Raw genomic sequence first — 57,671 nt, forward strand, 5'->3', positions numbered from 1 at the left:
GGTCGCCGCGCTGTCCCTGACCTCCGACGGACACGCCGACCGCGACTACCAACTCACCGGACCGGCGGCGCTCACCTTCGCCGAGGCGGGCAGGATGATCGGCGACGCCATCGGCAGCCGAATTCGCTACCGGCCGGTCAGCCGGGCGCAATTCGCCGCCGCCGGCACGGCCGCGGGTCTGCCCGCTGCCGATGCGAACGGACTCGCCGAGCTGTTCGCCGCGGTCCTCGACGGGCGGAACAGTCTGCCCAGCACGGACCTTGAGCAGCTGTTGGGCCGGCCGGCCACCGCCTTCGGAGTGTTCGTCGAGCGCGCCGCCGCGGGCGGCGCCTGGACCGTCGGGAGCGGAGCCGACGCATGACGGATCAACTACTCACCGTCCTGACCGTCGTGGCGGCGACCGGATCCGGCCTGGTCGCCGGGGTGATGCTGGCGTTCTCCACGCTGGTGATGGGCGGGCTGCGACAACTGCCCAGCGCCGACGGTATCCGCGCCATGCAGCGGATCAATTCAGCCGCGCCCCGGCCGATGTTCATGCTCGCCTTCGTCGGCACCGGGCTGGTCTGCCTGTTCCTGCTGGTTCAGGCCGTGACCGCGTTGGATCGCCCCGGATCCGGGTGGCGGCTGATCGGCTCGGCCGCGTACCTGGCGACCGTGCTGATCACCGGCGGTTTTCACCTTCCGCGCAACGCGGCGCTCGACCGGGTCGATCCGGACGATCCCGGATCCGCGCCGCGGTGGCACCGGTACCTGGCGCAGTGGTTGCCGGCCAACCACCTTCGCCTGCTGACCGCGGCCGCCGGGTGCGTGTTGCTGATGCTGTCGCTGCTACCGGCCTGAAAAAAGACCCGGGAGTTGTCGGTGGTGAGTGCCAGGCTGGCCGACGTCACATTCGATCGGCCCCGCGCGTCAGAGCAGTACAGCCAACACGAGACCTACCGAACACCGGCACAACCACCATCGAGAGCTCACACAGGAGAAGCCATGTCAGCCGCACCCGAGAGTGCAGCCGCACCGTCCATTGCCGTCATCGAATGGTTGCGCGAGGAGATCGCCGGCGACGTCGTCACTGCGGACTCCGCGGACTACGACACCGCCCGGCGGGTCTATTCGGGCACCGCGGATCTACGCCCGGTCGTCGTGGTCCGGCCGGCAACGGCAGCGGATGTGCAGGCCGTGGTCGGCGCCGCCCGCGACTCGGGTTTGGAGTTGGCCGTCCGTGGCGGCGGCCACAGCGCGGCCGGCCACGGCACCACCGAGGGTGGTATCGCGCTGGACCTGTCGGCGCTCAAGGACATCGACATCGATCCGGTCGCGCGGGTCGCGAGGGTCGGTGCGGGGCTCACCGCCGGCGAGTTCGTCCGGGCAGCGGGCAAACACGGGTTGGCGACCGGATTCGGCGACACCGAGTCGGTCGGCATCGGCGGCATCACCGTCGGCGGCGGACTCGGGCTGCTGTCCCGCAAATACGGAATGACGATCGACGCCCTGCTCGGCGCCGAGTTGGTCACCGCGGACGGCCAACTGCTGACGGTCGACGCCGAGCACCATCCGGACCTGTTCTGGGCGATCCGCGGTGGCGGCAGCAACTTCGGGGTGATCACCAGATTCACCTTCCGGCTGTCCCCCGTTGACCGGGTGGTCGGCGGGTTGCTCGTGCTGCCTGCGGAGCCAGCGGTGCTGGCCGGGTTCCTCGAGTTGGCCGGCGCTGCGCCGGACGAGCTGACCACGATCGTCGCGGTCATGCCCTGTCCACCGCTGCCGTTCGTCCCACCCCAGTTCCACGGGCAGCCGGTGCTGCTGGCCCAGTTGGTGTTCGTCGGAGACCAGGGGCCGGCCGAGGAAGCCCTGGCACCGTTCCGCGCGCTCGCCGAGCCGCTCGCCGATCTGATCAAGGCCCAGCCGTATCCGGCGCTGTTCCCGCCCGAGGAGATGCCGCGGGTGACGGCGGTGACCCGCACCCAGTTCCTCGACTCGGTGGACGCGTCCGCCGCCGCGACGATCATTTCGGCCATCGCCGACTCGCCGGCACCGATGCGGCTGCTGCAGCTGCGGGTGCTGGGTGGGCAGATCTCCCGGGTGGCACCGGACGCCACCGCTTTCGGCTTCCGCGACAAGAAGGTGGTGACGTACCTGGGTGGTTTCTACGCCGGCGAGGAGAACCGCGCCGCGACCACCGCCTGGGCGGACGAGCTGGTCGCCGCCCTCGATCAGGGCGACTCCGACGCGTACGCCAACTTCGTCGGCGAGCCGGGTCAGGCGGAGGTCGGCAACTGCTATCCGCCGGCCACCCTGCAGCGGCTGGGCCGGATCAAGCAGCAGTACGACCCGACGAACCTGTTCCGGCGTAACCACAACATTGCCCCCTTCGACCAGGAACCGGCCGTCGGCTGACGCCGGTCCGCCGGCCCGCCCCGGCAGTTCGGTCCGCCACCACCCGTGACCCTGCGCAAGGACCTTCCGCCTGGCACGCTGGACGGATGGATCAGATCAGGACCCGGCTGATGTCGAGCCGGCGCGGCGCCTCGGTCGATCGTTGACGGGATTCTTCGAACAGGTGCAGGCGGTGCCGGCGGCGCGGGGCAGCTCTTCGGCCCCTTCCAGAAGAATCCGCGACCATCTCGGCGTCGAACTCGCACGTCGCACCGTGAGTGCCGCGCTGCTCGCCGGGATCCTCGCGTTCACCGGCGGGTGCCAAGGGCAGGCGTCCCCGGGACCGACACCGGGCGGGTCCCGCTCGTCGCCGTCGGTCCCGGCCTCGTCCATCCCGTCCTCGTCGCAACCCCTGTCATCGGAACCACCGTCAACGCAACCCTCGTCACCGGAACCACCGTCCACGCAACCCTCGTCACCGGAACCGCCGTCAACGCAACCCTCGTCACCGGAACCACCGTCCACGCAACCCTCGGCGTCGGAAGCCGCGACGAGCGCAGCCGCCTTCCCCGACGTGGGTCTCCCCGGCGCCAATGATCCGGACTGCCGATCGAGCGACCCTCCGGTGCTACTGCTGCACGGAACGGTGTCGACGCCGGCCTCCAACTTCACCCCGCTGGCCGCGGGCCTACAGTCGTCCGGCCGCTGCGTGTACGCCGTCCTCTACGGCGGGTTGTTCGGCTGGGGCGGCATCGGCGACATCGACACCTCGGCCCGCGAGGTCGCCGCCTTCGCCCGAAAAGTCAAGCAGGCCAGCGGTTCCGAACAGCTGGACGTGGTCGCCTTCTCACAGGGCGCGCTGGTGCTGCGGGACGCCCTGCAGGCCGCTCTCGACCCGGCCGACGTCCGGCTCGCAGTGCTACTGGCGCCGAACTACCACGGCACAACCGTGGACCTGGCGACGAGGGTGCCCGCGGCGGTGTGCCCGGCCTGCGCCCAACAGGTGGCCGGCTCGGCCCTGCTGGTCCGCCTCGCTCAGCACGGCGAGCTCGCGCCCGGTGTCCGCTACGCCACCCTCTCCACCCGTCGCGACACCTGGGTGCTGCCGGTCGCCGATCAGTCTCCACGCGGCCCCGCCGACCGGGTCCGGCGCCAGCTGCTGGAGGATGCCTGTCCGCGGGTGCTGACCACCCACATCGACCTGCCGGCCACCCCGGCGGCGCTCAATTGGGTACTCGCCGCGCTCAGGTCGCAGGGTCGACCACCGGCGACCTTCGCCTGTCAGTGACGAATCCGGCGTTCGTATTGCCGTCAGCCGGCCACGGAACGAAGTCAATCTCGCACCTGATTGTCACCCGTTACGGGGACGGTTCGTCAAGATCAACAGCGTAGGGTGAGCGTTGGGACGATTGCTGTTGCTCTGGGCGGTACGAGCCGCCACGAAAGGCTGGCCTCGGTGGGGAAACCGATCATTCTGTCGGTCGACGACGACCCCCAGGTCTCGGCCGCCATCGCCCGCGATCTGCGCAGCAGATACGCCGAGCGGTACCGGATCGTCCGGGCCGCCTCCGGTGCCGAAGCACTCGACGTGCTCGCCACCCTCGCGTTGCGCGACCAACCGGTGGCGTTGATCGCCGCCGACCAGCGGATGCCGCAGATGACCGGCACCGAGATGCTGACCGCGGCCCGGCCGCAGGCACCGGACGCGAAACTGTTGCTGCTCACCGCATATGCCGACACCGACGTGGCGATCGCCGCCATCAACGACATCGGACTCGACTATTACCTGCTCAAACCCTGGGATCCGCCACAGGAGCGGCTGTACCCGGTGGTCGACGACCTGCTCGACGACTGGCAGCGAGCGCACCCCGACCGCACCTCCGACGTGCGGGTGATCGGCCACCGCTGGTCGGACCGCAGCCACGAGGTGAAGAACTTCCTGGCCCGCAACTACGTGCCCTACTCCTGGTACGACGTCGAGACCGACGCAGAGGGCAGACGGCTGAGCGACCTGGCCGGGGCCTCGACGGCCGACCTGCCGTTGGTCCTTCCGCCTGACGGTCCCCCCCTCCGCGCCCCAACGTCCTTGGACCTCGCCGCCGCGCTGGGCCTGCGCACCAGGGCCCGGCAGCCGCTGTACGACGTCTGCATCGTCGGCGGCGGCCCGGCCGGCCTGGCGGCTGCCGTGTACGCCGCCTCGGAGGGGCTGAGCACGGTGATCGTCGAGCGCGAGGCGCCCGGCGGCCAGGCCGCGCAGAGCGCCGCCATCGAGAACTACCTGGGATTTCCCAAGGGACTCACCGGATCCGACCTGGCGCAACGGGCGATCGCCCAGGTGTCGCGGTTCGGCGCGGAGATGGTGCTGGCCCGCGACATCGTCGGCTTCCAGGCCCGCGGACCGGTGCGGACCGTGCAGTTCGACGGTGGCGGCGAGATCGAGTCACGGGCCCTCATCGTCGCGACCGGCGTCTCCTACCGGCATCTGCAGGGCCAGGGCATCGACGAGTTCACCGGGCGCGGCATCTACTACGGCATCAACGCCACCGACGCCGCCCAGTGCGAGGGCGACGACGTGTACCTGGTCGGCGGCGCCAACTCCGCCGGTCAGGCCGCGCTCAACCTGGCCCGCTACGCGAAGCGGGTGGTGCTGGTGGTCCGCGGTGCGTCGCTGACCACCACCATGTCGCAGTACCTGGTGGACCGGATCACCAGCGCTCCCACCATCGAGGTGCGCTGTCGTACCGAGGTGACCGGCTGCCGGGGAGACGGGCATCTGGAATCGCTCACCCTCACCGACCGGGATACCGGCGAGCGCGAAGAGGTGGCGGCCGGCTGGCTGTTCGTCTTCATCGGTGCCTCGCCCCGAACGGACTGGCTCGGCGCGCAGGTGACGCGCGACGATTTCGGGTTCGTCGTCACCGGGGCCGAGTTGCGGCGGATGCCGGGACAGCTGCACTGGCCGCTGGCCCGCGAGCCGTTCCTGCTGGAGACCAGTGTCCCCGGTGTGTTCGCCGCAGGCGACGTCCGGCAGGACTCGATGAAGCGGGTGGCCTCGGCCGTCGGCGAGGGTGCGATGGCCGTGCATCTGGTGCACCGCTACCTGGCCGATCTGTGATGCGCGTCCAGGATCTGCGCCCGATCGATCTACTGGCGGGGCTGAGCGACGAACAACTCGGCGAGCTGCTCGCCGCCGGCACCGAGGTGCCGATCGAACCGGATGTCGAGTTGTTCCACGAGGGCGACCACGCCGACTTCTGGTTCCTGCTGGTCGACGGCGCCATCGAACTGTCGCGCACGGTCGGCCGGGAGCAGGCGGTGGTCGGGCGGATGGACCTTCCGGGCCGCTGGTCCGGCGGCTTCCGGGCCTGGGACGAACACGGCGTCTACCTGGCCACCGGCCGGGGCACCGCTGCCGGCCGGGTCCTGCGGGTGCCGGCCACCGCGCTCCGCGAGCGAGCCGACGCCTGGTTCCCGTTCGGCGGGCACCTGATCGCCGGCCTCTACGGCACCGCCCGGCGGATCGAGTCGACCGTCCGCCAGCGCGAATCGCTGGTCACCCTTGGCACCCTGGCTGCCGGGCTGGCGCATGAGATCAACAACCCGGCCGCCGCCGCGACCCGCGCCGTCGACGCCCTTCAGGATGCCTGCGGTTCCCTGTTGTCGTCGCTGGAACGCCTTGCCCGCGGCGAGATCTCGGCGGCACAGTTCGTGGCGCTGGACGAGCTGCGCCGTCAGATCACCCCACCCGCCGGCCCGCCGGATCCGCTGGCGCTGGCCGATCTGGAAGACGCGCTGTCCGACTGGCTGGCCGGCCACGGGGTCGCCAAGGACTGGGTGATTGCCCCGCCGCTGGCCGCCGCTGGCGTCGGCGTCCAGTGGTGCGACCAGGCCGCCGCGATCCTCGGCGACGCCGTGGCACCGGGACTGGAGTGGGTCGCCAACACGCTGTCCGCGACCACGCTGCTCGGCGAACTCAAGGACTCGACCCGGCGGATCTCCGAGCTGGTTGCGGCGGTCCGCTCCTACTCGCAGATGGATCGCGGGTCGCTGCAACAGTTGGACGTCACCGAGGGTTTGGAGAGCACGCTGGTGATGCTCGGTCACAAGCTACGGGAGGAGTCCGTCACGGTGGAGCGCGACTACGGCGCCGACCTGCCACGCATCGAGGCCTACGCCGGCGAGCTCAACCAGGTCTGGACCAACCTGATCGACAACGCCATCGATGCGATGCACGACGACGACCGCACCCTGCGGGTCTGCACGCGCCGCGCCGACGAGCGGGTGGTCGTCGAGATCGCCGACACCGGAGAGGGCATGCCACCGGAGGTCGCGGCCCGGGCGTTCGAGGCGTTCTACTCGACAAAGGACGTCGGCAAGGGCACCGGACTCGGGTTGGACATCGCCCGGCGGATCGTGGTCGAGCGCCACGCCGGGACCATCGATATCGAGTCGGGCGGCAACGGGACCGTGTTGCGGGTCACGTTGCCGATTCGCGCCGGACGGCGGGAGTGACGCCGTCCGGCGGCCGTCGGTTTGGGCTGATCACGCCCGGCTGGTAACCTGAAGAACCTGAGTGTGCGCCCTGGCGCGCCCGTAAAGGATTCAAGAATTGTTTCAAGCTGTGCACCCACTCACTACGAACGAAGGCAGTTTCGCGTGGCCAACATCAAGTCCCAGATCAAGCGGATCCGGACCAACGAACTCGCGCGCCAGCGCAACAAGTCGGTCAAGTCTGCGCTGAAGACGTCGGTTCGCCGGGTCCACGCTGCCATCGCCACCGGCGACAAGGCGGCCGCCCAGACCGAGCTCGTCTCCGCCACCCGCGACCTGGACAAGGCGGCGTCGAAGGGTGTCATCCACGCCAACCAGGCCGCCAACCGCAAGTCGGCACTGGCCTCCCAGGTCGCCGCGCTCTAAGCGCTTTTCTCGCACACGGCGTCGCCCCTCGCGGGTGGCGCCGTTTCGCGTGCCCGGGCCCGTCAGCTCTGCAGCTTCGCCAACCTGGTCCGCAGCGCCTCGACCCGGTCGGCGTTGCCGTGCAGCTGCACGTACCGGTCGGTGAACACGGCCAGCAGTGCGTCGTCGAGCCGGCGCACCGCGCCCGGTGGATAGCGGTAGTCCATCTGCTCGCTGATCGCCGCGCTGTCGACCGAGTTCAGCAAGGCCCCGAGCTCCTCCAACGAGGTGATCCCGAGTTCCAGCAGCAGCCCGGACACCCAGCTGTAGTGGTCCCGGCGCGACCACCCGGCATCCGGGAACCGACCGCCGAGGAAGGCCGCCAGGTCGCCGGCCGCGATCCGCGGATCGGCGGCGACCGTCGCGTCGGCGCCGGTGCCCGGACCGGACGCGCTGGCCTGCAACCGGTCCCGGATCGTTGAGAACTCACGATCGGCCAGTTCCAGCAGGCCGGCGGCCAGCGCGAACCGGCGATCGAAGTCCGGGGCGTGCTCGGCCGGAATCGTTCCCTTGTAACGGATGTCGTGTTCGAACTCGGCCCAGGCATGCTGCAGCACGGTGCGGACCTGGACCGACGCGGTGCGGCCGGCCATCGTCGCGCAGGCCGCCTCGGCCGCCCGCCGGTCGTCCAATTCGACCAACATGTGCCGGCTGGAGTAACCGAACCTCCCCTGTTTCGCCGTCTCCTGGCCCATGTCCCGGTCGTCCAGTACCCGCAGCTGATCGGCCAGCAGTTCGGCGACGGCCTGCACATCGCTGAGCACGTAGGTGATCACCCGCACCCCGATCTGGTCCGTGATCCCGGTCAACGGATCGGCGTACAGCGGCTTGCCATCGACCGTCCTGGTCGCTTTACCGGCGAACGACGCCACCGTCTTGGTGCGACCGGTGACGGTCAGATAGTTGATGCCGGCGTCGTCGAGCAGCCCGGTGATCAGGCCGACGTACTGCTCCGTGGCATCGACCAGATTCGGCTGCAGGGCCGCGTACGCCTGCACGGCCCGCTCGACCAGGCCACGGCGCGGGGCCGACTTCGTCGGCAACGACGGGGTGACGATGCAGCCGGTCTCCGGGTCGCCGTAGATCGTGGTGCGGCGCGGGTTGGCCTCGACGAACCGGGCGATGTAGGCGCAGAGCACCGCGTCCAGCTGGTCCTCGACTACCCGCAGTTCGCTCTTGCGCCCGGCTTGCCCGACGATGGTCACCAGCTCTCCCCACCCGGGGTGCGCGGTGACCCGCAGCGGGGTCTCGGCCTCGGCCAGCGACTCGATGTGACCGATCAGCGCGAGCATCGCCTCGCGGAGCATCGGCAGCGTGCGGCCGGGCTTGTTCTTGTACTTGAGCGTCCGGTCGAGGCCGAACAGCACGATGGTCGCCGGATGCGGGTAGACCTCGATCGCCCGCCGGTCGCGGCGCGACCGCGGATTCAGGTCGAGACCGAGGGCGCCGGCCAGCCGGGCGCCGCGTGGGATACCGGCGAACTCGGGCTTGCCGGTGTTGGTCGGATGAGCACCGGCATCGAACCGGGCGAAGTCGGCGTTCAGCGCGGCCTCGGCCGGCCGGTTGCCGGATTCGTTGACGACGATCAGCGGGGCATCGATCGCCACCAGACATGGGCCCTCCCGGTACGGGGCCAACGCCGCGAGGATCGACTCGTCGTCCGTCTCGGCGGAGACGTGCAGCAGGACGCCGTCGGCATCGAGCACGGCGACGCCGGTGGGATTGCGTTCGCCCCAGGCGAGGTCCAGTCCGATGTAGTGCACACCGACACTCTGCCTTGTCGGACAGCCGCTCAGCGCAACGCCCTCGCCCGCACGACTGCGATGACGGCACGCTCGACGGCGTAGTCGACGTCCGCCGCCGCGCCCTTGACGTCGGCATTCAGGTCGGCCACCACTGCCATCCCCTTGGCCAGCCCGGCCGGGCTCCAGTGCCGGACCACCCCGCGGGCCTTGTCGATCTTCCACGGCGGCATTCCGAGCTCGCCGGCCAGCGAGTAGGAGTTGCCTCCCCTGGCGCCGGCGACCTTCGCCAGGGTCCGGACACCGTCGGCCAGCGCATCGGCGATCAGCACCGGCGCCACCCCGATGTCCTCGGCCCAGCGCAATGATTCCAGCGCTCCCGGCAGGTCGCCGGCCACCGCCTTGTCGGCAATGGTGAAACCGCTCACGTCGGCCTTGCCGCGGTAGTAGCGGGCCACCGCGGTCTCGTCGATCAGCCCGCCGGTATCGGCCACCAGCTGCCCGGCGGCCATCGCCAGCTCGGCCAGATCGGCGCCGACCGCATCGACCAGGGCCACCGCCGCCGCACTGGTACAGGTGCCGCCGGCATGAGAGATCTCGGCGCGGACGAAATCGGCCTGTTCGGCCGGCTTCTTGATCTTGTTGCAGGTGAACACCGCGGCGTCGTGTTTGCGCAGCGCATCGACCAACGGCTTGTTCCGGGCCGCGCCGGTGTGGTGAACGACCAGCACCACGCCTTCCACCGGGTCGTCCAGGTACCCGATCAACGTGTTGGCGAGTTCCTTGGCCGACTCCTGGGCCCCACGGAGCACCACCACTCGCGGCTCGGCGAACAGGCTGGGCGCGACCATGTCGGCGAACTCGCCCGGGGTCAGTCCGGTGACCGGTCGCTCCCGCCGTTCGACATCCGGCTCAGCCTTGCGGACCGCGGACAGGGTGCGGGTGATGGCCCGGTCGACCAACAGCGGTTCGTCGCCCGAGACCAGCACGAACGGTGGAACCTTGTGCGCGGCCATCCCGTCATCGTGCCATCCGGCACCGACGGCGCGGGAACGGATTCAGTGGGGAGGGATCTGGATGCCGAACAGCGTGTGCAGGGCCTTGAGGTAGTCGTCACCGCTGCCGTCCTTGGCCAGTTCCTTGGCCCGCATGGTCGGCGTGTGCAACAGCGAACTGGTGACCCGATGCATGGCTTTCGCCACGTCCTCCGCGACGTCTCCGTCGTACTTGCGGCGGAGCTTCTCGACCTCGGTATTGACCACCGCGAACACGTGGCTGCGCAGCGCCACCACCGCCGGGTCGAGCTCCCGCTCGGCCAGTTCGTGCTCGAATCGGGTGACACCGTCCAGCACGATCTGCTGGGCGGCCTGTGACTCGCCGCCGAGGGCCGGGCCGGCCGTCTCGGACACCGAGTTCAGGTCGATCACCTCGACCGTCGGTAGCGCGCGCACCGACTCCGGAATGTCCCGCTGCAGGGCCAGATCGACGACCAGCAAAGGATTTTGACGACCGGCAAGGGCCGCGGACACCCGAGCCGGATCGACCGTGTCGCCGTGCCCGCTGGCTGCGACCAGCAGGTCTGCCTCGGCCAGCACGGCCGGCAGTTCGGCGGCGGTGACGGCCACCGCGTCGTGGGTGCGGGCGAACGCCGCCGCCCGCCCGCTCGGCGAGTACACCCGCAGATCCGTGCAACCGCGGGCCCGCAGGGCCGCGGCCACCACCCGGGCATAGGCGCCGGTCCCGACGATCAGCGCCCGCCGCCCGGCCAACTCGCCGAGCCGCTCGCCGGCGATGTCCAAGGCGACGGTCGCGACAGAGCGGCCCTCATCGCCCAGCCGGGTGGTGCCGGCCACCGACTTCGCGGTGCGGGCGGCGGCCCGGAACAGGCTGTGCAACTGGGGGGTGACGGTGCCGTCCGCCTCGGCCTGCCGATGCGCCCTGGCCACCTGCCCGGCGATCTCCGCCTCGCCGACCACCATCGCGTCCAACCCGGCAGCGACGGCGAACAGGTGGGCACCGACGGACGATCCGACCCTGACCTGCAGGGCCGACTCGGCGTCTTCGTCCGCCATACCGTTGGCCCGCACCACGGCGTCGGTCACGGCATCGACGGCATCGTGGAAACGCACGGCGTCCAGATAGATCTCCAGCCGGTTACAGGTGCTGAGCACCACCGAACCGGCGATGGCCGGGTTCGGGTCCCGGGTGGCTCCGGCCAGCAGGGCCCGAAGGCGGTCTGCGCCGCTGGAGAGGTTCTCCAGAAACCCGAGGCCCACCTCGCGGTGTCCCGCGCCGAGAACCATCAGCATTCCGAGAACTCTACCGCTTGTCGAAGATCGTTCGCGTCAGGTGGCAGCATGGTGCTTCGTGACCTCCATGACGCTGCCTGCCGATCATCCGCTGCGGAACGGCCGCACTGCTGATTCCGCTCTGCTGACCGCGATGAACGGCCGGCGGCCGGCCCGCCGCCCCATCTGGTTCATGCGGCAGGCCGGGCGCTCGCTGCCGGAATACCGCGAGCTGCGCGCCGGGATGGCCATGCTCGATGCCTGCCTGACGCCGGAGCTGGCGACCGAGATCACCCTGCAGCCGGTCCGCCGGCACGGGGTGGACGCGGCGGTGTTCTTCTCCGACATCGTGATCCCGCTCAAGCTGGCCGGCATCGAGGTCGACATCGTGCCGGGCAAGGGCCCGGTGCTCGCCGATCCGATCCGCACCGCCGAGCAGATCGCCGCGCTGCCACCGCTGGATCCGGCCGCGCTGGCCCCGATCAGCCAGGCGGTCTCCGACACGGCGGCCGCCCTCGGCCGCACGCCGTTGATCGGCTTCGCCGGCGCCCCGTTCACCCTGGCTTCGTATCTGGTCGAGGGCGGCCCGAGCCGGGATCACCTGCGCACCAAGGCATTGATGTGCGGCGACCCCGAACTGTGGTCGACGTTGGCGAGCTGGGTGGCCGGCGTCACCGGGCAGTTCCTCCGCGCGCAGATCCTGGCCGGCGCCTCGGCCGTGCAGCTGTTCGACTCCTGGGCCGGCAACCTGTCGTTGGCCCAATATCTGGCCGGCGCCGCACCGTTCTCCGCCCGGGTGTTCGATGCGGTGTCCGACCTGCCTGTCCCCCGGGTGCATTTCGGGGTCGGCACGGGTGAGCTGCTGACGGCGATGCGCGAGGTCGGCGCGACCGTCATCGGAGTTGACCACCGGATCCCGCTGGACGTCGCCTCGCAGCGGCTCGGCGGATCGATCCCGTTGCAGGGCAACATCGATCCGGCCCTGCTGTTCGCCGGCGACGAGGTGCTGCACCGGCACACTCTTGAGGTGCTCGCGGCCGGCTCGCACGCGCCCGGACATGTGGTGAACCTCGGCCACGGGGTGCCGCCGGACGCCGATCCGGAGGTGCTGACCCGGTTGGTCGAATTCGTGCACGGACAGGCAGACCCGTTGCCGTGACAGCGTTCCGGCTGATCGTGGTGGGCGGCGGGATGGCCGGCCTGGTCGCCGCGCACCGCCTCGCGATGCTGGGACTGCGGCCCCTGCTGCTGGAGGCGTCGTCCGCGCTCGGTGGCGCGGTGGCCCGGCACCGGGTGGCCGGCATCGAGCTGGACGCCGGCGCGGAGTCGTTCGCCACCGCGCGACCCGCGGTGTCGCAGCTACTGGCCGAGCTGGGGCTGGGCGAGGACATCGTCGCCCCGGCGCCGCTGGGTTCCTGGCTGCGGCACGCCGGCGGCACCGACCCGGCCCCCAGGACCGCGCTGCTCGGCATCCCCGGCCGGTTGGGCGACCCGGACGTCCGCCGGATCATCGGCGGCCCCGGCGTGCTGCGCGCCCGGTTGGACACCGTGCTGCCGCCCCGGATCGCGGCGCCGACGCTGGGTGCCCTGGTCCGCCGGCGGATGGGCACCCGGGTGCTGGAGCGGCTGGTCGAGCCGGTGGTCGGCGGGGTGCATTCGGCAGATCCGTCGCTGCTCGAGGTGGATGCGGTGGTGCCGGGGCTGACGGCCGCGCTCGGCAGCGCCGGCTCGTTGGCCGGGGCGGTCCGCGCGCTGCGCGGCGGCCGCACGGCTCCCGGGGCTGCGGTGGCCGGCATCCGCGGCGGGATGGCCGAACTGCCACTGGCGCTGGCCGCGGCGATCATCGGCAACGGCGGCGAGATTCGCTGCGGTACAGCGGTTTCCGCGCTCGAGCAGACACCGACGGGCTGGGTGCTGTGGGGCGGCGGCGAACGGCTGACCGCCGACGCCGTGCTGCTGGCGCTGCCCGCGGCCCCCACTCGTGCGCTGCTGGCGCCGGTGCTCGGCGGGTCGGCGCTGCCGGCCGCCGCCGAGCCGGCCACCCCGGTGACGTTGGCCACCCTGGTGATCGACGACGCCCGGCTGGACGCGGCGCCCCGAGGCACCGGGTTGCTGGTGTCGCCGCGGGTCACCGAGATCGGCGCGAAGGCGCTGACGCACGCCACCGCGAAGTGGCCGTGGCTGGCAGCTTCGCTGCCACCCGGCCGGCACGTGCTGCGGCTGTCCTACGGACGAGGTGGCTTCGACTCGGTGATCTCGACTTCGGTCCCACCCGATGGCGCGCTGCCGTCCGCGGCGCTGCTCGACGCCGGCGCGCTGCTCGGCATCGAGCTCCGCGAGCAGGACGTCCGCGGGAGCGCCGTCGTGCACTGGCCCGGATCGTTGCCGCAAGCCCGGGAGGGGCACACCGCAGCGGTCGCCCGGCTGCGGGGGGCCGCGGCGTCATTCCCGGGGTTGGCGGTGGCCGGCTCGGCGCTGGCCGGGAACGGGCTGGCCGCCGTGGTCGCCGACAGCGAGGCGCAGGTGACCGCATTGGTCGACCGGATCCGCCACTGAGCCGTCGGCTCCGGAGCGATCGACCGGCAGCCGTAACCTGACCCTCATGCGACAGGGCCACCCGTGACCGACGTCGCGTCGACGTGGAGCGGTCACACGGCGTGGGCGCGAGGTCGCGCGGGACCATTGCGTGCCTTTCTGCGAACCGAGTCGGGCAGCGCGAGTGTGCTGGTGGCTGCCGTCGCGGTCGCGCTGCTCTGGGTGAACGTCGACCAGGCGTCCTACGCGGCGGTGTGGCACACGGAGCTGTCGATCCGACTGGGCTCTGTCGGCTTGTCCTATGACCTGCAGACGTGGGTCAACAGCGGCCTGATGACGTTGTTCTTCCTGGTCGTCGGGCTGGAGGCGCGCCGCGAGATCGACCTGGGCGATCTGCGTGAGCGGCGCCGGTTCATCCTTCCGCTGGCCGCCGGCCTGGCCGGAATGGTGGTCCCGGTTGCCCTGTTCCTGGTGATCAACGCCGGTCGGCCGAGCGCGCACGGGTGGGGTGTGGCGATGTCCACCGATACAGCCCTGGCGCTCGGCCTGCTCGCCCTGCTGGGTCGCAATGTGCCCGATAGAGTCCGTATCTTCCTGCTGACGGTCTTCGTGGTCGACGATGTGGCGGCGCTGGTCGTGATCGTGCTCGTCTACAGCGACCACATCGCCGTAGTGCCGGTCGTCGTCGCGATCGCCTTGTTCGTCGCGCTGCTGGTGCTGGCCAGGCTGCGGGTCCGCGGACGCTGGATCCCTGCCGTGCTCGGACTCGGGATCTGGGTCGCGTTGATGGACAGCGGCGTAGACCCGGTCGTGGCCGGCCTCGCCATCGGCCTCGCGGCGCCGGCCTACAGCCCTTCCCGCGGCGATCTCGAGGAGGCGACCGGCCGGTTCCGGGCCTTCCGGGAGCAGCCGACCCCGGAGTTGGCCCGCTCGGCCAGTTCCGGGCTGACGGCGACCCTGTCGCTCAACGATCGGCTGCAGACCCTTTACCACCCGTGGACCAGCTACCTGATCGTTCCGCTGTTCGCCCTGGCGAACGCCGGCATCGTGCTGAACGGCGGTTTCCTCGCCCACGCCTACGCCGCGCCCGTGACCCTCGGCGTCATCATCGGATACGTGGTCGGCAAACCCATCGCCGTGGTCACGACCGCCCGGGCCGTCACCTGGATCACCCACGGACGGGTCCGACCACCGGTCGGATGGGCGGCAGTGCTGGGCAGCGGCACCATCGCCGGCATCGGATTCACCGTCACCCTGCTCATCGCCTCGCTGGCCTTCACCGGGCCCGAGCTCAACGAGGCCAAGCTCGGTGCGCTGACCGCCGCGGCCGTGGCATCGCTACTCACCTGGATTGTGTATCGACTCACCGCCCTACTCCCGCCGGCCGCCCGGACCCGCGCACTCCAGGGAGATCCCCGGCTGATCCAGGACCTCATCCCCGAGGTTGATCCGCTGCACGACCACATCCGCGGATCGGCGAATGCGGCGATCACCCTGATCGAGTTCGGCGACTTCGAATGTCCGCACTGCGGCGAGGCCGAGCCGGTCGTCCGTGAGCTACTCGCCGACCAGAATCTCCGCTACGTCTGGCGTCACCTGCCGCTGACCGACGTGCATCCACGAGCCCAACTCGCGGCCGAGGCCGCCGAGGCGGCCGCGTCCCAGGGCGCCTTCTGGCCCATGCACGACGTGCTCTTCGCGCACCAGGACGAGCTCCGCGCCGCCGACCTGCAGCGCTACGCTGGCGACCTCGGGCTGAACGTTGATCGGTTCCGCGACGACCTCGCCGGGCACGTCCACGCCACCCGGATCGCCCAGGACGTGGAATCCGCCGATGTCAGCGGCGCGTCCGGCACACCGACGTTCTTCGTCAACGGGCAACGACACTATGGGGCGTTCGACCTGGAGACCCTGTCGGCGGCGATCCGGACCGCGCGCGATCGGCACGAACAACGGCAGTAGTCGACGAAGGACGTGCGGCGGCCGCGCGCGACTGTCGAAGGGAGTACGGTGACGCGCGTGCACATCGGTTGGATGCTGACTCGCCGTCGGCACGTTGACTACGGTCGCGTGTCGACCATGGCGTGTCCGGGCACGGTCGATAGTCGCTGACTCTCCCGCTCTCCTGATTCAGCCACTGCCCTGATCCAGCCACCGCGCTGAATCAGCCACTGCGCTGAATCAGCCACCACCGCCGATACCGGATCGGCCCCCCCCTCATCTCTGCTGACGACCCGCCCTTCGGTCCTGTCCCGGAGCGTCCGCGGTGCGCGTCACCGAAAGGTTGCACAACCCCATGTCCTCCCCCGTTTCTGCTGCGTTTCGGCGGGTTCCGTACGCCGCCCAGGTCTTCATCGGCCTCGGCCTCGGAGTCGTTCTCGGGCTGGTCGCCCGATCCATCGGCGAGCTGCCGAACGGCGACCCGAATTGGCTCACCAGCACCCTCACCACTATCGGATCGACGTTCGTCGCGTTGCTGCGGGTGATCGTCGTCCCGCTCATCGTCACCGCGGTGATCGCCAGCATCGCCAACCTGCGCAACGTTTCCAACGCGGCCAGACTGGCCGGCCGGACGCTGCTCTGGTTCGCCATCACCGCGCTGATCGCCGTCGTCATCGGCATCGCCCTCGGCCTGATCTTCCGCCCCGGCGAGAACACCTCCATCGCCGCCAGCAGCGCGAAAGCCGTTGACACCCAAGGCAGCTGGTGGGACTTCCTGCTCGGCCTGGTGCCCAGCAACTTCTTCGCCCTCGACGGCGGTAGTGACGGCGTCTCGTTCAATGTGCTGCAGCTGCTGGTGATCTCGGTGGCCATCGGCGTCGCCGCACTGAAGGTCGGCAAGGCTGCCGAGCCGTTCCTGACGTTCAACAAGTCGCTGCTGGCGATCGTCCAGAAGGTGCTGTGGTGGGTGATCCGGCTGGCGCCGATCGGCACCCTCGGCCTGATCGGGAAGGCGGTGGCCAGCTACGGCTGGGACTCGCTGGCCTCGCTCGGCTCCTTCACCATCGCGATCTACCTCGGCCTGGTCCTGGTGTTGTTCGTGGTCTACCCGATCATCCTGCGCAGCAACGGGTTGTCGCCGCGGAAGTTCTTCGCCGGCGCCTGGCCGGCGATCCAGCTGGCCTTCGTCTCCCGTAGCTCAATCGGCACCCTGCCGGTCACCGAGCAGGTGACGGTACGCAACCTGGGAGTGCCCCGCGCGTACGCCGGGTTCGCGGTGCCGCTGGGCGCGACCACCAAGATGGACGGCTGCGCCGCGATTTATCCCGCACTGGCCGCGATCTTCGTGGCGCAGTTCTTCCACGTGCCGCTCGGGTTCACCGACTACCTGCTCATCGTGGTCGTCTCGGTGATCGGCTCGGCCGCCACCGCCGGCGTGACCGGCGCCGTGGTGATGCTCACGCTGACCCTGTCCACCCTCGGCCTGCCGCTGGAGGGCGTCGGCCTGTTGCTGGCCATCGATCCGATCCTGGACATGGGCCGCACCGCGGTGAACGTGGCCGGCCAGGCGCTGGTGCCGACGGTGGTCGCGAAGCGCGAGGGGATCCTGGACGAGGCCGTCTACGCCTCCTCGTCGGTGAGCGATCCGTTCGCCGACGACTGGTCACGATCGGTTGACGAGCCCGCCGACGAACCGGCCGCGACGGACGCCGCGGCTCCGGAGTCCGCCGGTGGCGCCCGACTGGTCAAGGGATCGGCGTCGGTCGGCTGACCTCGCTCGCTCGCCCGGTTCGGCCGCTGTCGGGGTGCGGCCGACCCGGGCGATCTGCTGTCCCGGCCGGTTCCGCGCGCTGCGGTCAAGGCCACAGCCCCGGCGGCCGTTCGCCGGTCGGGGATGGGGGAAGATGGGGTCATGAGCAGTGAACCGACCCCGTCGACCACCAGCTCCCCGGCGAACGACAGCTCCGCCCCGGAAGCACCCGCACCGACCCGATCCGGGAGGCGGGCCAACGAGATCAACAATCAGATCCGCTACACCCTGTTCTCGGTGTACAGCCGGGTCGGCGAACCGGACGCCACGGTCGCCGATGCCGGCGCTGAGCTGCAGGAGCTGGTCGACGAGCTGGCCGCGGCCGATGTGGTGGTTCGCGGGTTCTACGACGTCTCGGGATTGCGGTCCGATGCCGACCTGATGGTCTGGTGGCACGCGCCGGCCGCCGAGGCGCTGCAGGACGCCGCGCTCCGGCTGCGCCGCACCGCCGTCGGCCGCGCGCTGACGTCGGCCTGGTCGGCAATGGGCCTGCACCGGCCGGCGGAATTCAACAAGAGCCACATCCCGGCATTCCTGGCCGGCGCCGAGCCGAGGGGCTGGGCCACCGTCTATCCGTTCGTCCGCTCCTACGAGTGGTACCTGCTGCCGGACCAGGAGCGGCGCGACATGCTGGTGGAGCACGGGACGATGGGTCGCGAGCACGCCGGCGTGCTCTCCAACACCGTGTCCGCCTTTGCGCTCGGCGACTACGAGTGGCTGCTCGCCCTGGAGAGTGACCAGCTACACGAAACCGTCGACCTGATGCGGCATCTGCGTGACGCCGCGGCCCGCAAACACGTCCGGGAGGAGATCCCGTTCTTCACCGGACGACGGATCGAAGCGAAACAGGTCGCCGAGGTTCTAGCGTGAGTGAGCTTGCGAACGAACCATCGGCACAGCACGAGGACGCACCGCGAGGGACGAGCGGGGTGACCTCGTGAGTGGCCCGGAAGCTGCCGCAGCGGCAACGGTTTCCGCCGCTTCCGAGTTTCCGTACGACGCGGTGCTGCTCGCCGGGTTCGGTGGCCCGGAGAAACCTGCCGATGTGCTGCCGTTCCTGCGCAACGTGACCGCCGCGCGCGGCGTGCCCGAGGAACGGCTGGCCGAGGTCGGTCGACACTACGAGGCGCTCGGCGGGGTGTCGCCGATCAACGAGCAGACTGACGCGCTGCGCACCGCGCTGCAGACCGAGTTGGTCGACCGGGGGATCGCGCTGCCGGTGCTCTGGGGCAACCGCAACTGGAACCCTTACCTGATCGATACCCTGCGCGAGGCAAGGGATTCCGGCCGGCACCGACTCTTGGCGGTCACCACGTCCGCCTACTCGTCGTACTCCTCGTGTCGGCAGTACCGGGAGAACTTCGCCGCTGCGTTGATCGAGACCGATGCCCTGGGCACCGTGAGCATCGACAAGGTGCGGCCGTACTTCGACCAGCCGGGGTTCCTCGATCCGTTCGCCGACGGCGTGGCGCAGGCGCTGCGCGAGGCGCTGGCCGGCGGGCTGACCGCCGACGAGGTGCAGATCATCTTCACCACCCACTCGATTCCGACGGCCATGGCTGACACCTCCGGTTCGGCGACCCTGGGCGAGCACGGCAACGGGGGCGCCTACGTCGCCCAGCACCTGGCCGCGGCGCGGTACGTCGCCGAACAGGTCGCCGACCGGGTTCCGCATCTGGGCGGTGAGCTCAATTGGCAGCTCGCCTACCAGTCCCGGTCCGGATCGCCGAGCACTCCGTGGCTGGAACCCGACGTCAACGACGTGCTCGCCGAGCAGGCGGCGGCCGGTGCCCGCGGCGTCATCGTGGTGCCGATCGGATTCGTCTCCGACCATGTCGAGGTGATCTGGGATCTCGATCGAGAGGCCGCCGACACCGCCGGCGATCTCGGACTGCGGTTCTGGCGGGTTCCGACTCCAGGGACCGACCCGAGGTTTGTCTCGGCGCTGGCCGACCTGATCGCCGGCCGGGTGGGCCGCGGGCTGCCGCACGAAGCCGTGCTCGATCTGCCGGCCCGACCGCTGGCCTGCGCTCCGGGCTGCTGCGCGAATCCGCGCGGCGTCCGGCCGACCACCTCCGGGCAGGATTCGGCCGACGATGTCGCGGTCGCCGGCGGCGCGTCGCGGTGACACCACCCGTGCTGCGGGTCGGTACCCGCGGCAGCGCTCTCGCAATGGCGCAGTCCGGCCAGGTCGCCGAGGCGATCGCCGGAGCCGTCGGGGCCACCGCCGAGCTGGTACAGATCCGCACCGAGGGGGACGTCAACGCCGGCCCGTTGGCCACCATCGGCGGCACCGGGGTTTTCGTCACCGCGGTCCGGGAAGCGCTGCTCTCCGGCGCCGTCGACCTGGTGGTGCACTCCTTCAAGGATCTTCCGACGGCACCCGCCGAGGGACTGATACTCGGCGCCGTCCCGGTCCGGGCGTCGCCGTCGGATGCACTGTGCGCCAGGGACGGTCTCACCCTCGCGACTTTGCCGGCCGGTGCGAGTATCGGCACCGGATCGCCCCGGCGGATGGCCCAGCTCCGTTCGCTGCGCGACGACCTCAAGCTGGTCGCCATCCGCGGCAACGTCGGCACCCGGCTCCGGCGGGTGGCCACCGGCGACCTGGACGCCGTGTTGCTGGCCGCCGCCGGGCTGGAGCGGGTCGGTCTGCAATCGGCGATCACCGAGCAATTCGATCCGAGCGTCTTCCTGCCCGCGCCCGCCCAGGGCGCGCTGGCAGTCGAGTGCCGGGCCGGCGAAAAGCCTTGGTTCCTGGACGGTCTGACAGCCATCGACCACACCCCGAGCCGCTGGGCGGCGATCGCCGAGCGGGCCGTTCTGGCCGGCCTCGATGCCGGATGCTCGGCGCCGGTGTCGGCGCTGGGCCGGTTCACCGGGCGCCGCCGGACCGCCGTCACCGCGGCGTCGGGCGTCAGCGCCGGTTCGCACTGGCTGACCCTCTCCGGTCAGGTCACCTCCGACGACGGGAGCGAGATCCTGCGTCGCGACATGATCGTGGAAGTGACCGGCGACGCCTCGGCCGAGGCCGTCGGCCGGCAGCTGGCCGGCCAACTGTTCACCGACGGCGCCGCCGAGCTGGTGGCCGGCCGGTGACGCAGCGGTCGCTGGCCGGCTGGCGGGTGCTGATCGGCCGGCCGGCCGGGCGCAGCGTCGGCCTGATCCGGCTGCTCGCCGAGCACGGCGCGTCGGCCCAGGCCGTCCCGTTGATCGACATCGTTCCGCCGGAGGATTCCGCCGAGCTGGACGCAGCGGTGCTCACCCTCGCCGCCGGCGAGGTCGACTGGGTCGCCTTCACCTCCGTCAACGCGGTTGCGGCCGTGCTGGAGCGGGCTGCAGCGCTGAACGTGGCCCCGGCGATCCCGGCCGGCACCATGGTGGCCGCCGTCGGCCCGGCAACGGCCGGGGCGCTGCGCGCGGCTGGGATCGCCGTCGACCTGGTGCCCGAGACCGGCGGGTCGGGTGCCGCCCTGGCGGCCGTCTTCCCGACCGCTCACCGTGATCAGACGGTGCTGCTGCCCCGCTCCGAGATCGCCGCCGACACGGTGCCGAAGGTGCTGCGCGACAAGGGATACGCCGTCGCCATCGCCACCGCCTATCGGACCGTCCAGCGACCGTTGCCGGACAGCGTGGTCGCCGACCTGCAGACCGGCGGCTATCGGGCGCTGATCGTCGCCTCGCCCAGCGGGGTCGGTCCACTCGCCGCGGTCCGCCGTCCGGACACCGCGCTGGTCGCGATCGGGGCGCCGACCGCCGACGCGTTGCGAGCCGCCGGGCTGACCTGCGCCGCGGTCGCCCACTCCCCCACCGACGAGGCGATCGTCGATGCGCTGCTGGACCTGGCGGCGGTCACCTACGCGCCCCACGACCGAAAGGACCGGACCTCAACGTGAACTCACCCCGCACCGCGCCGCCGGGACCGGCGATCCGCCCGCGCCGGCTGCGCCGGACACCGGCGCTGCGCCGGATGGTTGCCCAGACCCGGCTGCACCCGGCCGAACTGGTACTGCCGATGTTCATCCGCGAAGGCATCACCGAACCCGCTCCGATCGCTTCGATGCCCGGCGTCGTGCAGCACACCCCGGATTCCTTGCGGGTCGCGGCCACCGAGGCCGTGGCGGCCGGGGTCGGCGGACTGATGTTGTTCGGCGTCCCGACCCACCGCGACCCGGTCGGCTCCGGCGCAACGGATCCGGCCGGTGTGCTGAACGTCGCGCTGGCGTCGCTGAAGGCCGAGCTGGGTGATGCCACCGTGCTGATGGCCGACCTGTGCCTTGACGAGTTCACCGATCACGGTCACTGCGGCGTGTTGACCCCCGCCGGCACGGTGGACAACGACGCCACCCTGCTCCGCTACGCGGAGATGGCCATCGCCCAGGCCACCGCCGGCGCCGACCTGCTCGGCCCGTCCGGAATGATGGACGGTCAGGTGGCCGCCGTGCGGGCGGCGCTGGACGACGAGAACCTGATCGACACCGGCATTTTCGCCTACTCCGCCAAGTACGCCAGCTCGTTCTACGGCCCGTTCCGGGAAGCCGTCGACTCCACCCTGACCGGCGACCGCCGCAGCTACCAGCAGGATCCGGCCAACCGCACCGAGTCCCGCCGCGAAGTGGCTTTGGACATCGCCGAGGGGGCCGACCTGGTGATGGTCAAGCCGGCGATGTCGTACCTGGACGTGCTCGCAGATACCGCAGCAACGGCCACCGTTCCGGTTGCCGCGTACCAGGTTTCCGGCGAGTACGCGATGATCGAGGCGGCCGTCGCGAACGGCTGGATCGATCGCGATCGGGCCATCATGGAGACGGTGACGTCGATCCGGCGGGCCGGCGCCCAGATTGTGCTCACCTATTGGGCCACCGAGTTGGCCCGGAATCTGACCGTTGCCGGCTGAAGGGCACACCATGACCGAGAACTCACAGGGCGCGCGGACAGAACGCAGCCGGCAACTGTTCGACCGCGCCCGGCGGATCGTGCCCGGTGGGGTGAACTCGCCGGTTCGCGCCTTCGGTTCGGTCGGTGGAACGCCGCGATTCATCCGGTCCGGCAAGGGATCGCGGATCACCGATGTCGACGGCAACAGCTATCTGGACCTGATCGACTCCTGGGGGCCGATGATCCTCGGCCACGCCCATCCGGCCGTCATCGACGCCGTGCAGCAGGCCGTCGGTCGCGGGCTCTCGTTCGGCACCCCGAGCGAGGGCGAGGTGTTGCTGGCCGAGGAGATCGTCGCCCGGATCGGCCCTGTCGAGCAGGTGCGGCTGGTCTCCTCGGGCACCGAGGCGACGATGTCCGCGGTCCGGCTGGCCCGCGGCTTCACCCACCGGGCGAAGATCGTCAAGTTCGCCGGCTGCTACCACGGGCACGTCGACGCCCTGCTGGCCGCCGCCGGCTCCGGGGTGGCCACCTTCGCGCTGCCGGACTCGGCCGGGGTAACCGCCGCGACCACCGCCGAGGTGATCGTGCTGCCCTACAACGACATCGACGCGGTCCGGGTGGCCTTCGCGGACCACCCCGGCGAGATCGCCGCGGTCATCACCGAGGCTGCGGCGGCCAACATGGGCGTGGTGCCGCCGGCACCGGGGTTCAACGCCGCACTGGCCCAGGTCTGCCACGACGACGGCGCCCTGCTGATCACCGACGAGGTGCTCACCGGTTTCCGGGTGAGCAGGACCGGGATGTACGGCCTCGACGGTGCACAGGAGGGTTGGGCCCCCGACCTGATGACCTTCGGCAAGGTGATCGGCGGCGGGCTGCCGGTCGGTGCCTTCGGCGGCCGGGCCGACGTGATGGCGCTGCTGTCGCCGCTCGGACCGGTCTACCAGGCCGGCACACTGTCCGGAAACCCGATCGCCACCGCGGCCGGCCTGGCCACGCTGCAGCAGTTGGATGACGCGGTGTACGAGAAGCTCACCGCCACCGCCGGTTCCATCGGTGAGCTGGCCGCCGCCGCGCTCGGCGCGGCCGGTGTGCCGCACCGGCTGCAGCGGGCCGGCACCCTGTTCTCGGTGTTCTTCACCGACGCCGAGGTGACGAACTTCGACCTGGCCAGGACCCAGCACACCGCGGCGTTCGCGGCGTTCTTCCACGCCATGCTGGACGCCGGCATCTACCTGCCGCCGTCGGCCTTCGAGGCCTGGTTCGTCTCGGCCGCCATCGATGACGACGACCTGCAGACGATCGCGGATGCCTTGCCGGCGGCAGCGAACGCGGCGGCAAGGGCACTGCACCACGGCTGACCGCCGCCCGGCCCAGCCGCAGCGGCGACCGGCCCGGGCGGGTGCGATCAGCGGCAGGTCGCGAAGAATTCCCGGATGTCGTCGAGCAGGACCTGCGGCTGCTCCAACGCGGCAAAATGTCCGCCGCGGTCCTCGACATCGGTCCAGCGCGCAATCGTGTTCGACTTCTCGGCGAACGCCCGGATCCCCACGTCGTGCGCGAACTGGATGGCCGCGGTCGGCACGCCGGAGTCCACCGGCGCCGTCCCCCAGGACTGGCCGTCCTGCGCGTACCCGACGTAGGCCGCCGATCCGGCGGTGGCGGTGAACCAGTACAGCGACGCGTTGCCCAGCACGAAGTCCAGGCCGAGCACCTGGTCCGGCAGCGCCTGGACCGGATGCGTCCAGGCCCGCAGCTTGTCGACGATCCAGGCCAACTGGCCGACCGGGCTATCCGTCAGCATCGCGCCCACGAGTGCCGGCCGGGTTCCTTGCAGCGCAACGTATCCGATCTCCCGTTGGATGAATTCACCGATCCGCCGCAACCGGTCCTGTTCCAGCGGGGTCATGGTCGCCCTGGTGGCCTCGTCGACCGCGTCCCCGTAGCCGAACGATCCGTTCACGTGCACGCCGACCACCCGCTCCGGCGCTACCCGGCCGATCTCCGGCGAGATGGCGCCACCCATGTCGCCGCCCTGGGCGGCGAACCGCCGGTAGCCGAGCCGGTCCATCAGCTCGACCCAGGCCCGCGCGATCCGCTCGTTGGGCCAGCCGCCGGCGCTGATCGGTGTCGAGAAGCCGAATCCCGGCAGCGACGGGATCACCACGTCGAACGCCGGACCCGTACTGCCGTTGGCCGCCGGATCGGTGAGCGGTCCGACCAGGCCGAGGAACTCCAGGAACGACCCGGGCCAGCCGTGCGTCAGCAGCAACGGCGTTGCCCCCGGCACCTGCGAGCGGACGTGGACGAAGTGGATGGTCTGACCGTCGATCTCGGTGGTGAACTGCGGGAACTCGTTGAGCCGGCTCTGGTAGCCGGGCCAGTCGAAGTCGACCCATTGCTGCACCAGGTGCCGCAGATAGGTCGTCGGCACTCCGGCGTCCCAGCCGTCGCCGGGCAGCGGCGCCGGCAGTCGGGTGTTGCGGAGCCGGTCACGGAGGTCCGCGACCGCATCGTCGGGGATCCGAATGTGGAACGGGGTGATGTCCCCGGGAGTTGCGTCGGTCGGTGTGGGCTCTGTCGTGGTCATGAGGAGGACTCTCCTTCCCATCCCGGTCACTATCTGCCCTAAATCCGTGAAATGTTGGATTCATGGCACGCACCGCTGGACGAACCCTCGATCTGCTCGGCCTGCTGCAAACGCATCGTGACTGGACCGGCGCCGAACTCTGCGGCCGGCTCGAGGTCAGTGACCGGACCCTCCGCCGGGACGTCCAGTACCTGCGGGAACTCGGCTATGGCATCGACTCGTTGCCGGGTGTCGGCGGTGGCTACCGCCTGGGAGCTGGTGCGTCGATCCCGCCTTTGGTGTTGTCGGCCGATGAGGCCGTCGCCATCGCGATCGGTCTGCGCGCCGCCGCCACCAGCGTGGTGACCGGGATCGAGGAGGCCGCCTTCGGTGCGCTGGCCAAGCTCGAGGGATCGCTGTCGTCTGCCACCCGGCATCGGATCAGCACCCTGGAACGGGCGATGGTGCCGCTCGGCGGCAGTGCCGGCGACCCGGTGGACATGGACGTGGTGGTGACCGTGTCGCAGGCGATTCGGGACGGTCGCCGGTTGCGGATCGAGTACCGACGCCACGACGGCGAGCAGGTGCGGCGCACGGTGGAACCCCACCGCATCGTGCACACCCCGCGACGGTGGTACCTGGTCGCCTGGGACAGCGACCGCCGCGACTGGCGGACGCTTCGCCTCGATCGGCTGACGCCGCGACTGCCGTTCGCGGACAGCTTCACCCCGCGGGAAATCCCCGACGACGCGGTGCGCTCCTTCGCCACCCGCAGTCTCAGCACCGCGCCGTATCCGTTTCGGTGCACCGTGATCGTCAACGCCCCGGCGGCCGCGGTGTCCCGGAAGTTCGGACCGACGGTCGCCGAGGTCACCGAACGGGACGACGGAACCAGCCTGCTGACCGCCGGCGCGAACTCGCCCGAGGAGTTCGCGACCTACTTGGGCAGCTCCGGCCTGGACTTCGAGGTCGTCGAGCCGGAGGCACTCCGGGTGAGCCTGCGCGCGTTGGCCGAGCGGCTGACCCGGGCTGCTGACCGGACAAGCTGAGCCGAAGGGGGCGGATGCGCCGAGCCGTCAGCCCGGTTGCGCAGGAGCAGTCGGCACGGCGGTGACCGGAGGCTCCGCCGACCAGGGGAAGACGATCCACTGATCGGTCCGGCGCCAGACGAAGTCCGGCGCGACCTCCGAGTGCGGTTTGGCGTAGAGCACGGCGCTGCGGGCGACCGCACCGTGCTCTCGCAGCAGATCCAGCACCAGCGCGAGGGTTCGGCCGGAGTCGGCGACGTCGTCGACCACCAGCAGCCGCTTGCCGGCGATGCTGTCGGTGTCCAGCAATGGCGCCAGCAGCACCGGATCCGGGAGCGTCTCGTGCACGTCGGTGTAGAACTCGACGTTGATGGCATCGGTCAGCTTGATCCCCAGGGCGTACGACAGGCCACCACCGGGCAGTAGCCCACCCCGGGCGACGGCAATCAGGATCTCCGGGTCGAAGTCGGAGGCCGCCACCTGTTCGGCCAGTTCCCGGCAGGCCTGGCCGAATCGGTCCCAGGTCAGTACCTCCTTGTCCGCAAGGTCGGAGGAGTCCGCGTGATAGGCCGCACCGAGGTTCCTGGTCATGCCGCCGACGATAGGCCCACAGGCCACGCTGCGGTCATCACGGTCCGCGGAGCATCGGGCCACGATGGGCGGCCACGAGTTCGCCGTCGAGCACGCCGACCGCTACATCCCCCTGGGTGTCGGTGCGTTCCACGTCGGACACCCCGGCCGCGGCCAGCCGGTCGAGCAACCGTGGGCTGGGATGCCCGTAGTCGTTGCCCTGCCCGACGCCGATCACCGCCACCCGGGGCGACACCGCGGCGATGAACTCGGGAAGATCCTTCGCCGAGCCGTGATGCGGGACCTTCAGCACGTCGGCCCGCAGATCGGCTCCCGACCGCAACAGCGCGCGCTGCGCCTCCGTTTCGATGTCGCCGGACATCAGGATGCGCACGCCCGCATGTTGGGCGCGAAGGACCAACGAGTCGTTGTTCGGGTCCGAGTCGGTACCGGTGAAGGCGGCCGCCGGGCCGAGGACGTCGATGGCGAGCCCGGCCGCGGCCCAACCGTCGCCCGGATGCAGCTGGACCACCGGGATGCCGCGGTCGGCTGCCGACCGGAGCACCGCCGACCAAGCCACCTGCGGGTCGCGGCCGGGTCCGACGCCGATCATCCCGACCGAGCGGCCGTCCAGCGCCCCGGACAGACCGTCGACGTGGTCGGCGTGCAGGTGGGTGAGCACCAGCAGCGGCACGGTTCCGATGCCCAGCCGATCAAGACACTGGTCCACCAGGGCCGGCTCCGGTCCGGTGTCCACCACCACCGCGGTGCCGGGCAGGTCGGTGGACAGCACGAAGGCATCGCCCTGGCCGACCTCGCACCCGGCCAGCAGCCAGCCCGGCGGCGGCCATCCCACCGGCGGCAGCACCTGCACCGGCAGCAGTACCACGGCCACGCCCGCACACGCGGCCCCGGCGAGCGCCCGGATGCGGTGGTGCCGAAGAGCTCCGAGGACGCCGATCACCACGCCCACCAGCACCAGGATCCAGGGCAGACCGGCCGGCCAGCCGGCGGTCGCGTTCGGCGCCCTGGCCAGCGTGTGAGCGACCCAGGCGATCCAGTCCAGCAGTGGCCGATCCGCGCGGGCGAACGCATCGGCGACCGGGGCGGAGAACGGCCCGGCCAGCGCACAGAACAGACCGATGATCAGCGCCGGGGGCACCGCGGCCGCCGCCAACAGGTTCGCCGGTATCGACGCGATCGGAATCGCACCCGACAACCCCACCACCACCGGCAGTGTGACGACGGTGGCCGCCGGCGGAACGGCGATGACATCCGCCCAACCTCGTGGAAAACCCTTGCGTTGCAGCGCCTTGGACCAGACCGGCGCCAACAGCACGAGGCCCGCGGTGGCCAGCACCGACATGGTGAACCCGGGGCTCAGGGCCAACGCAGGGTCGGCGATCAACAACACGACAATGGCGGCGGCCAGGGCGGGCAACGCTGTCCGGGTCCGGCCGGCGAACAGCGCGACGACGGTGAGCGCGCCCATCACTGCGGCCCGGAGCACGGACGGCTGCGGGCCGACCAGCACCACCAGCCCGGCCAGCACGAGTGCACCGCCAATGGCGGCGACCCGCGGGCCGGCCCGCCGCAGGATCAGCACCACAGCGCCACAGACGATGGCGAAGTGCGAGCCGGATACCGCCAACAGATGGGTGAGGCCGGTGGCCTTGGCGTCGGAATCGAGTCGATCGTCGATGGCGCTGGTGTCGCCGACCACCAGGCCGGGAAGCAGCCCGGCGGGATCGCCGCCCAGCGTCGCCGCCCGGGTCATCAGTTCCGACCGGATGCCGGCGGCGGCGCGGTGCCACCACGGCGCCGCGGTGAGGATCTGCGGCGAACCGGTCGCCCCGAGCCGGACCCCGGGGACCACCGGAAAGGTGTCCGGCGTCAGCAGCCCTCCGACGGCGATCTGCTGTCCGGGCACCAGGTTTCGCCACGATTCGCCGGCACCGATGACCGACAGCGACGTGGCGGCATCCCACTGCTGCCCGGCGACCTCGACGTGGGTGGCGGTGCCGGACAGCCGGAACCTGGCGTCCTGCGGACTCACCGCCCCGCCGGTCTGGTCGTCGGAGCCGAAGGTCGACGGCATGGCCACCGGTGGGCTGTCGACGGTGATCGTCAGCCGGGCGAACCTGCCGTGCGCGGCGGCCTCGTCGAGTGGGTCGCCGGCGGCGCTCAACAGGGCGGCGCCGGCGATGCCGAGTCCGGCGGCCAGCGCGATCAGCGCGACGGCAGTCCCCTCCTGCCACCGGTGGCGGGCGGGTCCGTCGCGGTCCGGGGTGTGTCGCCGAACGAGCAACCCAATGCCACCGACCGCAGCCGCGGCAGCCACCCACAGCAGGACGCTTCGGAAGGCGTCCGCGCCGACGGCAAGCGCGGCGACACAGCCGGCCCACATCGCGAGCGCCATCGGGACCAGCCGCAGATCGATCGGCGGCTCGACGTTCTCCTCGGTCCACCGGCGATTCGCTCTGGTTCCCGGGTCGGCAACCACCGCGCTCATCCGACGGAGCCCCTCGTTCGCGGCGGCCTCAACCGACGGGCCCCGTCATCCGACCCTGACCAATGGCGCGAGCTGGGCGAAACGGGTCGGCCCGATCCCGGTCACCTCCTGTAGCTGATCCACCGAGCTGAACGCTCCGTTGGCCTCCCGCCAGGCGATGATGTTGCCGGCCATGACGGGTCCGACGCCGGGTAGCTCCTCCAGCGCCGCGGCGTCCGCGGTGTTCAGATCGACCGGCGCGGTACCGTCGTTCGCACCGGCACCCGCGGATCCGCCGGAGCCCACGCCGGTCACGGCGCCCTTCGATGTCTGTTGTCCGGCAACGGGTCCGGCGCCCACCGGGGGCGTGACCGGCGCGGCACCGACCACCACCGAATCGCCGTCGGCGAGCGGCGCCGCCACGTTCAGTCCGGTGATACTGCCCTGATCAGTGATACCGCCGGCGGCGGCGATCGCGTCGGCCACCCGGGAACCGGCCGGCAGCTGTACCAGACCGGGCTTGTGCACCAGTCCGGTCACCGAGACCGCGATCACGGACGGCCCCGTTCGCTCGGACTCCTGGGTCGCGGGACCCGCGGTGGCAGCGGGCGTCGCGCCGTTGTGTGCGGAACTCTTGCCCGGTGCCCGGACACCGCCGGTCGTCACGATCACCGACGGGTCGCCGGGCAGCCCGACGCTGTCGGTCAGCGGCGCGGCAACCACCGGCTGGATCGGTCGCGGCTCCGGGCGATCCCGCCAAACCCCGACCGCGGCGGCCACCGCGGCCAGCGCTGCGACCAGCGACAGGATCAGCGCGCCGCGACGTCCCGGGTCGACCCTGGCGTCCCGCAACGGTTCCGGGACCCAGCTCTCCGCCAGCCGGTGCCATCGACCGCCGCGCAGGCGTTTGGTCCGGATGGCCGCCGACTCGACGCCGACCTCCCCGACGATGCCACCTCGTTCGGTATCACCGGTGGAATCGCTGTCGTCGTTGTGAGCGTCCTCGTCCGCACGATCGCCATCTGCGTGACCGACGCGTTCGGCAGGTTGTGCGGCATCTGCCGGGTCCGAGTCGTCCCAAAGGTCAGCGATGTCCTCGATCGACATATCGCCCTCACCGAGCACCTGGCGGTCCGGCACCCACCCCGAGGCCGCCTGACCGTCGCGCAGGCGCTGGACCCGGCGCACGGCGATCTCCGTCCGTTGCTGCTCGGAGGCACGGTGGGCTGGCATGGCGCCGACTGTAGGAAGACCGAGAAACCAGCACCGGCATCCGCGGGTCCGACTGTGTACAACCCGACCTGGGTGGAAAACTCCAGGCACGCCAACCGATGCCTAACAGGCCACACCGACGTAACCACGACGGGCAACGCAGCCGCCTTCTTCATCGGCACGTGCGGCGATAGTCGCCGGCACGACACTCGGTCGGGCAACACCAGATCACGCGCTCGCATCCTCCCTGGCGGTTGCAGTTGGCTTTTACAGCATCCGAGACGGCGACGGGGTAACGGTTTGGAAACAATTGCCTAGAGCAACCGGCAGTCAGTGAGACGACTCGCATACTGGTTTGGCGCGAGGTATGGCGTCCTTCGCCCTCTGGAGGCAGCGATGCGAAACGTCGTGATCGTTCTTGTGACACCGTGGCTCTCCCTCGCGGGTGGGGTTCTGAGTCCCGCTCCGCTGGCTACACCTGACGCAGCCCCGGATACGTGCACGGTGGCACATCTGACCCACGTCGACTACATCGACGGCGAGACGGGGCAAACCTTTCAGGAGCCTGGTCCCGCCCGAGCGCAGGTTCGTCACATGGCAATACGCGACGGCGACGACTTCGCGCAGGTGATCCCGCCTGACGGGTTCGACCCACTGCGTGCAGACGACACCGAGCTGCTCAACTTCGGGATCTCCCCACGACCCACCGATCAATCGATGCTTGCCGACTGGACGGAAACGATGGGTAGGTTCAAGGCCGCACCACCCATTTCGATGTGTGAAAGTCAGAAATCGCATTCAGTGCATCTGTCCAACTGGGCCGGTGTGGCAGTGACGGGTGTCAGCGATTATCGGCGAGTCGCCGGGAGCGCCCGAATACCGCATATCACCAGGACGTCCTGTGGATCTGGGTCGCCCGGCGAAAGTCGATGGGTCGGCATTGGCGGCTACGGCACCAGCAGGCTGATACAGAACGGCGCGTCGTCCTACAGCAACGGAACCTATCAAGTGATGCAAGGCTGGTGGGAGATGTTGAACTCAGGCTACGACACCCACGAAATGGATCTCGTTAACAACCCCTACAACGAAGGCGATCTCGTCCGGTTTGACACCTATTACAATTCTGCCACCAACAAGGCCATTTTCAACTGGACATCATCTGCAACCGGCGAGGTGGCGACAGTGACCTTCACCAGCATAGATGGCCACACAGCTGACCAGTTCTACGATGGCCGAGCCGCGGAGTGGATCGACGAACGGCCTACCGGGTGGCTTGGACAGCTCTATTGGCTCGAGAACTTTGGAACCGCCGGGTGGGGGTCCAATCGCGTCTACCGGGCCGGACAACCGGCAACATATTTGACCGCCCATCCTTACGACATCATTGACATGTATTCGAGCCACGAACTGGCGGGTGTCGCTGGGGCGAAGGTGGCCGCAAACGGAGACTTCAGTGACAAGTGGCTGGCGTGCAACTGACATGACTGGCAAAATTTCGAAGGCGATCGTGCGACGGGTGGTGTGGCGGCTGCGACGAATCATTGCTGCAGCCGTGCTCACCGCCATCACCCTGAGCGGCTCGTCGTGTGAGCCGAGCAATGGGTGCCATGGCTGCCCGACCGTGGATACCTCCTCGACCTCAGGTGACACAACATGATCATGACCGTGAGCCCGCGGTATGCCGTGGTCGCTGCAGCTCTGCTGTTCGTCACCCTGACCGGCGCGGCTCCCGACACCACGACCGACCCAGGATGCGACGGCATCACCAGCACGACCTACCTACACCTGGATGGCACCCCGGCAGCCGGGGCAGGACCCAACATTGCCACCATTTACCACTACGGCGGCAGCAACATGGATGTATCGGCGGCGCAGATGCCCGCCGACTTCAGTCCGCTGACGGCATCCGCCGAGACGCTTGCCGTCTTCGGGCTGGAACCACGTCCGACCGACCCGGTGGACCTGGCGCGATGGAAGGCGCAGTACGCCCACTATCACAGTGTGGCGCCGGCGAGTATGTGCTCCTCAGGCAATTCGAACTGAGCCGCATCGTTCCCGATGCCACACAGCCGGCGCCCGATGATCAGACCCCGGCGACCTCGTCCTCGCCACCGGGGAGCACCACACTGCCGAGGCCGGCGTTGTAGGAGTGCAGCCGCCACGGGCTGTCGAAGTCACTCCCGAAGCGGTGCAACAGCACCCAATGGCAGTTGGTGACGCCGGTCAGCACCGACCAGTGTTCGCGAGGCAGCGCGAGCAGGCGGCCGGTGAGCCCGACGATCAGGCCGCCATGGGCGACCAGCAGGGCACGCTGCACGTCCGTGCGATCCAGGTCGTGCACGACGCCGACCGCCCGATCGGCGACCTGGGACCTGGATTCACCACCGGGCGGGGCGTAGTCGGCGCTGGAGGCCCGCCACTGCTCCCACATTCCCGGCCAGCCGTCTACCACCTCTTCGCGGGTCAGGCCCTCCCAGTCGCCCAGCGACGTCTCCCGCAACCGCGGATCGGCGCCGACCGTGTGCCCGGTGAGCGCCGCGACCGACGCGGCCGTCCGCTGGGCCCGCTGCAGGTCAGAGGCGACGATGACGTCCGGTTCCAGGGCGGCGACCGACGGTGCGGCGGCCTCGGCCTGCTGCTGTCCCTGCTCGTTCAATGGAATGTCCCGGTGACCCTGGAGCCGCAGTGCCGCATTCCAATCGGTCTCGCCGTGCCGCAACAGGATCAGGTGCGAGAGCGTCACAGCCGATGATCTTCTTGGGCAGCGTCGACGAACGGGATCGTCGGGCAGTCCTTCCACAGCCGGTCGAGCGCGTAGAACACCCGCTCCTCGGCGTGCTGTACGTGCACGACGATCTCGACGAAGTCGAGCAGTACCCACCGACCGTCCCGTTCCCCTTCGCGGGCAACCGGTTTGAAGCCGACGCCGCGCATCTTCAACTCGACCTCATCGACGATGGCGCCGATCTGTCGCTCGTTCGCACCGGTGACGACCACGAAACAGTCGGTCAGGGCGAGTCGGTCCGACACGTCGATGATGGTGATATCGGTGGCCAGCTTGTCGGCGGCGGCTTGCGCCGCGACCCTTGCCAGATCGATCGCCTTCTCGGTGGCTGTCACAGTTCTCCTCGATTGGTGGTGCCGGTCGGTGCTGCGCGATACAACCCGTACTTGCCGATGTACTGGACGACGCCGTCGGGAACCAGGTACCAGACCGGCTCGCCGCGGCGCACCCGATCGCGACAGTCGGTGGACGAGATGGACATCGCCGGGACCTCGATCAAGGTGATCGCGTCGGCCGGAAGATCAACACCGTCCAGCGAGTATCCGGGCCGGGTGACGCCGATCATGTGCGCCAGCGAGATGATCTCGTCGACGTCCTTCCAGCTCATGATCTTGGCCAGTGCATCGGCGCCGGTGATGAAGAACAGCTGGGCCTGCGGTTCCGCGGCGTGCAGGTCCGCCAGCGTGTCCCGGGTGTAGGTCGGACCCGGCCGGTCGATATCCACTCTCGACACGGTGAACCGCGGGTTGGCCGCCGTCGCGATCACCGTCATCAGATACCGGTGCTCGGCCGACAGCACGTCGTCGTCGGCCTTCTGCCACGGCCGGCCGGTGGGAACGAAGATCACCTCGTCGAGTCCGAACCGGTCGGCCACCTCCGAGGCGGCGACCAGGTGACCGTGGTGGATCGGATCGAAGGTGCCGCCCATCACCCCGATCCGGCGGGCACGCTTCTCGGCGTCAATGGTCATCTCACGAGCTCCCACGCGTCTGTCCGGTGCCGACCACCAGGTATTTGCTGCTGGTGAGTTCCCGCAGGCCCATCGGGCCACGAGCGTGCAGCTTCTGGGTGGAGATGCCGATCTCTGCACCGAATCCGAACTCGCCGCCGTCGGTGAACGCCGTCGAGGCGTTCACCATCACCGCCGCCGCATCCACCCGCTGGGTGAAAGCGTCTGCCGCGGCGATCTCCTCGGTGACGATGGCCTCGGTGTGCCCGGTGCCGTGGGCGTCGATGTGCGCGATCGCCGCATCGAGGTCGTCGACCACCGCGATCGCCATGTCCAGCGACAGGAACTCGCCGTCGAAGTTGTCCGCGGTGGCCGGCACGGTCTGCGGATGCGGCGGCAACGCGGCCAGCGCGGTCGCATCGGCGTGCACGGTGACGCCGGCCGCGTGCAGCCCGGAGACCACGTCCGGCAACAGGTCCGCGACCCGATCGCGGTGCACCAGCAGGGTTTCCGCGGCGTTGCAGACAGAGGGCCGGCGCGCCTTGGAGTTCACCACCAGGTCGGCCGCGATCGCCGGATCCGCTGCGGCGTCGAGATAGACGTGACAGTTGCCGACCCCGGTCTCCAGCACCGGGACCGTAGATCCGTTGACGACCGTCGAGATCAGCCCGGCGCCGCCCCGCGGAATGATCACATCGACCAGGCCGCGGGCGGTCATCAGATGGCTGACGGAACTGCGATCGGTACCAGGCACCAGCTGTACGAAGTTCACCGGAAGCCCCGCCGCGACCCCGGCCTCGTGCAACACCGAGACCAGCGCGGCGTTGGAGTGACGGGCGGAGGCCGATCCCCGTAGCAGGACAGCGTTTCCGCTTCGGACGGCGATGCCGGTGGCGTCGACGGTGACGTTCGGCCGGGCCTCGTAGATCATCGCGACGACGCCCAGCGGCACCCTGATCTGGGTCAGCCGCAAGCCGTTCGGCAGCACCGATCCGCGGATCGTCTCACCGACCGGATCCGGCAGCGTGGCCACCTGCCGCAGCGCCGCGCCGATGCCGTCGATCCGCTGCGGGGTCAGCCGCAGCCGGTCGAGCAGGGCCGGCGTCATCCCTGCTGCGGTGCCGGCAGCGATGTCCTCGGCGTTGGCCGCGAGCAGCTCCGCTGCGTGCTCACCGAGGGCGGACGCCATGGCCAGCAAGGCCTTCTCCTTGACGGCGCTGGTCAAACCGGACAGTATCCTGGCCGCCGGGCGGGCCGCGGCCGCACAGGCCAGCACGTCGTCGCGGCTGACGGCCGCAGCGTCGGCAACGGTGGGGTCGGCGGTCGTCGTCGGCGAACTGCGCTGGATCGTCACCGGGTCGTTCCTTCCGTCACCGTGGCGGCGACCAGCGCGGCCGCCCCCGAGGATTCCAAGCCGATCGCACCGTTGCTCATCGTCACCAGGTCGTCGGCGTGCACCACCGGCCGGCGCCGCTCCGCTGGCAGGTCGGACAGCCGGTGGCCGATCAGCGCCGGGAGCTCGGCCGCGTCGTAGGAGACGAACCCACGGGCCACAACGGTGCCACCGGCGTCGGTCAGTTCCACCACGTCACCGGACTCGAAATCTCCGTGCACCGCAACGATTCCGGCCGGCAGCAGCGACTTGCGGCGGCCGGCGACCGCGGCCACGGCGCCGCCGTCAAGCGTCAGCGAGCCGATCGCATTCGCCGCGTACTTGAGCCACAACAACCGAGTGCCGGTACGCCGGCCGGAACCGGCGAACGCGGTGCCGATGTCCGGTCCGGCGGCCGACCGGATCAGGGCGGCGGCGGCGTTGTCTGCCGCGGCCAGCAGTACCGGGATGCCGGCGGCGGTCGCGGTGACCGCGGCCGCCAGTTTCGAGGCCATGCCGCCGGTGCCGACGGTGCTGGCGGACCCGACCACGGAGATGCCGCTGAGCTCCTGCGGGTCGGAGACCTCGCTCACCCGAACGGATTTCGGGTCACTGGGCGCTCCGGTGTAGAGCGCATCGACGTCGGAGAGCAGCAGCAGTGCATCGGCCCGCACCAGGTGCGCGACCAGGGCGGCCAACCGATCGTTGTCGCCGAACTTGATCTCGGCAGTGGCCACCGTGTCGTTCTCGTTGACCACCGGCACCACCCCGTACGACAACAGCTTGTCGAAGGTCCGCTGGGCATTGCGGTAGTGCGACCTGCGGACCACATCGTCGCTGGTCAGCAGGACCTGACCGACGGTCAGCCCGTGCCGGTGGAAGGAGATCGCGTAGCGGGCGGCCAGTTGCTGCTGACCCACCGACGCGGCGGCCTGTTGGGTGGCCAGATCACGCGGACGTTTGGCCAGCCGCAGCGGCGCCAGCCCGGCCGCGATCGCGCCGGAGGACACCAGGACCACCTCGGTGCCGGCCGCCGTGCGCGCGGCGACCGCGTCCACCAGGGCATCCAGCCGGTCCGGGTCGAGGCCACCCGCGGCGGTGGTCAGCGACGACGAGCCGACCTTGACCACCAGCCGATGCGCGGACCCGACCGCAGCCCGCGCCGTCGCCGCGGCAGCAGCCATCAGCGGCCGTCCCGGCCCTCGTCGCCGGCGGTCTCGTCAGCGGTCCCGTCGGTGGAGCGGCCGGTCGGTTCCCCGGCCCCGCGATCGGCGAAGTCTCCGGCCGGGCCGAAGTCGGCGGCCGGACCGAACTCGGCCGACAGATCGTCCCAGTCGTGGCCGTCCACCGGCAGTCCGCGACGCAGCCGGTGCAGCACCTTGCGTTCCGCCGCACCGACTCGGAACGAGGGCGCGACTCGGCTGTCCGTCCCTCGGTCACCCTGTGGCAGGTGGGCCGCGGCAGCCGACATCGGTTCGAAGTCGAAGGTCGTTCCGCCGATGGTGACGCTCGCGCCGGGCTGCGCACCGCTCGCGCTGAGCGCGTCCTCGACACCCAGCCGGGCCAGCCGGTCGGCCAGGTAGCCGACCGCTTCCTCGTTGGTGAATTCGGTCTGCAGAATCCACCGCTCGGGCCGCTCGCCGCGGACGATGAAGCCGCCCTCGACGTCGGGATCCTGCTCGACGGTGAACTGCGCCTCGTTGACCGCCTTCGGCCGGACGATGACACGTTCGGCGGTCGCCGCCGGCCGGTTGACCCGGTCGTCCCGAACGATCTCGGCGAGCGCGTACCGCAGCTCCTTGAGGCCCTCGTGAGTGGCGGTTGACACCTCGAAGACTCGGTAGCCCAACGCCTCCAGGTCGGGCCGGACGAAGTCCGCCAGCTCGCGGGCCTCGGGCACGTCGATCTTGTTCAGCACCACCAGCCGCGGCTTGTCGGCCAGGTCGGTCGCCAGCGACGGCGTGTACTGCGACAGCTCGGACTCCAGCGCCTCGATATCGGAGGCCGGGTCGCGGCCGGATTCGAACGTCGCGCAGTCGACCACATGGGCCAGCACCGAGCAGCGCTCGATGTGCCGCAGGAACTCCAGACCCAGCCCCTTGCCCTGGCTGGCCCCGGGGATCAGCCCGGGGACGTCGGCGATGGTGAAGGTCTGACCACCCGCCTCGACCACGCCGAGATTCGGCTCCAGGGTGGTGAACGGGTAGTCGGCGATCTTCGGCCGCGCCTTGGACAGCACCGAGACGAGCGACGACTTGCCGGCGCTGGGGAAGCCGACCAGGCCGACGTCGGCTACCGACTTGAGCTCCAACACGATCTCGGCGAACTCGCCCGGTTCGCCGAGCAGGGCGAACCCGGGGGCCTTGCGCGCCTTGGAGGCGAGCGCGGCGTTGCCGAGCCCGCCGCGGCCGCCCTTGGCGGCGACGTAACTGGTGCCGGCACCGATCAGGTCGGCGATCATTTTCCCGTCGGCGTCCAGCACCACGGTGCCGTCCGGCACCTTCATCACCAGCTGCTCGCCGGCCGCGCCGTCCTTGTGGTCGCCCTGGCCCTGCTTTCCGCTGCCGGCCTTGGCGTGCGGGCGGAAGTGGAAGTCCAGCAGGGTGTGCACATTCGGATCGACGACGAGCAGCACGTCGCCGCCGTTGCCGCCGTCACCGCCGTCCGGTCCGCCCAGTGGCTTGAACTTCTCCCGGTGGACCGAGGCGCAACCGCGACCGCCGTCACCGGCCTGCAGATGCAGTACGGCGCGGTCGACGAAGCGGGCCATGGTTGCCTTTCCGTTCGGGTGGTTCATTCATGCTTGCACGTGCCGGGGAGAACACCAGGGGCGGTCCGGAGATTCCGGACCGCCCCTGGTTGATGACTGGTGATCGACGCGCGATCAGGCCTCTGCGGTCGCAGCGGCCGGGACCGGCTCGACGATGTTCACGGTCTTGCGGCCGCGCTTGCTGCCGAACTCGACGGCGCCGGGGATCAACGCGAACAGGGTGTCGTCCTTGCCGCGGCCGACGCCGGCACCCGGGTGGAACTTGGTGCCGCGCTGACGGACCAGGATCTCGCCGGCCAGCACGACCTGACCGCCGAACCGCTTGACGCCGAGGTACTGCGCATTCGAGTCGCGACCGTTCCGCGAGCTGGATGCGCCCTTCTTATGTGCCATGTTCTCTGCCCTCTCAGGTTCCGCTGGTCACTTACCGGTGCTGATACCGGTGACCCGCAGCTTGGTCAGCGGCTGACGGTGCCCCTGGCGCTTGTGGTATCCGGTCTTGTTCTTGAACTTGTGGATGACGATCTTCGGGCCCTTGGTGTGCTCGACGACCTCGCCGGAGACGGTGACCTTGGCCAGCTCGTCGGCGCCGGTGGTGATGTCGGCACCGTCGACCAGCAGCAGAGCGGGCAGGCTGATGGCCGCGCCGGCTGCACTGTCGATCTTCTCGACCTGGATGACGTCACCCTCGGCGACCTTGTACTGCTTGCCGCCGGTGGAGATGATCGCGTACATCGCGGGTGTGCCTTCCGTTCTGCTGCAGTGCTCGATGCACTCAGGTCTCATTGCTTCAACTGCTGCCAGTGGTGTGGCGCCTACCTGCCGCGTGGTGGAACAACGCGGGCACCGCTGGGCACCAGGAAGCCCACCGACACACGGCGGACCGACCCCCAACGATACGCGGTGCGCTGCCCACAGACAAACTCGGCCGATGTGAGCTGGCCGGACCAGCACCCAGGGGAACGATGCGCGGCTACGACCCCGAGGTCGCGATGACCACCGACTCGGCCTCACCAGCCGGGCCGGCCGGCCGGGTTGCCGCGCGCCGGCGCCGTGGCCGCGCCGGCTTGGCCTCCGGCGCCGCGACGGGTGCTTGCTCGGTGACCGACGTCCGCTCAGCCACGGTCACCTGGTCGGCGACCGGTGCCGGTGGCGCGGACGGCGCCTCGGCGGAGACCGGCGCGGCTGCCGGCGTCACCACGCCGTTCGAGGTCGCCCGACGACGGCGGGAACCCCGCTTCGGTGCCGGCCGACTCTCCGGCTCGGCCTGGTCGCTGCCGGTACTGACCGCATTGACCGCTTCGGCCACATCCTGCGCGACCTGGGCCGGATCCGTCACAGTCTCCGCCGGCACATTCAGACTCTCGGCCGGCGCCGAGTCGGCGGCGGCACTGGCAGATTCGCGCGACACGTTCTCGCCGATCGATGCGACAACGGCGGCCAGATCGGCCGCTCGGTCCGCGCTGCCATCGGCAGCGTTGCCATCGGAGACGGTGCCGTCAGCACTGTGCCGGACCGGCGCACCCGGCCGCAGCGGCGGCTTCGGCCCGCGCGGATCGGCCTGTACCCGGTTGATCCGGATCGGCTCGACCGGCTCGCTGTCGCTGCCGCGCTTGCGGTCGCGGCGCTTCTTGCCCGACGGCTTGACCTGCTCGGCCTCCGGCTGGTGATCGACCGGCACGTCCCGGAGCACGATGCCGCGGCCGTGGCAGTGCTCGCACGGCTCGGAGAACGCCTCGACCAGGCCGGTGCCCATCCGTTTGCGGGTCATCTGGATCAGCCCGAGCGAGGTGACCTCGGCCACCTGGTGCCGGCTGCGGTCGCGGCCGAGGCACTCGGTGAGCCGCCGCAGCACCAGTTCCCGATTCGACTCGAGGACCATGTCGATGAAGTCGACGACGATGATGCCGCCGATGTCCCGCAGCCGGAGCTGCCGGACGACCTCCTCGGCCGCCTCCAGGTTGTTCTTGGTGACCGTCTCCTCGAGGTTGCCTCCGGAGCCCGTGTACTTCCCGGTGTTGACGTCGACCACCGTCATCGCCTCGGTCCGGTCGATCACCAGCGAGCCACCGGAGGGCAGGTGCACCTTGCGCTCCAGCGCCTTGGCGATCTGCTCGTCGATCCGATAGCTGTGGAACACATCGGCCGTCGAGCCGTTCGGTGGGGTGTACCGGCTGACCCGATCGGCCAGTTCCGGAGCGACCTGCTGTACGTACTCGGACACCGAGTCGTAGACATCGTCGCCATCGAGCACCAGCGACGTGATGTCGGAATTGAACAGGTCGCGAACCACCTTGATCAGGGTGTCCGGCTCGGCGGACAGCTGGCGCGGTGCGCTGTTGTCCGCCTTGCTGCCGGCGGCCGCTGCGTCGGCGACCTTCTTGATCTCTTCCCACTGCGTCTTGAGTCGCTCGACGTCGCGAGCCAGCTCCTCTTCGGCGACGCCCTCGGCCGCGGTGCGGATGATGACGCCGGCGTCCTCGGGGACGATCCGGTCCAGGATGGCCTTGAGACGTTTGCGTTCGGTATCCGGCAGCTTGCGGGAGATGCCGGTGGCGCCGCCGTTCGGCACATAGACCAGGAACCGGCCGGGCAGCGAGATCTGGGTGGTGAGCCGGGCGCCCTTGTGCCCGATCGGGTCCTTGGAGACCTGGGCCAGCACCGTGTCGCCGCTGGACAGCGCGGTCTCGATCCGCCGGGCCTTGCCCTGCAGCCCGCTGGCATCCCAGTTGACCTCGCCGGCGTAGAGGACGGCATTGCGTCCGCGGCCGATGTCGACGAAGGCCGCCTCCATCGACGGCAGCACGTTCTGCACCTTGCCGAGGTAGATGTTGCCGATCATCGAGGCGGAGCCGGCCTTGGACACGAAGTGTTCGACCAGCACCCCGTCCTCCAGCAGGGCCACCTGTGCGAGGTCGCCGCGCTGACGGACCGCCATCACCCGCTCGACCGACTCACGACGGGCCAGGAACTCTGCCTCGGTGAGGATCTGCGGGCGGCGACGCGACTCGCGGCTGTCCCGGCGACGCTGCCGCTTGGCCTCCAGCCGGGTCGAACCCTTGATGCCCTGGACCTCGTTGTCGGAGGAACGGGCCTCGCGGACATGCACCACGGTGTTGTCCGGATCGTCGGTGCGGGCACTCTCGCCGCCACCGGATCCGCTGCGGCGCCGGCGCCGGCGCCGGCGCCGGGAGCCGGTGCCGGACTCGGTGTCGTCGTCCTGATCGTCGGTTTCGTCGGCCGACTCCCCCGGCTCCGCGGGTTGGTCCCCCGAATGCCGGCCGGTCGTCTTGTCGGATCCGTCGGACGGCTCGTCGTGCTGGGACTCGCCGGCGGCGTCGTCCTGGCCCGAATCGTCCTGACCGACGTCGTCCGCCGAAGCGTCGTCCTTGGCGGTGTCGTCCTTGGCACGGGAGCCACCGCGCCGGCCTCGGCGGCGGCGACGACCGCCGCCCTCCGGCTGACCCTCATGCTCGGTGTCGGCAACCGCGGCGGCCTCGTCGGCCGCTGCGTCGGCGGCGGGCGTCTGCTCGTCTGCCGTCAGCTCGGCCTGGTCCGCGTGGGCGCCGGACTTCGACGATCGGGACCGCGAGCGTCCGCGCTTCGGCGCGGCGGAGTCGGTGGGCGCCTCCGCTGCGGCGGTGTCCACGGCGGTTCCGGACTCGGCGCCCTCGTCGGCTACCGAAACGGGGGCGGCCGATTCGTCAGCGGGAGCGTCCTTCTTGGCCGCCCGGCTGCGGGTCCGCTTCACCGGGGCGGCAGGCGCCTCCGGCTCCAGGAACAGCGGGATACCCCCGACCGGCGTGGTGGAGGTCTGGCTCGGACCGTCAACGGACGCGACTTCGTCGGCCGGGGCCTTCTTGGTGCCCCGACCGCGGGACCGCGATCGGGTCTTGGGCGCCTCGGCCGGCTCCTCCGGCTGCTCAGGACCGGTGGTGCTCTCCGCGGTGGCGGGAAGGTCGTCCCCCAACAGGGCGGTGAGCAGCGCGACCGCAGCGTCGCGGTCGACGCTCGAGGACGCGGATTTCACCTCGATGCCGCGCTCGGCGAGGGCCGCGACCAGTTCCTTGCTGGACAGGCCGGAGCGTTTGGCCAGCTCGTGTACGCGGGGTTTGGCGGGAAGGTCGTTCAGCGCGTCGGCCAGAGCTGAGTTCGCGGAAGTTCCAGGGGTGACAATCATTCAGTTGGTTCCTCTCGTGACCCCCGGGCGCGTCCAGGACGCGTCCGCACGGGGGTCACTACGTTTCGGTTTCTGCTGCCGGCCCGCCGGGGCGGACGACCGCAGGAAGTCTGATGGCTGAGGCTCGCCGCTCCGTGTACCGAACGCTCGCCCCGCTCGATGTCTGTCACTCATCGGGGGCGGCACCGGCTCACGGTCCGGCGGTTGCCTGGCTCGAGTATCCCACAGTGGGACGCCCCGGGTACCGCAGGTGTTGCGACACTCATCGCCACCTGCGTCAACGCCGCCGAGCTGCTCCTTGTTCCCATCAGCCGCCGGGGTCGTAGCCGCCGCGGCGACCAACTTGGTCACTCCCGCGCGTACGAGCCGGTGCGGGCACAATCGGGGCATGACGGACACCGCCGCCGGCCGGGCGCCCATTCTGGTGTACGACGGTGACTGCGGGTTCTGCTCCACCAGCGCCCGGTTCGCCCGGCGCTGGGTGGATGGACGCGAGCGGTATGCGATCGAGCCCTACCAGCGCCTGAACCCCGCGGCGTGGGGGCTGACGGCACAGCAGTGCTCGACCTCGTCGTGGTTCGTCACCGCCGACGGCCGCCGCTTCGGCGGCGCCGCGTCCATCGCTGCCGCGCTGCGGCACAGCGCGATCGGCTGGCGCCCGCTCGGGGTTCTGCTGGCCGCGCCGCTGGTGCGGAACCTGGCGGCGATCGGCTATCGCTCGGTCAGCGCCAACCGGTTCCGGCTGCCCGGCGGCACCCCCGCCTGCCGGGTCGACGACAGCCAACGGAGGTAACGCGCCGGGACCCTGCGACGTAGCAGGCCGAAGACGGCCGGTCCGCGTCAGGTCAGCAGTAGCTTCTCCAGCCGGCGGCTGACGAACAGCACCCCGCCGATCGCCATCACCACGAAGTACGCGGCGTGCCCGAGCATCCCGATGCCGACGGCGCCGAGGGTGAGACCTCGCATCAGCTCGATGCCGTGGTAGAGCGGCAGGCACTGCACCAGGATCTGCACGCCGCGCGGGTAGACGTCGATCGGGTAGAAGGTGGTGGAGAACAGGAACATCGGCATCACTGCCGTCATCACCCAGTCGAGGTGCTGGAACGTCTTCAGGTAGGTGGTCACGGCCATCCCGACGGCGGCGAACCCGAGCGCGATCAGGATCGCGACCGGCACCACCAGCAACGCCCACCAGGACTCGATCAGCCCCATTGCCAGCATCACCAGTTCGAAGGCGGTGGCGTACAGCGCGCCGCGGCCCAACGCCCAGCCGACCTCGCCCAGCGCCACGTCCATCGGCCCGAGCGAGGTGGCCAACATCGCGTCGTAGGTCTTGGCGTACTTCAACTTGAAGAACACGTTGACGGTGGAGTCGAAGATCGCGCCGTTCATCGCCGAGGTGGCCAGCAGGCCGGGCGCGATGAAGGCGGCGTAGGCGACCGGTCCGGTCGGGCCGTCGACGGTGCCGATCAGCGCACCGATCCCGGCGCCCATCGCCAGCAGGTAGAACACCGGCTCGAAGAACCCGGAGATGATCGTCCAGCGGAACGACTTGCTGGAGCGCAGCGCCCGTTCCAGCACCACCCGCGACCGGCCGGCCGACAACTGCAACGGAATGATCCGCAGCACCAGCACTCCCGGCTGCGGCCGCAGCTTCTCCCGCAGCGGGTGCACTCCGTGCTCGACCGCACGATCCGACGACACCGCCATCTCAGACCACCAGTCGCTTTTCGAAACGCTTGCGGACCACCAGGAATCCCGTGACGAACACGGCGATCAGCACGCTCAGGTGGACGGCCGCCTGCCACAGCGGCAGGCCGCCGAGTGCCGACCCGCGGGCCAGTTCGTTGCCGTGCCACAGCGGCGAGAAGAACGCCAGCCAGCGCACCGCCCACGGCAGCTGGCTGATCGGGAAGAACGACGCCGAGAACAACGACATCGGAATGATGCCGAAGCGCAACACCATGTTGAAGGCGACCGACGCGTCGTCCTCGATCGTCGCCGACAGCACCATGATCCAGACCGCGCAGGAGATCGCCGTCAGCACCGCGATCGGAATCATCAGGATCCCGGCGACGCCACCGGCGGCGCCGAAGACCAGCAGCACCAGGTAGTACAGCGCCGCCGAGAACAGCAACCGGGTGCTGATGAACATCACATGGGCGTCGGCGGCGACTGCCGGGGTGATCGGGGTCGAGGTGATCCCCCACAGGGTCCGATGCCACTTGAACCTGCCGAAGGTCGCGAAACTCGCCTCGCTGAAAGCGATCTGCAGAGCCGCGCCGCACAGCAGGGCAGGTCCGATGTATTCGACGTACGTCACCCCGCCGAGCGCCTCGGTCCCGCGCTTGTTGATCAGCGAGCCCATCCCCAGGCCCAGCGCCAACAGGTAGAGCAACGGGGCACCGGCCGCCTCGGCCAGGCCGGACCAGAAGTACGGCCGCCACTGCCGCAGCAGGTACTCCCAGGTCCGGATGCGATAGGTCCAGGCGGTCGCCGGCCGCCGGATCGGCTCGTCGGCCGCACGCACGCCGGCCTTCTCGTCAACGGTGGTCATCAGTCCACCAGGCTCCGGCCGGTGAGTCGCAGGAACACGTCCTCCAAGGTTGACCGGCGGACCAGCGACGCGACCGGTTCGATGCCGGCGGCGTGCGCCTGCTCCAGGGTGTCGTCACCGTCCTGGGTGTAGAGCAGCAGCCGGTCCGGCAGCACCTCCAGCCGGTCGACCAGCTTGCTGGCCACCGGTTCGGCGGCGTGCTGGGTGCCGGGAACGAACCGGAGCTCGACCACTTCCCTGGTCGAGTAACGGGCGATCAACTGGGCCGGCGATCCCTCGGCGACGATCTGCCCGCCGTCCATCACCACCAGGCGGTCACACAGCTGCTCCGCCTCGTCCATGTAGTGGGTGGTGAGGACCAGCGTCACCCCCGCCTGTTTGAGCCGGAACAGCCTGTCCCACAGCACATGTCGCGCCTGCGGGTCCAGGCCGGTGGTCGGTTCGTCGAGCAGCAGCAGCTCCGGGTCGTTGACCAGTGAGCGGGCGATCGTCAGCCGCCGCTTCATCCCGCCGGACAGCGCGGTGACCTTCGCGTTCGCCTTCTCGGTGAGCTGTGCGAACTCCAGCAGCTCGTCGGCCTTGGCCCAGCAGTAGGTCTTGGAGAAGCCGAAGTAACGGGCGTAGACGTACAGGTTCTCCCGGACCGTGAGTTCCTCGTCCAGGTTGTCCTGCTGTGGCACGACGCCGAGTCGGTCACGGATGGCGATGCCCTGGGTGTTCGGGTCCATCCCGAGGATGGACAGTTCGCCGTCGGTGCGTGGCGAGACGCAGGCGATCATTCGCATGGTTGACGACTTGCCGGCGCCGTTCGGCCCGAGGAAGCCGAAGGCCTCGCCACGGGGCACGTCCAGATCGATGCCGCGTACCGCGTGCACCGTTTCGCCACCCTTGGTGTCGAAGGACTTGGTGAGCCCGGCGGCGTGAATCATCGAGGTCGCCGCGGGGGCGGGGGCGGCTGTTGTCACTGCGCGAAGGTTACCGGCTGGGACCGACAGACCGGAACCGGTTTCCGGGCGGTCAGCAGGCCGGCGGCGGACGGTATCCGGCCGAACTCGCGAATTCGAAGCGCAGGGTGCCGACGTCGTCCTGGGGAATGACGATGGCCGTATCCGCTCCACGTCGCCACGTCCTGGGCAGCAGGACGTAGTGGCCGCCGATCTCGATCAGCAGGATCAACCCGTCGTAGCGGAAGCGGTATGCCGATTCGGCGCCGAGGCTGTTCGAGCACTCCGTCGTCCGGATCTCCGATGAACTCAGCTGCAGGTCCTTCTCGCTGAACAGCACGACGCCCGGCTGGACAGGCATCTCGGCCGCCAGCTGGCGCGCCCGGGTCTGACCGACGGCGACCGAGTAGTCCGTCGCGATCCAGAACAGGCTCATCGCGATGAGCACGAACATCACCGCCCACTCGGCGATGTTCGCGGCCTCCGAACGGCGAGGAGCGGTGGGGTCGCGCTCCCACCGACGCCGCCGGCGCAGCACGATCACGTACCAGATCAGCAGAATGCCGACGATCACGCTCATCGGCGCCACGCACAGCCCGCGGTTGAAGACGGTGATGACGACCAGCCGGCTGAGACCGTTGAGCAGCAGCAGGATCCCGATGCCGACGAGCGCGCCGGTCTGCCGACGGGTCCGCGGCCAGCTGCGCCAGCGATCGGGCAGCGCCGTGTGTCCCCACATCACGGCAAGGCAGACCGCGGCGATGACGATCAACGGAATGAACAGCGCGTCGACGCTGCGCATCAGGTAGTCGGTGGTGCTCGGGCCGAGCACGGTGGCATCGATCCCGAAGTAGTTGAAGAACCAGTACAGATGTGCCCAGCCGAAGTAGAACAGCAGTGCCGTCGCCAATGTCGTCGGGGCGACCACCTGCCCGAGGATGCGGGCCCATCGGGAGAGCCCGTCGAACGGCGACGGGGGCGCTCCGTCATCCCTGGCCGGCATCCCGCGGCCGACGACCGACGGCGACGGTCTCGGCGTCGACAACCGGCGCGGGCGCGGACTGCTAGCCACAGGGAGTGCGCGATCCGGTGAGCAGGGTGAGGGTCGACCCGCGGTCCAGCACGAAGTCCTCGTCGGGGTGCGACGCGGGGTCCGACGTCAGATAGCTGCACTCGTCGATCGTGTCGCTGTCGCCGCGGTCCACCACGACGTCCACGCAGAGTTCGCCGTCGCCGCAGGCATCACGGATCTCACTGGAGACCAGCTCGCGAACCTGGTCGATCGGCAGGCCCTGCTTGTCGAAGATCGGCGGAATGTTGATCGGTGCGGTCGGCACCCGCACCGGATCGGTGCGCTGCGGCGCACCGGGTACGTCTCCGCCGTCCGGCGGGTCGTTCACCGGCGCGCCTGGGGACCTTCCGCCACCGCAGGCACAGACGACGAACAAGAGCCCGGTTGCCACGATCCGGCGGAACCTGTCGAGGAACATGACCTAACACCGTCCGATCCGAACGTTGTCGACGAGGTACCGGAAATGCGGGCTGTCACCGTCGCTGCACGCGCGATCTGCGGCGGCTCAGGCTTCCAGCGACTTCAGCATTTCCCGCAAGGCACGCAGCGCCCGTGCTCGCATCGGGCCGATGCTCCCCCGTGGGATGTCGAGCATCGTGCTCAGCTCGTCGTAGGACGCCCGGTCGGCCAGCAGTTCCAGCATCAACCGGCGCTGGCGCTCGGGCAGCCGATCGACGGCCCGGCGCAGGTACTTGGCCCGCTCGGCCTGTTCGACCAGCACCGAGGTGTCCGGTGCGTAGGCCGTGTCCAGCCGCCCGGCATCCTCGACCAGCACCTCGTGCCGGCGCGCCCTGATCAGGGCCAGCGCCTCCCGGCGCGCGGTGACCGAGAGCCAGCCCGGCAGCCGGCTGGCGTCGCGGACCGAACCGGAGAACCGCCAGAGCGCCAGCCAGGTCCGCTGGATCGCCTCGTCGACGTCTGACGGGTTGGACACCACCCGCCGCACCGAGCAGGCAACCAGCCGGTGGTATCGCTCCACCACCTGACGCCAGGCCAACTCGTCGCAGGCGATCAACCGGGCCAGCAGCTGCTCGTCCGATGGATCGAGCGGCAACACGGCCGGCGCGGGCGGGGTCCGGACGGTGTCCGCGACCCGCCCGCGCGGGTCGGCCTGACGAGGGATACCGACAGTCCGGCTGTCGGCGGTGACCGGCGGCTCAAGAATGCTGGTGGACATGTGCTGCTCCTGACGAACTCGATCATGGGTGAATCCCGATGCATCGAGTCTGTTCGGAGCGGCCGCGCGGCGGATCCGTAGCTTTACCTAATTCCGCTACCTAGTTCCGCCGGAACCAAGCCGACTACTTGTCGTCGGTGGGCTCCTCTGCGATGTGCATGTCGTCCGGTTCTGCCGGGCTACCGGCGATGTGCATATCGGCGGGCTGGGCCGGAATGCCGGCGATGTGCATGTCTTTCGGGCGGGCAACCTTGCCGCTCTTGCCGGAGTTCGCGGTCTCATCTGTCATGGTGAATCATCCTTCTGTTGGGATCTGGGTACTTTGCAGAGTCGCCTGGCCCGCTCCGGGATTGCTGGCGCGGCAGATTGATCATCGATTCCCCCGAACGGTCGGTCGCTCCGCCGTCCGTCAGCCCGGACCTGGTGGCCGTCGCGGCCGCCTCCGCCCTGGTCCTGGCGCCCAATTTCATCAACACGTTGCCCACGTGCACGTCAACGGTCCGCGGACTCAGGAACAGCCTGGCGGCGATCTGCTTGTTCGTCAGCCCCCGGGTCAGTTCGGCCAGTACCTCCCGTTCCCGGCGGGTCAGCCCGAACTCGTCGGCGCCGGTCGCGGCGCCGTGGCCGGCAACTGCCGGTGACGCCAACCGGATCCGGCTGCGCCGGCCGAGGTCGACGATCGCCGCCAACAGCGGACCGGCCCCGAGCCGAACGGCAATGGTGTGCGCGGCCTTGAGTTCGACGACACCGGCCGCCCGATCGGTCGACAGGCTGACCTCCGCCTGCCGGAATCGGGCGTAACCCTCCTCGAAGGGCCGTTCCAGCGCGGTCCAGGCGTCGGCCACCGCCGACCATTCCGGCGTCAGCCCCTGGGATCTGCCCCACTCGGCCTCGGCGAGGCCGCAGAACGCGGCGACTTCCGGCGACGGGCTCTCCACGGCCAGCGCAGCAGCCGCCTGGCGCAACTTCGTGGTTCGATCCGCGGTTGGCCGGTGATCCCGGCGAGCCAGCACCTCCGCCCCCCGATCCGCTTCGATCCGCAGGCCCAGCGCGCACGCCCGGGCCAGGTCACGACTCTCGGTTCCGGTGTCGAGGACCGCGATCGCCTGGTCGATCGACTCGGCTGCCCGGTCCAGATCGCCCTCGGTCAGGGCCCAACTCGCCTCGGCCAACGAGAGGTCGGCGGTGATCGAGATGGAGGTCTCCCGCTCCCCGAGATAGGCGGCTGCGTCCAGGTTCTCCCTGGCCGCCGCCTGATCGCCGCGGCCCATGTCGAGTTCCGCCCTGGCCAGTCGGATCAGCAGCGCCTGCCCGGCCGTCACCCCCTCGGCGAACGCCTCGTCGCTGAGCTGCTCGGCCTCGTCCCACCTACCCGCGATCCGTAGCAGCACGATCGTGTTGTTGACCAGCACGGCGCCAGTTCCGACGAACGCGTTCTGCCGACGGGCCACGGCCAGCGCGTCGACCGCGGTCCGGCAGGCCTCCTGCGTGTGCCCGGCGATCAGCAACGAGAACGCCAGGTTCGCGGCGACCCGCCGGCGATCCTCGTCGTCGCCGTGCACGGCCGCCAGGATGGAGGCCTCCCGAATCAGCTCGATCCCTGGCTCGAGTTCGCCGGCCAGCACCTGACACATGCCCAGCACGGCCAGCGCCCGGCTCCGCTCTGCGGCGGCCGCGACCTGCTCGGAGAGGGCGATCGCCTGACGGGCGAAGTCTTTCGCCTCCGCATACCGGCCGGCCTGGATGGCCAGCCTGGCCCTGGAGGCGCCGATTCTGGCATGCAGTTCGGACACCGGCAGGTCGGCCACCAGCGCATCGGCCTCGGCGTAGGCGCGGCCGGCGCCGGCCGTGTCGCCGGCATCCCACAGGCATCGACCGAGCCGTTCCATGTTCACCGCCCTGGCCGCCGGGTCGGTGATCCCCTCCACCGCCCGCAGCGCCAGCTCCACGGCGTCCTCGGCCGCTCCGGCCCGCCGCGCCGATTCGGCGGCGTCGCCCAACAGCGCCGACTGCCCCTGTGCATCCTGCGGTCCGTGGCCGGCATCCATCAGCTCGACCAGATGCTGGTGCTGGCGCCAACTGTCGGGGTGCGCGAAGGCCCGTTCGGCCTTGGCCGCCGCGACCACGGTGGCAGCGAATGCTTCGTCGTCGTCGCCGCTGGCCCGCCAGTGGGCCGCCCACTCCGCCGCCCCACTCGCACCGTTTCTGGTGTGTGGCACGGCATCCAAGGCGACGGCGATCCGGTGATGGATGCGCTGACGCTCTCCGGGCAGCATCTGCGCCAGCAGTGCGTCCTGGGTCAGCGCGTGCCGGAAGCCGTACTCCTGCCCGCCCGGCTCGACCACGACGATCCCGGCCGCGACACATTCGGCGACCGCATCCAGCACCTGATCCGGCGTCAGGCCGACGATGCCGTCCAGCAGTTGTTGGGACACCGGCCGCCCCAGCACGGCCAGCGACTGCACCACCTGCCGGGCCGGCGCGCCCAGGCCCGCGGCACGCATGGTCAGCACGTCCTGCAGCCGCGGCGGCAGCGTGTCCAGCGCACCGGCCTCGACGAGTTCGGTGACGATGAACGGATTGCCGCCCGACCGGGCCTGCAGGATCTGGAGTTCGTGGTCGGTCGCCGGGCGCCGGCGCTCCTGGGCGAACAGCTCGGCCATATCCGCGACCGACAGCCGCTGCACGTCCAGTCTGCGGACCTGCCGATTCGCCGCGATCGTCTCGAGCACCACCTGGGCCGCGGGATCGGCCGGCGGCTCGTCGGTTCGGTGGCTGAGGGCGACCAGGTGGCCGGGCGGGAGGTTCCGGGCCAGGAACCCGACCAGTTCCATGGTGCCGACGTCGCTCCAGTGCAGGTCGTCCAACGCCAGCAACTGCCGGATCTCCCCGGTCCTGGCACCGGTCAGTTTGTCCAACAGGCGCTCGAAGAGCTCACCCCGGTTGACGGCGTTCAGATCCCCGGTGCCGATCCCGGCACTGCGCAACGCGGCCGCGATCGGCGCGTACGGGATGGGTTCGCTGAGCACCACGGTGCACGCACCGCGCAGCACCTGGTCGCCGTTGCCGGCGACGTACTCGGCAAGGTTGTCGATCAGCGCGCTCTTGCCGACCCCGGCCTCACCACTGACGGTGATCACGACGGCGCGCTCCGCGCATGCCTCGAACGCGTCGACGAGTGCGCGCATCTCATCGTCACGCCCGACGAGACGGTGGTAGGCCGTCATCGTTTCCACCCAGTCATCTTCGTCCCTGCCGTCGACGAACTAACTAGACCATACGGGCGAAGCGAACCGAACAGCAGTGCGCGCTGTGGCGATTCTGCTGGCAGTCGGTGACCACGCGGCGCGCGTTCCCGGCCAACGCTACCGGGCAGACCGCGGGTCCGCCCAGAGGAAGATCTCGTCCCGGTCGTCGCCGTCGGCGACCCTGACCCAACCGGGCCGCCGGCCCCACTCGACGAAGCCGTGTCGGCGATAGAACCCGTCGAGCCGATGGCCGTCCCTGATCGACAGCTCGACCCGCTCCAGCCCGAGCTCGGCGGCCAACGTCATGAGCTCATTCATCAGTAGCGCGCCGAGTCCGCTGCCCTGTCGGGTCGGGTCGATCATCACCAAGGTGATGGACCCGGTGTGTGCGGTGATCCCGGTCCCGGGTGTCAGCCTGCCGAAGCCGACCAGGTCGTGGCCGGCGATCAGCGCGATGCCTTGGGCACGGCCGGACCGCAGATCGTCGACCACCGGCGCTGCCTTCGCGGCGACCGCCGGTCGCTCGACCGGCGGTGCGAAACCCACAGCGCCGCCGGCCTGCGAAACGGCGTGCCACAACGTGGTGAGTGCCACGCCGAACTGGCTGTCGGCGGCCAACGAGCCGGCCGGCCCGACCCGGTGGACCTCAACCGTCACAGCTGCGGGAACCACAGCGCGATCTCCCGGGCGGCGGACTCGGCGGAATCACTGCCGTGCACCAGGTTCAGTTGGGTTTCCAGACCGAAGTCGCCGCGGATGCTGCCCGGAGCGGCCTTCTCCACCGGGTCGGTACCGCCGGCCAGCTGGCGGAACGCCGGGATCGCCCGCGGCCCTTCGACCACGGCGGCGACCAGCGGCGCCGAGGTGATGAATTCGACCAGATCGGCGAAGAACGGCTTCCCGGCATGCTCGGCGTAGTGCACCTCCGCCAGCTCGCGGTCGACCTGACGCAGTTCCAGGGCGACGAAGGACAGCCCCTTGCGTTCGATCCGGGCGAGCACCTCGCCGACCAGCGACCGCTGGACGCCATCGGGTTTGACCAGGACAAGAGTGCGTTCGGACACCGGCGTCTGACTCCTCGTTCGGTTCGGGTGCTGCTGCTGCAGCCGGCTCGAGGTTACCGGCGGACCTGCTCGCCGCTGCTATCAGGGCGCTGCTGGCCGGGCAGTTCGCCGGCCGCGGCCCGGCGCCGGTACTCGTAGCGGAAATAGAAGATGACGGCGAAGACGATCGCGAAGACGATGCCGACGATGCCCAACGGTCCGCTGATCGCCCAGCCGGCGATGGTCAGCACCTGCAGACCGGCCAGCAGCCAGCCGAACCACTCGCGTTTGACGAACGCGCAGGCACCGATCATCGCGAAGGCCAGCACGATGATCGCGACGATTCCCCAGCCGTTGGTCCCGTTGCCGGTGTTCTTGGCGACCGGGATGGCCAGCAGCACGGTGATCGCCTGCAGCACCAGGGTCGCCGAGATCGCGCCGCGAAGGCCACGTTCCGGATCGGCGGGGCGGCGGGCCGGCCGTGCAGGATCCGGGAGCTGCCCGGCGGGTCCGGTCATGACGGCGTCAGCCCGGCCAGCGTCCGGCCGTCACCGGCGGACACCACCGACCCGGTGATCAGCACACCGGCCCCGTGCGGATCGCCCTCACCCGGGCCGCCGGTCTCGGCCAGTTCGACGGCCAGCGCGATCGCGTCGTCCATCCGGTCCGCGACCTGGACGTTGGCGTCACCGAAGATGTCCCTGGCGATGTCGGCGAGTTCCTCGGCGGGCATCGAGCGCGGCGAGGAGTTCACCGTCACGACCACCTCGTCGAAGGATCCGGCCAGCGCCGCCATGATGCCCTCGGCGTCCTTGTCGGCCATCACCGCGAGCACCCCGACCAGCCGGCCGAAGTGGTACTCGGAGCGCAGCGCGGCGGCCAGAGCCGTTGCGCCGTGCGGATTGTGCGCCGCGTCGATCAGGATGGTCGGCGAGGTCCTGACCCGCTCCAGCCGGCCTGGTGAGCTGACGGTGGCGAAGGCGTCCCGGATCGAATCGGCGTCCAGCTCCCGGCTCCGGCCGGCACCCAGGAACGCCTCCACCGCGGCCAGCGCCAGCGAGGCGTTCTGCGCCTGGTGTTCCCCGGTGAGCGGCAGGAAGATGTCGGAGTAGACGGCGGACAATCCCTGCAGCTCCAGTCGCTGCCCACCGACGGCCAGGTCCCGCCTGAGCACGGTGAATTCGCTGTCGTACCGGGCGACCGCGATGTCCTGATCGACCGCCCTGGCGAGCAGCACCTCCATCGCCTCGGCGGTCTGCGGGCCGATCACCGCGGTGGCACCGGCATTGATGATGCCTGCCTTGTTGCCGGCCACCGACGCCATGGTGTCGCCGAGATAGTCCTGATGGTCCATCCCGATCGGGGTGATCACCGCGACTGTCGAATCGACGACGTTGGTGGAATCCCAGGTGCCGCCGAGCCCGGTTTCGATCACCATGACGTCGACCGGGGCATCGGCGAACGCGGCGTAGGCCATCGCGGTGAGGATCTCGAACTTGCTCAGCGGCACTCCCCCGTCCTGCTCCGAGCGGGCGTCGACGATGTCGATGTAGGGGGCGATGTCGGCGTAGGTCCGCACGTACTGCTCGGCGGAGATCGGCTCGCCGTCGATGCTGATCCGCTCGGTCACCAGTTGCAGATGCGGGGAGGTGAACCGCCCGGTGCGCAGGCCGAGTCCGGACAGCAGGGCGTCGATCATCCGGGACACCGAGGTCTTGCCGTTGGTGCCGGCGATCTGGATCACCGGAGCGGCCGTCTGTGGGTTCCCCAGCAGATCCAGCAGCGCGGTGATCCGGTCGAGGGTCGGCTCGATCCTGGTCTCCGGCCAGCGCCGGTTGAGGATGGTTTCGACCGTCAACAGGTCCAGCGGCGGCGAGTCGGGGATGATCTCGGAGGTCTCGTCGTCCAGTTCCGGCACCACCGGGTCGTTCTCGTCCGGCGCGGCCGGGTCGGGGCCGAGTTGACGGTGCGGGTCGTCCGGGCCGGTCATTCCGCTGCTCCGTCGAGCGCGTCGAGCCTGGACCGCAGCCGCTCCCGCTCGACGACGGCGGTTTCGTTGCGCGCCCTGATCTTCGCCACCACCGCGTCCGGTGCCTTGCCGGTGAAGCTCGGGTTGTTCAGCTTCGCCTCGGTGGCCGCGATCTCCTTCTCGGCGGCGAGGAGATCCTTGGCCAGCCGCGCCCTCTCGGCCGCCACGTCGATGGTCCCGCGGGTATCCACCTCGATGGTCACCGGGCCGGCCACCAGGCCGACCTCGATGGCGGCCGAGACGGTGAAGTCGTCGGCCGGCGCCGTCAGCCGGGTGAGCGCGGCCGCGGGGGCGTTGACACCCGGTGTGCCACCGACGATCCGGGCCGGGACGTCCTTGTTCGGCGCCAGTCCCTGGTCGGCCCGGAACCGCCGGATCTCGGTGACCAGCCGGTCCAGATCGCCGATGAAGCTTCTGGCCGCCGGCCGGTGCTCGCGCCCGGAAACCGTTGGCCAGGAGGCAATCAACAACGACGGGCCGCCGGCCTTGCCGGTCAGGGATGTCCACAGAGTCTCGGTGACGAACGGGATGAACGGGTGCAGCAGCCGCAGCAGGCCGTCCAGCACACTGCCGAGCACCTGCCGAGTGGTACTCGCCGTTTCAGGCGCGTCCCGCAACTGCACCTTGGCCAGTTCCAGGTACCAGTCGCAGAACTCGTCCCAGGCGTAGTGGTAGAGCCCCTCGGCGGCCTTGCCGAACTGGTAGTCGGCGAGCAGCTCGTCGGTGCGGGCGATGACCTCGTCCAGCCGATCGAGGATCCAGGCGTCGGCGTCCGTGAGCTTGTCGGCAGCCAGCGGGGCGAGCGGCAGCTCGGCGCCGTTGATCATCGCGAACTTGGTGGCGTTGAACAGTTTCGAACAGAAGTTGCGGGAACCGGCCACCCATTCGGTGGCCAGTGCCAGATCGGTGCCCGGGTTCTCGCCGCGGGTCAGGGTGAAGCGAAGGGCATCGGCGCCGTACTCCTCGATCAACTCGAGCGGGTCGATCCCGTTGCCCTTGGACTTGGACATCTTCTTGCCGGACTGGTCGCGGACCAGTCCGTGCAGGGCCACCACCCGGAACGGGGTGGCGTCATCCTCGTGTCCGGGTGTCGAGCCCATCGCATACAGCCCGAACATCATCATCCTGGCCACCCAGAAGAACAGGATGTCGTAGCCGGTGACCAGCACACTGGTCGGGTAGAACGCCTTCAGCGTGTCGGTGGTCTCCGGCCAGCCCATGGTGGAGAACGGCCAGAGCGCCGAGGAGAACCAGGTGTCCAGCACGTCGGAGTCCTGGGTCCAGCCGTCGCCGGGTGCCTCGTCATCCGGTCCGACGCAACGGATCTCACCGTCCGGGCCGTACCAGACCGGAATCCGGTGCCCCCACCAGAGCTGTCGGGAGATGGTCCAGTCGTGCATGTTGTCGACCCAGTCGAAGTAGCGGGCGGCCAGCTCCGACGGGTGGATCTGCGTCCGGCCGTCGCGCACCGCGTCGCCGGCGGCCTTGGCCAGCGGCCCGACCTTGACGAACCACTGCAGGCTCAGTCGCGGCTCGACCACGTCGTCGGACCGTGAGCAGTGGCCGACGGCGTGCACGTACGGCCGCTTCTCGGCAACGATGCGGCCCTGCTCGCGCAGTGCCTGCTTGACCGTCTCGCGGGCGGTGAACCGGTCCTGGCCGTCGAAAACCGTTCCGGTGCCGGTGATGTGCGCGTCCTCGGTGAGGATGTTGATCATCGGCAGGTCGTGCCTGCGGCCGATCTCGAAGTCGTTCGGGTCGTGTGCGGGGGTCACCTTCACGGCGCCGGTGCCGAAGCTCGGATCGACGTGTTCGTCGGCGACGATCGGAATCTGCCTGTCGACCAGCGGCAGGGCGACGGTCCGGCCGATCAGGTGCAAGTAGCGCTGGTCGTCCGGGTGCACCGCCACCGCGGTGTCGCCGAGCATCGTCTCGACCCTGGTGGTGGCGACCACCACGCTGTCTTCCCCGTCCCCGTAACGGATCGAGACCAGCTCACCCTCGTCGTCGGTGTGGTCCACCTCGATGTCGGACAGCGCCGTCAGACAGCCCGGGCACCAGTTGGTGATCCGTTCGGCACGGTAGATGAGACCGTCGTCGTACAGCCGCTTGAAGATGGTCTGCACCGCCGCCGACAGCCCGTCGTCCAGGGTGAACCGTTCGCGGTCCCAGTCGACCGAGTCGCCGAGTCGCTTCATCTGGCCCAGGATCGCGCCCCCGTGCTCCTTCTTCCAGTCCCACACCTTCTCGATGAACAGCTCGCGGCCGAAGTCGTGCCGGGTCTTGCCGTCCACCGCGAGTTGCTTCTCCACCGCGTTCTGGGTGGCGATGCCGGCATGGTCCATGCCGGGCATCCAGAGCACCTCGTCGCCGAGCATCCGGTGCCAACGCGCCAGGATGTCCATCAGCGTGTGGTCCAGGGCATGGCCGACGTGCAGGTCGCCGGTCACGTTCGGCGGCGGCAGCACGATCGAGAACGGCCGGCGCTCGCCGGAGAGCACCCGCTGTTCGTCGGCGTGGAAGTACCCGGCCTCGAGCCACCGCTGGTACAGCGCTACCTCGACGGCCGCCGGGTCGTAGTTCTTCGGCAGGTCGTCGGGGTCGGCGGCGCCGGAGGCGGACCGCGCTGCATCGGTGGTAGTCACCCAGCCAGTTTAGGTGCGAGGGGCGCGCAGATTTGACGGCGGTGCAGCGTCTGTACCGTGGCCGCCATGACGCCGGAACCACCCCAGCCCGCCGCCGATGTCCGGATCCTCATCCAGCGCCTTGATCCCGAGGTACCGCTGCCCCAGTACGCGCTGCCGGGTGACGCCGGCGCCGACGTGGTGACCACCGTTGACGCGCTGCTGCAGCCGGGCGAGAGGGCCGTGCTACCCACCGGGATCGCGATGGCCCTGCCGGACGGATACGCGGCCTTCGTGCACCCGCGGTCGGGGCTGGCGGCCAGGGCCGGGATGGCGTTGGTCAACGCCCCGGGCACCATCGATTCCGGCTATCGCGGGGAGCTGAAGGTGATCGTCATCAATCACGACCTGCGCGCCCCGATCAGGCTGCAGCGCGGCGACCGGATCGCTCAGCTGGTGATCCAGAAGGTGGAGACCGCCGCGTTCGTCGAGGTGGACGAGCTACCGGCCTCCGAACGCGGCGCC

Annotated in this window: 51 protein-coding genes (2 of these 51 running past the window's edge); 22 read left to right on the plus strand and 29 right to left on the minus strand. The window is 70.1% G+C overall.

Annotated elements, in window-relative coordinates; genetic code table 11:
- The 7 genes from K340_RS0103095 to rpsT all read left to right on the plus strand — a co-directional run.
- Positions 1-361 carry the final stretch of a Rossmann-fold NAD(P)-binding domain-containing protein gene (locus K340_RS0103095; RefSeq protein WP_211229232.1) on the plus strand. 539 nt of this gene lie to the left of the window's left edge, so 361 of the gene's 900 nt are visible here — the last part of the coding sequence; its start codon lies off the left edge, out of view; it ends in the stop codon at positions 359-361.
- A complete protein-coding gene (locus K340_RS0103100) occupies positions 358-840 on the plus strand; it encodes an anthrone oxygenase family protein (RefSeq protein ID WP_029135623.1) in 483 nt (160 codons plus the stop codon). The genes K340_RS0103095 and K340_RS0103100 overlap by 4 nt, the downstream gene beginning before the upstream one ends.
- Positions 841-984: 144 nt before the next feature.
- Positions 985-2,394 (plus strand): FAD-binding oxidoreductase, encoded by a 1,410-nt coding sequence (locus tag K340_RS0103105; protein ID WP_029135624.1) that lies wholly within the window; start codon positions 985-987, stop codon positions 2,392-2,394.
- Positions 2,395-2,998: 604 nt separating this feature from the next.
- Positions 2,999-3,661, plus strand: coding sequence for an esterase/lipase family protein (locus K340_RS0103115; protein WP_029135625.1), 663 nt, complete (start codon positions 2,999-3,001; stop codon positions 3,659-3,661).
- Positions 3,662-3,829: 168 nt separating this feature from the next.
- Positions 3,830-5,488 (plus strand): FAD-dependent oxidoreductase, encoded by a 1,659-nt coding sequence (locus tag K340_RS0103120; RefSeq protein WP_029135626.1) that lies wholly within the window; start codon positions 3,830-3,832, stop codon positions 5,486-5,488.
- Entirely contained in the window at positions 5,488-6,885 is a 1,398-nt protein-coding gene (locus K340_RS37215; protein ID WP_029135627.1) for a sensor histidine kinase, read from the plus strand. The genes K340_RS0103120 and K340_RS37215 overlap by 1 nt, the downstream gene beginning before the upstream one ends.
- Before the next feature lie 144 nt (positions 6,886-7,029).
- The gene (gene rpsT, locus K340_RS0103130) at positions 7,030-7,290 is read left to right on the plus strand and encodes a 30S ribosomal protein S20 (protein ID WP_029135628.1); all 261 of its coding nucleotides are present in this window, start codon (positions 7,030-7,032) and stop codon (positions 7,288-7,290) included.
- Positions 7,291-7,352: 62 nt separating this feature from the next.
- Here rpsT and K340_RS0103135 read toward each other — a convergent pair whose 3' ends face one another.
- The 3 genes from K340_RS0103135 to K340_RS0103145 are packed head-to-tail and all read right to left on the minus strand — an operon-like array spanning position 7,353 to position 11,380.
- The gene (locus K340_RS0103135; protein ID WP_029135629.1) at positions 7,353-9,092 is read right to left on the minus strand and encodes a DUF429 domain-containing protein; all 1,740 of its coding nucleotides are present in this window, start codon (positions 9,090-9,092) and stop codon (positions 7,353-7,355) included.
- 29 nt (positions 9,093-9,121) lie between these two features.
- Positions 9,122-10,087, minus strand: coding sequence for a DNA polymerase III subunit delta (holA, locus tag K340_RS0103140; protein ID WP_029135630.1), 966 nt, complete (start codon positions 10,085-10,087; stop codon positions 9,122-9,124).
- 42 nt (positions 10,088-10,129) lie between these two features.
- The gene (locus K340_RS0103145; RefSeq protein ID WP_029135631.1) at positions 10,130-11,380 is read right to left on the minus strand and encodes a glutamyl-tRNA reductase; all 1,251 of its coding nucleotides are present in this window, start codon (positions 11,378-11,380) and stop codon (positions 10,130-10,132) included.
- 67 nt (positions 11,381-11,447) lie between these two features.
- On the opposite strand from K340_RS0103145, the gene hemE reads away from it, so the two are divergent.
- From hemE to hemL, 10 genes are all read left to right on the plus strand, one after another.
- A complete protein-coding gene (gene hemE / locus K340_RS0103150; protein WP_029135632.1) occupies positions 11,448-12,518 on the plus strand; it encodes a uroporphyrinogen decarboxylase in 1,071 nt (356 codons plus the stop codon).
- Positions 12,515-13,915 carry a protoporphyrinogen/coproporphyrinogen oxidase gene (locus K340_RS0103155; protein ID WP_211229233.1) on the plus strand — a complete coding sequence of 467 codons (1,401 nt, stop codon included), beginning with the start codon at positions 12,515-12,517 and terminating at the stop codon, positions 13,913-13,915. The genes hemE and K340_RS0103155 overlap by 4 nt, the downstream gene beginning before the upstream one ends.
- A gap of 63 nt (positions 13,916-13,978) precedes the next feature.
- Positions 13,979-15,856 (plus strand): Na+/H+ antiporter NhaA, encoded by a 1,878-nt coding sequence (locus K340_RS0103160; RefSeq protein WP_029135634.1) that lies wholly within the window; start codon positions 13,979-13,981, stop codon positions 15,854-15,856.
- A gap of 334 nt (positions 15,857-16,190) precedes the next feature.
- The gene (locus tag K340_RS27145) at positions 16,191-17,606 is read left to right on the plus strand and encodes a dicarboxylate/amino acid:cation symporter (protein ID WP_084613954.1); all 1,416 of its coding nucleotides are present in this window, start codon (positions 16,191-16,193) and stop codon (positions 17,604-17,606) included.
- A 141-nt stretch (positions 17,607-17,747) separates the two neighbouring features.
- The gene (gene hemQ / locus K340_RS27150) at positions 17,748-18,515 is read left to right on the plus strand and encodes a hydrogen peroxide-dependent heme synthase (protein ID WP_084613955.1); all 768 of its coding nucleotides are present in this window, start codon (positions 17,748-17,750) and stop codon (positions 18,513-18,515) included.
- A gap of 67 nt (positions 18,516-18,582) precedes the next feature.
- Positions 18,583-19,773 carry a ferrochelatase gene (locus K340_RS27155; RefSeq protein WP_051264898.1) on the plus strand — a complete coding sequence of 397 codons (1,191 nt, stop codon included), beginning with the start codon at positions 18,583-18,585 and terminating at the stop codon, positions 19,771-19,773.
- Positions 19,770-20,744, plus strand: coding sequence for a hydroxymethylbilane synthase (gene hemC / locus K340_RS0103180; RefSeq protein ID WP_029135635.1), 975 nt, complete (start codon positions 19,770-19,772; stop codon positions 20,742-20,744). Before K340_RS27155 ends, hemC begins: the two co-directional genes overlap by 4 nt.
- Entirely contained in the window at positions 20,741-21,541 is an 801-nt protein-coding gene (locus K340_RS27160; protein WP_051264900.1) for a uroporphyrinogen-III synthase, read from the plus strand. The genes hemC and K340_RS27160 overlap by 4 nt, the downstream gene beginning before the upstream one ends.
- Positions 21,538-22,542 (plus strand): porphobilinogen synthase, encoded by a 1,005-nt coding sequence (gene hemB / locus K340_RS0103190; RefSeq protein ID WP_245599414.1) that lies wholly within the window; start codon positions 21,538-21,540, stop codon positions 22,540-22,542. The genes K340_RS27160 and hemB overlap by 4 nt, the downstream gene beginning before the upstream one ends.
- 10 nt (positions 22,543-22,552) lie before the next feature.
- Positions 22,553-23,887 (plus strand): glutamate-1-semialdehyde 2,1-aminomutase, encoded by a 1,335-nt coding sequence (hemL, locus tag K340_RS0103195; protein WP_029135637.1) that lies wholly within the window; start codon positions 22,553-22,555, stop codon positions 23,885-23,887.
- A gap of 47 nt (positions 23,888-23,934) precedes the next feature.
- On the opposite strand, the gene K340_RS0103200 is transcribed toward hemL, so the two are convergent.
- Positions 23,935-25,116, minus strand: a complete 1,182-nt coding sequence (locus tag K340_RS0103200) for an epoxide hydrolase family protein (RefSeq protein WP_029135638.1) — start codon at positions 25,114-25,116, stop codon at positions 23,935-23,937.
- 62 nt (positions 25,117-25,178) lie between these two features.
- Here K340_RS0103200 and K340_RS0103205 point away from each other — a divergent pair, with 62 nt between their 5' ends.
- Positions 25,179-26,144 carry a helix-turn-helix transcriptional regulator gene (locus K340_RS0103205; protein ID WP_029135639.1) on the plus strand — a complete coding sequence of 322 codons (966 nt, stop codon included), beginning with the start codon at positions 25,179-25,181 and terminating at the stop codon, positions 26,142-26,144.
- 27 nt (positions 26,145-26,171) lie between these two features.
- On the opposite strand, the gene K340_RS0103210 is transcribed toward K340_RS0103205, so the two are convergent.
- From K340_RS0103210 to K340_RS27165, 3 genes are read right to left on the minus strand one after another with little or no spacing between them, the layout of a single operon-like run.
- Positions 26,172-26,714: a phosphoribosyltransferase gene (locus tag K340_RS0103210; protein WP_037362272.1), complete on the minus strand. Its 543-nt coding sequence runs from the start codon at positions 26,712-26,714 to the stop codon at positions 26,172-26,174.
- A 37-nt stretch (positions 26,715-26,751) separates the two neighbouring features.
- Positions 26,752-29,205, minus strand: coding sequence for a ComEC/Rec2 family competence protein (locus tag K340_RS0103215; RefSeq protein ID WP_084613956.1), 2,454 nt, complete (start codon positions 29,203-29,205; stop codon positions 26,752-26,754).
- Between the two features lie 45 nt (positions 29,206-29,250).
- Positions 29,251-30,417, minus strand: a complete 1,167-nt coding sequence (locus tag K340_RS27165) for a ComEA family DNA-binding protein (protein ID WP_051264902.1) — start codon at positions 30,415-30,417, stop codon at positions 29,251-29,253.
- Between the two features lie 483 nt (positions 30,418-30,900).
- Between K340_RS27165 and K340_RS0103225 the strand changes: the two genes are divergently transcribed.
- Complete coding sequence (locus K340_RS0103225; RefSeq protein WP_154674041.1) at positions 30,901-31,875, plus strand: hypothetical protein; 975 nt, start codon at positions 30,901-30,903, stop codon at positions 31,873-31,875.
- A gap of 174 nt (positions 31,876-32,049) precedes the next feature.
- Entirely contained in the window at positions 32,050-32,439 is a 390-nt protein-coding gene (locus K340_RS0103230; protein WP_029135643.1) for a hypothetical protein, read from the plus strand.
- Between the two features lie 40 nt (positions 32,440-32,479).
- Here K340_RS0103230 and K340_RS27170 read toward each other — a convergent pair whose 3' ends face one another.
- The 9 genes from K340_RS27170 to K340_RS0103275 all read right to left on the minus strand — a co-directional run bounded on the left by K340_RS27170 (position 32,480) and on the right by K340_RS0103275 (position 42,452).
- The gene (locus K340_RS27170) at positions 32,480-33,139 is read right to left on the minus strand and encodes a histidine phosphatase family protein (RefSeq protein WP_051264904.1); all 660 of its coding nucleotides are present in this window, start codon (positions 33,137-33,139) and stop codon (positions 32,480-32,482) included.
- Positions 33,136-33,516, minus strand: a complete 381-nt coding sequence (gene rsfS, locus K340_RS27175; RefSeq protein WP_037362273.1) for a ribosome silencing factor — start codon at positions 33,514-33,516, stop codon at positions 33,136-33,138. Before rsfS ends, K340_RS27170 begins: the two co-directional genes overlap by 4 nt.
- A complete protein-coding gene (nadD, locus tag K340_RS0103245) occupies positions 33,513-34,151 on the minus strand; it encodes a nicotinate-nucleotide adenylyltransferase (protein WP_084613957.1) in 639 nt (212 codons plus the stop codon). Before nadD ends, rsfS begins: the two co-directional genes overlap by 4 nt.
- 1 nt (position 34,152) lies before the next feature.
- Complete coding sequence (locus K340_RS0103250; protein WP_084614002.1) at positions 34,153-35,478, minus strand: glutamate-5-semialdehyde dehydrogenase; 1,326 nt, start codon at positions 35,476-35,478, stop codon at positions 34,153-34,155.
- Between the two features lie 2 nt (positions 35,479-35,480).
- Positions 35,481-36,686 carry a glutamate 5-kinase gene (gene proB / locus K340_RS0103255; protein ID WP_037362274.1) on the minus strand — a complete coding sequence of 402 codons (1,206 nt, stop codon included), beginning with the start codon at positions 36,684-36,686 and terminating at the stop codon, positions 35,481-35,483.
- Complete coding sequence (obgE, locus tag K340_RS27180) at positions 36,686-38,272, minus strand: GTPase ObgE (RefSeq protein WP_084613958.1); 1,587 nt, start codon at positions 38,270-38,272, stop codon at positions 36,686-36,688. Before obgE ends, proB begins: the two co-directional genes overlap by 1 nt.
- Positions 38,273-38,386: 114 nt before the next feature.
- Positions 38,387-38,665 (minus strand): 50S ribosomal protein L27, encoded by a 279-nt coding sequence (rpmA, locus tag K340_RS0103265; protein ID WP_029135647.1) that lies wholly within the window; start codon positions 38,663-38,665, stop codon positions 38,387-38,389.
- A 27-nt stretch (positions 38,666-38,692) separates the two neighbouring features.
- Complete coding sequence (gene rplU, locus K340_RS0103270; protein WP_029135648.1) at positions 38,693-39,007, minus strand: 50S ribosomal protein L21; 315 nt, start codon at positions 39,005-39,007, stop codon at positions 38,693-38,695.
- 238 nt (positions 39,008-39,245) lie between these two features.
- Positions 39,246-42,452 (minus strand): translation initiation factor IF-2 N-terminal domain-containing protein, encoded by a 3,207-nt coding sequence (locus K340_RS0103275; RefSeq protein ID WP_029135649.1) that lies wholly within the window; start codon positions 42,450-42,452, stop codon positions 39,246-39,248.
- Between the two features lie 388 nt (positions 42,453-42,840).
- Here K340_RS0103275 and K340_RS0103280 point away from each other — a divergent pair, with 388 nt between their 5' ends.
- Complete coding sequence (locus tag K340_RS0103280; protein ID WP_029135650.1) at positions 42,841-43,245, plus strand: thiol-disulfide oxidoreductase DCC family protein; 405 nt, start codon at positions 42,841-42,843, stop codon at positions 43,243-43,245.
- A gap of 47 nt (positions 43,246-43,292) precedes the next feature.
- On the opposite strand, the gene K340_RS0103285 is transcribed toward K340_RS0103280, so the two are convergent.
- The 13 genes from K340_RS0103285 to K340_RS0103345 form a co-directional block, all read right to left on the minus strand.
- On the minus strand, positions 43,293-44,162 hold the full coding sequence (locus K340_RS0103285) for an ABC transporter permease (protein WP_084613959.1): 870 nt from the start codon (positions 44,160-44,162) through the stop codon (positions 43,293-43,295).
- Position 44,163: 1 nt separating this feature from the next.
- Complete coding sequence (locus K340_RS27185) at positions 44,164-45,009, minus strand: ABC transporter permease (protein WP_051264906.1); 846 nt, start codon at positions 45,007-45,009, stop codon at positions 44,164-44,166.
- Entirely contained in the window at positions 45,009-45,938 is a 930-nt protein-coding gene (locus tag K340_RS0103295; protein WP_051264909.1) for an ABC transporter ATP-binding protein, read from the minus strand. The genes K340_RS27185 and K340_RS0103295 overlap by 1 nt, the downstream gene beginning before the upstream one ends.
- Positions 45,939-46,026: 88 nt before the next feature.
- Complete coding sequence (locus K340_RS0103300; RefSeq protein WP_154674042.1) at positions 46,027-46,881, minus strand: hypothetical protein; 855 nt, start codon at positions 46,879-46,881, stop codon at positions 46,027-46,029.
- A gap of 136 nt (positions 46,882-47,017) precedes the next feature.
- Positions 47,018-47,353 carry a hypothetical protein gene (locus K340_RS0103305; RefSeq protein ID WP_211229236.1) on the minus strand — a complete coding sequence of 112 codons (336 nt, stop codon included), beginning with the start codon at positions 47,351-47,353 and terminating at the stop codon, positions 47,018-47,020.
- A gap of 177 nt (positions 47,354-47,530) precedes the next feature.
- The gene (locus tag K340_RS0103310) at positions 47,531-48,202 is read right to left on the minus strand and encodes an RNA polymerase sigma factor (RefSeq protein ID WP_051264911.1); all 672 of its coding nucleotides are present in this window, start codon (positions 48,200-48,202) and stop codon (positions 47,531-47,533) included.
- Positions 48,203-48,326: 124 nt separating this feature from the next.
- A complete protein-coding gene (locus K340_RS35650; RefSeq protein WP_154674043.1) occupies positions 48,327-48,491 on the minus strand; it encodes a hypothetical protein in 165 nt (54 codons plus the stop codon).
- Positions 48,481-51,429 (minus strand): ATP-binding protein, encoded by a 2,949-nt coding sequence (locus tag K340_RS0103320; RefSeq protein WP_029135656.1) that lies wholly within the window; start codon positions 51,427-51,429, stop codon positions 48,481-48,483. Before K340_RS0103320 ends, K340_RS35650 begins: the two co-directional genes overlap by 11 nt.
- 138 nt (positions 51,430-51,567) lie before the next feature.
- Complete coding sequence (locus K340_RS27190) at positions 51,568-52,107, minus strand: GNAT family N-acetyltransferase (RefSeq protein WP_051264913.1); 540 nt, start codon at positions 52,105-52,107, stop codon at positions 51,568-51,570.
- Positions 52,104-52,514, minus strand: coding sequence for a nucleoside-diphosphate kinase (gene ndk / locus K340_RS0103330; RefSeq protein ID WP_029135657.1), 411 nt, complete (start codon positions 52,512-52,514; stop codon positions 52,104-52,106). The genes K340_RS27190 and ndk overlap by 4 nt, the downstream gene beginning before the upstream one ends.
- A 53-nt stretch (positions 52,515-52,567) precedes the next feature.
- Complete coding sequence (locus K340_RS0103335; RefSeq protein WP_029135658.1) at positions 52,568-53,011, minus strand: DUF4233 domain-containing protein; 444 nt, start codon at positions 53,009-53,011, stop codon at positions 52,568-52,570.
- Positions 53,008-54,402 (minus strand): bifunctional folylpolyglutamate synthase/dihydrofolate synthase, encoded by a 1,395-nt coding sequence (locus K340_RS0103340; protein ID WP_037362600.1) that lies wholly within the window; start codon positions 54,400-54,402, stop codon positions 53,008-53,010. The genes K340_RS0103335 and K340_RS0103340 overlap by 4 nt, the downstream gene beginning before the upstream one ends.
- Before the next feature lie 77 nt (positions 54,403-54,479).
- The gene (locus K340_RS0103345) at positions 54,480-57,167 is read right to left on the minus strand and encodes a valine--tRNA ligase (RefSeq protein WP_051264915.1); all 2,688 of its coding nucleotides are present in this window, start codon (positions 57,165-57,167) and stop codon (positions 54,480-54,482) included.
- Between the two features lie 66 nt (positions 57,168-57,233).
- Here K340_RS0103345 and dut point away from each other — a divergent pair, with 66 nt between their 5' ends.
- Positions 57,234-57,671: the 5' portion of a dUTP diphosphatase gene (gene dut / locus K340_RS27195; protein ID WP_084613962.1), read on the plus strand. The gene runs 123 nt beyond the window's last position; only the first 438 of its 561 coding nucleotides appear in the window; it begins with the start codon at positions 57,234-57,236; its stop codon lies off the right edge, out of view.

Origin of the sequence: Nakamurella lactea DSM 19367 (genome assembly GCF_000426645.1) — a bacterium.
Lineage (GTDB): Bacteria > Actinomycetota > Actinomycetes > Mycobacteriales > Nakamurellaceae > Nakamurella > Nakamurella lactea.

Bases quoted from the DNA above. Each gene is read 5' to 3' on its own strand.
- hemE (WP_029135632.1), top strand. From the start codon at position 11,448: ATGACGCTGCCTGCCGATCATCCGCTGCGGAACGGCCGCACTGCTGAT.
- hemQ (WP_084613955.1), top strand. From the start codon at position 17,748: ATGAGCAGTGAACCGACCCCGTCGACCACCAGCTCCCCGGCGAACGAC.
- K340_RS0103310 (WP_051264911.1), bottom strand. From the start codon at position 48,202: ATGTCCACCAGCATTCTTGAGCCGCCGGTCACCGCCGACAGCCGGACT.
- K340_RS35650 (WP_154674043.1), bottom strand. From the start codon at position 48,491: ATGACAGATGAGACCGCGAACTCCGGCAAGAGCGGCAAGGTTGCCCGC.
- K340_RS37215 (WP_029135627.1), top strand. From the start codon at position 5,488: ATGCGCGTCCAGGATCTGCGCCCGATCGATCTACTGGCGGGGCTGAGC.
- holA (WP_029135630.1), bottom strand. From the start codon at position 10,087: ATGGCCGCGCACAAGGTTCCACCGTTCGTGCTGGTCTCGGGCGACGAA.
- K340_RS0103275 (WP_029135649.1), bottom strand. From the start codon at position 42,452: ATGATTGTCACCCCTGGAACTTCCGCGAACTCAGCTCTGGCCGACGCG.
- K340_RS0103210 (WP_037362272.1), bottom strand. From the start codon at position 26,714: ATGACCAGGAACCTCGGTGCGGCCTATCACGCGGACTCCTCCGACCTT.
- K340_RS0103295 (WP_051264909.1), bottom strand. From the start codon at position 45,938: ATGATTCACGCCGCCGGGCTCACCAAGTCCTTCGACACCAAGGGTGGC.
- K340_RS0103280 (WP_029135650.1), top strand. From the start codon at position 42,841: ATGACGGACACCGCCGCCGGCCGGGCGCCCATTCTGGTGTACGACGGT.
- proB (WP_037362274.1), bottom strand. From the start codon at position 36,686: ATGGCTGCTGCCGCGGCGACGGCGCGGGCTGCGGTCGGGTCCGCGCAT.
- K340_RS0103335 (WP_029135658.1), bottom strand. From the start codon at position 53,011: ATGACCGGACCCGCCGGGCAGCTCCCGGATCCTGCACGGCCGGCCCGC.
- K340_RS0103320 (WP_029135656.1), bottom strand. From the start codon at position 51,429: ATGACGGCCTACCACCGTCTCGTCGGGCGTGACGATGAGATGCGCGCA.
- obgE (WP_084613958.1), bottom strand. From the start codon at position 38,272: ATGGCCCGCTTCGTCGACCGCGCCGTACTGCATCTGCAGGCCGGTGAC.
- K340_RS27145 (WP_084613954.1), top strand. From the start codon at position 16,191: ATGTCCTCCCCCGTTTCTGCTGCGTTTCGGCGGGTTCCGTACGCCGCC.
- K340_RS0103100 (WP_029135623.1), top strand. From the start codon at position 358: ATGACGGATCAACTACTCACCGTCCTGACCGTCGTGGCGGCGACCGGA.
- rpmA (WP_029135647.1), bottom strand. From the start codon at position 38,665: ATGGCACATAAGAAGGGCGCATCCAGCTCGCGGAACGGTCGCGACTCG.
- K340_RS0103285 (WP_084613959.1), bottom strand. From the start codon at position 44,162: ATGGCGGTGTCGTCGGATCGTGCGGTCGAGCACGGAGTGCACCCGCTG.
- K340_RS0103230 (WP_029135643.1), top strand. From the start codon at position 32,050: ATGATCATGACCGTGAGCCCGCGGTATGCCGTGGTCGCTGCAGCTCTG.
- K340_RS27165 (WP_051264902.1), bottom strand. From the start codon at position 30,417: ATGCCAGCCCACCGTGCCTCCGAGCAGCAACGGACGGAGATCGCCGTG.
- nadD (WP_084613957.1), bottom strand. From the start codon at position 34,151: ATGACCATTGACGCCGAGAAGCGTGCCCGCCGGATCGGGGTGATGGGC.
- K340_RS0103215 (WP_084613956.1), bottom strand. From the start codon at position 29,205: ATGAGCGCGGTGGTTGCCGACCCGGGAACCAGAGCGAATCGCCGGTGG.
- rplU (WP_029135648.1), bottom strand. From the start codon at position 39,007: ATGTACGCGATCATCTCCACCGGCGGCAAGCAGTACAAGGTCGCCGAG.
- K340_RS27185 (WP_051264906.1), bottom strand. From the start codon at position 45,009: ATGACCACCGTTGACGAGAAGGCCGGCGTGCGTGCGGCCGACGAGCCG.
- hemL (WP_029135637.1), top strand. From the start codon at position 22,553: ATGACCGAGAACTCACAGGGCGCGCGGACAGAACGCAGCCGGCAACTG.
- K340_RS0103105 (WP_029135624.1), top strand. From the start codon at position 985: ATGTCAGCCGCACCCGAGAGTGCAGCCGCACCGTCCATTGCCGTCATC.
- K340_RS0103145 (WP_029135631.1), bottom strand. From the start codon at position 11,380: ATGCTGATGGTTCTCGGCGCGGGACACCGCGAGGTGGGCCTCGGGTTT.
- K340_RS0103200 (WP_029135638.1), bottom strand. From the start codon at position 25,116: ATGACCACGACAGAGCCCACACCGACCGACGCAACTCCCGGGGACATC.
- K340_RS0103205 (WP_029135639.1), top strand. From the start codon at position 25,179: ATGGCACGCACCGCTGGACGAACCCTCGATCTGCTCGGCCTGCTGCAA.